Consider the following 57,443-nt stretch of genomic DNA (forward strand, 5'->3'; position numbering starts at 1 on the left):
GGGATGATACTGGTTTGGCCGATCTTGAACAGAAGGCATTGAATACCACAGCTGATGCCGATGGTGGGTTTGCTGTACCTGAAGAACTGGATCGTGAAATTTCTTCTCTATTGCGTGATGCTAGTCCTATGCGGCAAGTGTGTCGTGTGATCACGGTATCCAGTGCAGACTACAAAAAACTAATTAATAAGCACGGTGCTGCTACTGGTTGGGTAGGGGAAGAAGATTCCCGTCCAGGCACAGGAACACCACAATTGGCGCAAGTAACCCCGTTTATGGGTGAGATTTACGCCAATCCCGGTGCGACACAAACTATGTTAGACGACGCTTTCTTTGATGCGGAAGCCTGGTTATCAGAAGAAGTGCGATATGAGTTTGCCGCCGCAGAAAATACCGCATTCACTTCGGGTGATGGTCTTAAAAAACCTAAAGGTTTGTTGGCTTATGCGACATCATTGAATAACGATGCAACACGTACTTTTGGTGAAATTCAGCACAAAGTTTCTGGTTCATCCGGTGTTATTGCAGCCGACGATATCAAGAAATTCCCTTATCTAATGCGTGCGGCTTATCGGGCTGGCGCGTCTTACATGATGAACACCAATTCACTTGGTGAAATCATGGTTCTGAAAGATTCGCAAGGAAACTACCTCTGGCGCCCAGGTTTAGAAGCTGGTCAACCGTCTACATTGGGTGGTTATGGACTGGTTGAAAACGAAGACATGCCAGATATCGCGGCGAACGCTAATGCGATTGCTTTTGGTAACTTCCAGCGAGCGTATTACATTGTTGATCGTCTGGGAACGCGAGCTCTTCGTGATCCGTTCACTAATAAGCCATACGTGCATTTCTACACGACTAAGCGTGTGGGTGGTATGCTGGTGGATTCTAACGCCGTTAAGTTCCTGAAAGTCGCTGCTTAATTTTAGGATTTAATTCACTAAGAGAGCCTTTCGGGGCTCTTTTTGTTTGGAGATATTACTGTGGCTCATGAGATCACAAAAGACTTTCGTTTCAGCGAGAATGGCGCGATCGTTACGGACTACACACAAGGTCAGCAATTTGAATCGTTACCAGAAAACACTCTTAAATATGCGACCGAAAATAAGTTTGTTAAAACCATCAAGGCTGTCGATAAGCCGAAGGACGAAGACGCGTAATGCTCTCTCTAGACGAGTTAAAAACGCATCTTCGGATTGATGGCAATGATGAGGATGGATACCTGTCCTCATTGTGTACGATGGTCTCTGAGGTGGTTGAAGCTGATCTAAATCGTAAGCTTTATGCAGATCAAGCCGCACTTGATGCAGATTCAGAAGCAACTGAAAACGCCTTGATTGTAAATGAAACCATTAAAGCAGCAGGTAAGCTGTTAGCCGGGCACTTCTACGAGAACAGGGAGTCGACCACCGTTCGCAGTTTGAAAGAAGCGCCTATGAGTTACCGGTTTCTAATTGATAAATATCGGTGGCACCCGGTATGAGCGCGGGCCAACTTCGCCACCGAGTCACGTTTGTTAAGAAAAGCTCGGTTAAAAATGCCATTGGCGGCACGTCCACGGCCTTTGAAACCGTTGCAACGCTTTGGGCCAATATCAAGCCTGGCTCAGCGTCTGAAAACGTTGAGTCAGACAAGCACACGTCTGAAATCAGCCACACCGTAAGAATCCGCTACAACCCCAACATTAATGCGGCGTTTTTTATCCAGTACCAGGGCCGCACATTCCAGGTTGAAGCCGTCATCAATGAAAACGAGCGTGACCGATATATGCTGTGTGAATGCGTGGAGCTAACGTAATGGATATCGAATTTAACGTAGAAGGGCTGAAAGAGCTGGACGATGCTCTCAAAGAGTTAGACATAAAAACTCAGGGCCAGACTATGCGTAAAGCATTACGAGAAGCGGCCATGCCGGTTAAGTCTGAAATGTTGCAGCGCCTTAAAACGAATTGGGGCGAGAAAAGCGGGGCATTAGCAAACGCGATCACTATGACGTCCCGAGTAGTGAACATTAATAGTCGCCGGGCGGGTAGTAAATCCGACGTTACGGTTCAGATTGGTCCTACCAAACGAACGGCATCCATTAGCACCGAGGCGGGTGTTAAACAGTCTTCGCCAACCTACGCTTTGCACCTGGAATACGGAACCCGACACATCAAAGCGCGGCCTTTCATGCGGCCAGCCTTGCAAAACAATTACCGGCGGGTTGTCTCTAATTTCAAGAAGCGCGTTCGAGAATTGATCGAAAAAACCTAGTCATGATTGAAACAGCAATTTATACGCTACTCACTGAGTCGGCGGGCCTAACTGCGCTTGTTAATGATCGAATTCAACATCATGTGCTTGGTAACGATGCGACTTATCCAGCATTAACGTATTTCGTTCCAGCCGATACACCAGATCAACCAATCACGGGCGCCAGCTATACCAACCGTGCACTAATTCAAGTTGATGTCTGGTCTGAAGACAGTCTAGAAGCTGGTCTTGTTGCTGCTGAAGTTATTAGCGCACTTAGAAATTACAAAGGCACGAAGTCAGGTGTTCGTGTCTTGCTTATTCGGTTTGAAGAACAGTCTTCAGACTACGAACAAACCACACAACACTACCGAAGAACCATTGAACTTACAGCATATTACGAGGGTTAATCATGCCTAACACACCAATGACTGCCTCTAATGATCCAACACAGGCGTTTAATACACAGGGCACCATCATTGGTGTAGAAAGCGCCACCCCTGGTACATACACACCGATAGTTGAAATTTCAGATATTGGCGATCTATCTGAAAGCATTGAATTAAAAGATGCCAGCCATCTTGGCAGTACAACCAAAGAGTATATTGCAGGAAAACTCAAAGAAGGGGCTGAACTGCAGTTATCTGGTAACTGGATTACAGGTGCAGCTTCACAGACCCAGATTCGAACTGATTTAAACGCAGGTACGCGACGTAACTACCGAATTCAATGGCCGGATCAAAACAATACTGACTGTACGTTCCTGGCAATTATTACGAATTACTCGATCGCAACGGCTCAAGATGACAAAGCAGGCTTCAGCTTTAGTCTGAAAATTGTCGGTGATTTGAGTTTCGATACTTACAGCTAATCGTTCTTCCTCATCCAGCTCCTTTAGCCCTCTCTTGAGGGCTTTTTTATCCATTTAAAGAGATTCTCTAATGAGCGTACTAAATAAGATTCTTGCAGCGAATGACCTTAAAACAGAAGAAATGGCTGTTGAAGAGTGGGGTGTGACTCTCGTTCTTCATGAGTTCAATGCAGCTAAGCGCGGCATTATCGCAAGCATGTATCGGGACGAAGAGTTGGTGACGAAAACTCCTTACTTACTGATGGCTAAAACATTGGTGTTAGGGGTGTCTGATCAAAACGGAGATGACGTATTCAGTGATGAGGCGATTAACCAGGTGTTAGAGAAGAACCCACAAGTGATTGAGCGTATTTATGACCGTATCAACAAGTTAAATGGTATTGGTCCGGCCAATGAAGAGGAGCTTGAAAAAAACTAATTAAAGACCAGGCGCGGCGCTTTCTTTTCCGGTTAGCACTTCGTCTTGGTCGTACCGTCGGTGAGTTAGAACAAACCTTATCAAGCAAAGAGTTGGTCGAATGGCAAGCATTTTACTTGATGGAGCCCTGGGGCTTCCAAACTCACGATTATCACGTAGGGTTGGTTTGCTCAACCTTGGCAAACCTTCAAAGAACGAAAAACGTTAAGCCATTCACCCCGTCCGATTTCATGCAGAAGCCAGTCAAGCCAAAACCAAAGGCCCAAAGCGTGGAAAGCCAAATAGCCCTCTTTAAGAAGATTCAGAGTCAGCAGAATGGGTAAATCCGTCATTAGTTCACTGGTAGTGAACATTGAAGCCAATAGTGCTCGATTTCGGTCAGAACTGAAAGCATCTAAAAAAGAAGCCGGCCGTTTTGCGAAATTCTCTAAAGGGGCATTTGGTGCGGTTAAGGTTGCTGGTGCGGCTGTGGCAGCGGCTTCTGTAGCAACGGCTGGCGCTATGACAGCATTAGCTGCGTCTTCGTTTAAGTCGATTGATCCGTTAGCTAAAACCGCTGACAAGCTGGGTGTGACTACTCAGTCGTTGGTTGGGTTACGCCATGCTGCCGAGCAAACAGCAGGTATGGTGGGTGAGCAGTTTGATACTGCACTGCAGAGAATGACACGCAGAGTGTCTGAGGCAGCAATAGGAACCGGTGAAGCAAAAAATGCAATTGCTGAATTGGGGCTAGATGCTCAAAAACTGGCGGCGTTATCACCAGACGAGCAGTTCAAGCAAGTTGCGGATGCCATGCAAAACGTGGCAAACCAAAACGACAAAGTGCGATTAGCTTTTAAGCTGTTTGATTCTGAGGGTGTGGGTCTTGTTAACACTCTGCGTCAAGGCAGCGACGGGCTTGAGGCATTTCAGCAAGAGGCTGATGCTCTTGGTTTGGCTGTTGATCGTATCGATGCCGCCAAAATCGAATTAGCAAATGACGCGGTTGATAAAGCTCAAAAAACCTTTACAGGTTTAGGTAATGCCATTGCTGTAAAAGCGGCACCTTACGTTAAAGACCTGGCTGACAGATTTACGGTAATCGTCACAGAAACCAACTTTGCTAAACGGGCAACTGACATCTTATTCGACACCCTTGTGAGCGGTGCAGGGCTGGTGGCTGATGCGTTTCATGGGTGGGAAGTCATCTTTGAAGGGTTGAAAGTTGTTTGGGCTGAACTAAAAGTCGGTTTTATGGTGGTTTCAAACGCCATTGTCAGAATTGCGGTCAATGCAGGTGAATCGATCCTTAAGGCGCTTACATGGCCTATTCGCGAGACCTTATCTGCACTGTCTGATTATTCCGATACCGCTGCAAAAATGGCGGCAACATTGGAAGACATGACCAGCTTTGATCCGCCAGAGGTATTTAATGCAACTGCAATCCAAGAAGCTGAGAGTGCGGCCTCTACTGCAATTGACAAATTTAAAGCCAAACTTGCAGAACCAATGCCGTCCGATGCGGTTAAGCAATGGTTTTCTGATGTAGAAGAGGCTTCTAGAGTCCAGGCAGAGAGTGCAACTAAAGCTCTGATCGGATCGCCAGAGGATGTAGCTGCTCAGTCTAAGCGAACATTGGATCAGAAGGAAAAGAATCTCAAGAAAGCAAAATCTTGGGATGAAAAGAGCAATGAAGAGCGCTTAAGTGGGCTATCTCAAACTTTTGGCAAGATTTCCACACTTCAACAATCAGAGAACAAGAAATTAAAAGCGATTGGTAAGGCTGCTGCGATTACTCAAGCCACCATCGACGGCATTGTTGCCACCAACAAGGCGCTTACAGCCGCACCGCCCCCTTATAACTTTGTATTAGCTGGCATGGTGGGTGTTGCGTCTGCTGCAAACGTTGCGGCTATTGCGGGTATTGCGCACGGCGGTATGGATTACGTTCCAAGCGAATCAACCTACTTGTTGGACAAGGGCGAGCGGGTCTTATCTCCAAATCAAAACCGGGATTTAACCGAATTCCTAAGCTCTAACGGTGGCGAATCACAACAGGCAGTAGAAGTAAATATCACCGCGTTTGATTCACGTAGTGTCGAAGAGGCTTTGCTAGCCAATCGAGGCCTCATTCTTTCGATGGTTTCTCAAGCGCAGTACGACAGAGGGCGGGCGTTCTAATGGCTCAGTTTCCTAATGTTGAGTGGGGCGGGGTAACAGTCGCTCATGTGCAGCCAGCCGTTACCAATAAGTCTCTGTCAGGTAAGCGTCAGTCGTTAATTCGTGAAGTCTCGTATTGGACCATTGAATTTACGACTCGTAACTATGAATACGACGACTTACGAGCCGTCCAGGCGTTTATCAATTCTCTGGATGGCATGTATCAGCCGTTTGATGTAGTGGTGCCGCAGGTTTCTTACAAGCGTGGCGTTGCTAGCATTGCCAACGGCTATTCGAATGTCGAGGTTTCCAGTGTTACGGACAGTAAAACGGTTGTTCTAAGACGATTAAAAGCAAACGTAGAGGATTGCTTTAAAGCGGGTGATCTAATCCGATTTGCTAATCACTCAAAGGTTTATCAAATCACTGAAAGCGTCACCAGTTCCGCGTCAGGTACAGCCACAGTTAAGCTTCATACGGCTTTACACGTTTCAGATATAACCACAGGGACCATCGTTATTATTGATGCCGTGCCGTTTACAGTACAACTTCAACGAGACACGCAAGAGTTCAGCTTGAAGCCAGGGTTAATTACTCGAGTTCAAGTCAATTGTATTGAGGTAGTTTAATGCTGTCTTTATCTAGCCTGCTTCGTGCGCTTCTTAAGAAAAATCATCGCTTTTACCACACAATTGAAATCAATCTCTCTAACGGCGCCATTCGTGTTACTGATTCGGCACATGATGTTTCTTACGATGGTAATAACTATGTGTCTGGTCCTGACCTTATTCAATTTGGCGAGCCGAAAAGCACGACCGAAATTAGATCTAATGAAATTACCGTCACTCTGTCTGCTATCGATCCTGCCTTACGTGCTGTCGCGTTCGCGGCTGACTCTCACTACCTAAATCAACGATTGGTTTTAACCCGGCATTATTTAGACGATTCCGGTTTGCTGGTTGGCTCTATTGTTATTTTCAGCGGTGTTATCACTAAACGTGCGAGTTCGAGCGGTAATCAAGATGTTTCGATTTCATTTTCATCAGCTAGCTGGTGGGCTGCGTTTGAAAAGATGAACGGCGTTGAAACAACAAATGCAAGCCAACAACGTTGGCATCCGACAGATAAAGGGTTTGAGCATTGTCCTGCTACGGCATTAAATATTCGATGGGGCAGTAAATAGATGGGATTTTTTGATAATCCGTTTAAGTCATTAGAAAAAGCTGCCAAGTTTCTTATCGACCCTGTTGTGTCTGCTCATATTTGGGTCGCAGATGAATTAACAAAAGAGCTGGTGGACTGGCTAGTACCTGATATTGAAATGCCTACCACGCCTGATCCTACTCGTGAGGTTATGATTCAAGGTGGGATAAAGAAGCTGCCAGTTGTTTATGGAACGCAAACCATTGGAGCTCATGCGGTGTATGCCGGCACTTGGGATGCCGACCGAGACGATGATAAGAATGATGTATTAACTATTGTTGCTTCATTCTGTGAAGGTCCTATTGATGGAATTGAGGAGGTGTTTTTTGATGATGTCTCTGAGCATGATGCACGCTTTGTAACTGGTGATATAACATGGATTGGTATTGAGCGGCACTTAGGGTACGAATCTCAACCTGCAAGTTCGTTATTAAAAACACTTGCGGCTCAACACTCAAATACAATGCCTGAGTGGACAGATGATCACCAGCTTAATAACGTTGCTTATTGTGTCATTCAAATGGAGTATGCATCTAATCCAGCGAATGATGATGCTCAACCGTTTACAGGCTTGCCAAACATTAAAGCTCGGATTCGCGGGCGTGTTTTCCCTGCCCTTAATGAATTCGGTTTATTTGGTAACTGGGCATACTCAGATAACCCTGTTGAATGTTACGCGGAGTATCTAACCAATAAACGTTATGGCATGGGGTTGCCTGGTTCCGCATTTAATTGGGGTAATCTTAACGCAGCCAAGGCATTATGTGACAGCTCTGTGGAGCATTACACTGGCTCTGGGAATCATCCACTTTTCACATGTAATGGTGTAATTAAGACCGAACCTACCATTAAAAGTAATGTTCAATTGTTGCTTCAATCAATGCGAGCGCATCCTATAGATATTCAAGGGAAACTTGGTTTGCGTATCGAAGGATCTGGCACATCAAGTTTTTCGTTCGACAAAGACAATATCATTGGTGGGATTACCACCAGTGAGGCTGGTCCGAATGACAAACACAACCGAGTAGTTGTTAAGTTCGTTAACTCACTAAATGGTTATACAGATGACGAAGTTGTATACCCTGAAAGTGATGCGGAATATCAGTCGTTACTTTCGAACGATAATAACATCCCGAACACCAAAGAGATTGTCAGCCGGACAATTAACAATCCCTACGAAGCAATGCAGCTTGCAAGAGTAGTTCTTCTTAGGTCTCGGTTAGGTTTGGGGTGTGCATTCAAAGCAAAACCAGAATCTATCGAAGTTGAACCGGGTGATATCGTTACCATTACCGATGAGGTGTTAGCCTGGTCTAATCGGCTGTTTAGAATCTCTGAAAAAACGGTGCATAATGATGGTACGTGTTCTTTCTCAGCTAAAGAATACGACCCTTCTATTTATAATTGGCAGGTTGGCACCCAGCGCGTCTACCCGCCGGTAGTAATCCCTGATTCGTGGCGTAATCGCCCAAACGCCCCAGTCGGTGTGCTGTTAACGCAGTCAGTTAATACTCCGAAAACCGAAGATGGGAATCTAACAACGTTAACCGCCACTGTTACACCGCCCACGAGTGGTGCAATCTATTCGCATTCGGTGCTGGAATGGCGAAACCAGGGCGACAGCGCGTGGAATGACGTTACTGGTGCGGCCAATCCGTCGTTGGCGTGGTCGGTGGTCAATGCTCAGCAGGTCATTGAAGTGCGAGCGTATTCCGTGTCTGAGTCGGGCCAACGCAGTGTAGAAGGCGTGACGGCCAGTATTCAACTGGAAGCGTTCGAGGGGTATATCCAAGTGCCGAACGTGACGGGGTTGGAGCTGAAAGGCCAAGGCAACAACACCGAGTTCGCTGGTAAGGATGCGGTGTTTGCGTGGCGTAAAACGTCCCATAACGATTGGTCGGCGTTAAACCAAGGCGCGGCGAATGACGGCGCGCTGGATAAATACTTTGATGCGTATGTGGTGCGCGTCTTTAACAGTCAGGGCGTGCAGCTTCGCGAAATTGAAACCACTGACAATTTCTTTACCTATACCCATGAAATGAACCTTCAGGACGGGGCGGGCCGTGCGTTCACTCTTGAAGTGCTGATGCGCTCGGTGCACAACCGCTACAGCCAGCGTACCGCTAAAATTTCGGTCAGTAACCCGTCGCCTGGGGTGGTGGAAAACGTGCAGCTTTCCGCTGGATTTAACACCGTACAGCTTGCGTTCTCGATGCCTGATGATTTGGATTTATCTGGGGTGAAGGTGTACGTCAGTGACCAAGCCGGATTCACTGCCAGTAATGCGACGTTGGCTTACTCTGGGTTGGCGGCGTCCATGACGCTCAGTCTCAATCAAAACACCACGTACTATTTCCGGTTTGTCGCGTACGACGTGTTCGGCGATGGCGCTCTGTCAAATGAATACACCATTAAAACCCAACAGCTTAAAACCACGGATCTTGACGGCTTGGGCGATTGGGCGACGATTAAGGACGTGGATCGGGCGTTCATTGATACGCATCTAAACGACGATGCGATTCCGTCCACCAAAATTGAGTATCTGGTGGCGTCGAAGATTGCGGCGGGCACCATCAATGTCACGGTGGCGCTCGGTTCCGAGGGGATCATTCAGACCAATAATGGCGGGTATAAAGCCACATTAGGCGCGGTGGATTCCGGCCAAGAAAATCCCTATATCTTCCACTTTTCCGACGGTAACGACATTCCGTTTTACATCGATTCGGCGGGCAATGCGTTTTTACGTGGGCGTATCGAGGCGACGGAATTAGTGCTGTCCGATGGCTTTGTGTACAACAAAGATGATCTGAAAGGGGATAAGGGCGACGCTGGCGATAAGGGGGATCAAGGCGATCCAGGAGCACCGGGTTTGCCAGGGGATAAAGGGGATCAAGGCGATCCAGGGGCACCGGGTTTGCCAGGGGACAAGGGTGATAAAGGGGATCAGGGCGATCCCGGCGCGCCAGGGATGCCGGGTGCGGATGGCATGTTGCCCGCACCGGATGGGAATCCTGGGTTGTTCGCAAACAACAATTACATGGGTTACCACAACGGCTCGACTTGGCAAAGCTACATCGGGGCCGATGGTCGCTTGTATTTGACTGGCTCAGGGTCGGCGTCGTTCGACTGGAACCCAGTAAGTAACAGTCTGACCTTGCAGGGCGCGACAATTGTCTCATCGAGCATAAAAACTTCATCGACCGGGGAGCGGGTCGAGATCAACGATTCAGACAATCGACTGCGGTTTTACAATGCCTCTAATTATTTGGTGGCGCAGTTTGGTTTCGATACGTCCGACGGTCATAACACGGTGTTGTCGTTGACGCCGCCAGCGGGTCACCGAGCGATGCGCGTAAGCACTTCGGGTGAACAAGCTATGAACGTGTCGTCGGTTTACGACTACGCAACGGCGGCGTTTTTTAACTTCAGTGGTGAACAAGGTTCGTCAGCGGTTCAGGGGTCGCAAACCACGGGCGACGGTGTTGGGGTAAAGGCGCTGGGGCCGTCGGGAAAAATCGGTTTGGATGTCGCGCAAGGGGGGATTCACATTCAGCCGTCGGCCAAAAACTTGGCCAACCCGCAAAGCTCGATCAATGCGGAGTTGGTCGGGGCGGTGTCTCGCTTGATGTATAAGTTCGGCTCTGGAAGCACTGCGGCCGACTGGGGCACGGTGCCGGTGTTCTCATTGGAGGGGAGTTTCCCAACCCGGTTGCACGACAAAGCCAGTGGTTTTGTGTTGATCATGGGAACCTCGCTGAACATGGCCCACGGTGCAGCGGTGGACAACTTCTATGGGGTAACCCTGAATGCCGTTTATGGGGCCTATTCCGGGGTGCTGGGTACCGATGCGCTGGCCGGTACCAGTGAATTTCGGATGAGCGCCAACACGAATAAAGTCACGATTCACCATGTGGCCAACGGTCACGCTCGCGAGGGCAGTTGTTGGTGGATGGTGGCAGGCAAAATCAACCCGATGTGATCACTCTTTCTTTCAGTTTCTTTTCTTCTAAACGGATTCTTTATGGCGCAATACAATCAGGGCACGCTGGCGATCTCCAGCGGGGCCAGCACGGCCACAGGCAGCGGAACGAACTTCCTCGGAAACGTCGAATACGGCGATTATTTGTTGGTGTTCAATCAGTTTGGGCAATCGGTGCACGTGGCGACTGTGACGGCGGCCACGTCGAACACGCAACTGACGTTCAGTCCGGCTTATCAGGGCAGTGATTTGGCGGGGGTGAGCTACGCCATCACCACCGACTTTACGGCGTTGAAGAATCTGGCGTTGCTGAACGACACCGACCTGGGGGCGGCGGCCTTGTTCAATCGTAACATGCTGGCAATGGAACAGGCGCTGATCGATCAGGACGCCGTGTTAGCACAGGAGGCGGTGAAACACGCCGCTCCGTCGTCGGTGGAATTTGCCGTCCGTCGCCAAGCCAACCGAGAGCGGTACGGGGCGTCGCGGTTTGTGCATCTTGGTAAACATCGTGATGACTCTACTCATGTCCCCATTAAAGAAGGTTTATATTCTGTTCTTGATGACCCTAATGTACTCGGGATGGGTCGATCAGTAACAGCGACTGGTGATTCTGAAACTGATTATGCCGTTCTTCATGTCTCGGGTATTCTGTTTAATTTGTCTGCGAATGGTTTCGGTGATCCAGCAGCATTTAAACTAAAATTTTCTGATGCACCGGATGGAACAGTAACTTATGACAGTGCCACAGGTGCAGTCGTTCAACACGCGGATGCTGCTACGGCGTTTGCGGCTGAAACCACTACTAACAAAGTCGTGACTAAGCGTTACGACGTACCACTCTTTGAAGTGTTCAAGCGTGAAGTAACTATAGCGAGTGATGAAGTATATCCAAATGGCTTGATTCAATCTCAAGCGACAACGATGAATGGTATTGCTACTGCTAATGGGACTCGTCCAGCAAGCTATTATGCTGCGTTTGAAGGGGATACTGGTTCAGTTGGTAAATGCTTGAATTATTATTCTTTGTCTGAAGCGCAACAGGCAGTCGTTCTCGCTGATCCGTGGAACAATTTTGAATTAGGTTCAGACGGTAAACTATACCAGTGGTGTTTGCGTCAGTTTACGGTTGATGGCGTTGGAAATGGTGAGCTGAGATTCTTATCAAGTACGGCGAGTAATGCTCAAAACTCACTGTTACGTCAAGCAACAGGGTCGATCACTAAACCGATTGCTCCACAGGGGGATTTTGACGACAGATTAGATCATTCCTCTATAGGTTTATATAACACAAATAATCGTACAGATTTGACCGTTGTAGATGAGTTTGATAATGGCGTCTTTGCTACCCGTAATATTGTTCGTGATGGTCGTGATTATTCGAAAGCCGGTGTGGACGGTGAGTGTTATGCTCTGGTTTTAGGTCAGGTTAGTCGACTAAATCAAGGTGTGTACCACCCATCGTTTAATTCGCTTGGGTGTGGACGTGTTAGAAATTTGAGTGGTGATGTTGATAACGGCAGACTTTGGTATGACAGTGCAGGTTTCAACATGACAAATGCCGCGCAGTGCTTCACTGAGGTTACGGAAAATAATGGTAAGGGTAATATTTCCGGTAATTTATCCGGTCGCCCGGATGGTAAATTCTATGACGCTATCTATGCAAACGGACAGGGTGGTGTCATTGATATGCGGTTGGGCGGTAAATCGCTTAGTCGATTCGGAGATGATAAAGCCGCACTGTTGGCAGGTGATTTCCTGGGTCAAGAATACCTAGTCAAAACTGAAATTTTTGCAGGTAGCTTAACAGCCACTGGATCTAGTAAGAATATTTATATCACTGGTTCAGGTATGGGGCTGCTTCCGACAGTCGGCGATATGTTTCACGTATATCGTAGTGACGGAAGTGTTCAAACGAGTACCGTCAGTTCTACAGGCGTTGACGGATGGATTTCAACTGACACGATTACTAATACTGAATTAGTGACTCATGTGATTTTGACGTACACTACCGATCTCCCAGTATCAGGTGAATTTACGATGATAGATGTGATGGGTGATCCAGCAAACATCAAGAATACATCTGATTTAACAAACGGCTGGATAGGTGCTTGGATTCGTGACCTAACCGCTGGATCGTTACCCAGATCTTTGACACGTAAAGCGCTCTATTCTAACGCGATTAGTCAGTATACAAACGACAATGGTGCCAATTGGACAAACTCTTCATATTCGATTGATCCAATCAAAAATGAAACACCGAATGCTTCTCAATTAGATGTGTACACGACTGTAATCACTTACACTGCTCACGCGAAAGTCACAACCCCAGTTAACCGCCTGCCTGTTTTGGGCGGTTATGACAGTATCAAAGATGTCACTGCAATCAACTGGAAGGGTTATGGGAATAACATTCTATTTGAATCAATACTCGGGATGATTAATAAAAATTCTGATCCATCTGGTGAGATTTACCCGACTGTCAAAATGATCCAGTCTGCATTAATTGACCGCAATCTAACTGTTACTGAAGCGGACTGGGGTAAACTTGATACAAACGTGGATCATGGTATTCAAAAACACGAACCGCTTAACCTAATTCAGCCAAATAATGGAAATTCAGCACTTAAAGTGATGATGTATCCAGTGGTTGAGAATGGTCAACTGTTTATTGAAATTATCTATAAACAGATGGTTCATAACGGTACATCTTGGGGTGACAACAATCAGATGTTAATTGCTGATGGTGATAACCTTGGAACCGATTTGAACGCAATATCAATATCGTACGGCACACATAGAATCGGGCCAATTGGCTGGCCAGAGGGGGCGGCATAATGGAGCAATCGTATTTTTATCACGCAGACCCGGATACCGGGGAATTAACCCTCCGCGTCTTTACCGACCGAAAAACGTTCGATGATGTGATTCAGGTCTTTACTGAGTGCCGCCCGGTGGTGTCGCTGCGAAAGCATTTGGAACTGTGGCTGGAATCGGAACGATGGGCCTGGTTCGAGGATCATCAAGCCTGGTTGGCTGAGCAAGCCGAACTGGAGGCCCGCGCCGAGGCGGTCGAGCGAGCACGGGACGACGACGGCCAGTTTGTTTCTGACGATCCGGACACCTCTGAAAACGAAGCTTACCAGGGCGGGCAGTCGCCCGACCAGATACGGGCGCAGTTGCGGCCCGAGCCGGAGTATGTGGAGCCGTTGGTTACACAACTGAAACCCGTGTTGATGAGTTTGATTAATCGGCAATCTGAACACGCGCTGAAATTCATTCGCGATCAATACCCGGATTACGAACAGTTATCGTGGGACAAGCAAGAACAGCAGGCCCGCGCCTGGTTTCTCGATAAAACCACGGAAACGCCCCTGGTCGATGCCATTGCCAATGCGCGTGGGATAGACAAACAAGAATTGTGTCAACGTATTATCGCCAAAGCGAATGCGTATGAATCCGAAGTGGGGGCGGTGATTGGTGAGCGGCAAGCGTTGGAGGATCGGGTGGTGGAGGCCGAAGATTGGAGTAGAGTTCTAGAAATAATCAGTGATTGATAATGATTATTTCTACTATTGGGGCTCTCCTGTTGCACAGTAAGTTGAGTGCCTCTGTGTTCGCTGTATTTGAATAAGAAGAGCTAAATTTTCTGTATTTTCCGTTGTAAAACACATTTGTAACTATTTGATTTATAATGTTCTGTATTACTGATTTTACGCGCTTTGAAAGCGTCTCTTATTAATGGTAAGCTATTGAAAAATAAAGAAAAATTAAGTGTTTTGTTTATATGCCTTGGGAATATCTGTCGTTCGCCAACCGCAGATGGAGTGTTTAGAAAGTTAGTAGCTGATGCACGTATCGATCATAAAGTGGTGGTTGATTCTGCCGGAACCGCTGCGTGGCATATAGGCAAGTCCCCGGATTCGCGCTCACAAAGCTTTGCTCTTCGTCGAGGGTATGATCTTTCCGGGCTTAGAGCTCGTCAGGTTAATGAAGTGGACTTTGATACTTTTGATTTGCTCTTGGCGATGGATAGTGAAAACTATTCTAATTTGATGCAGTTATGTCCTAAAGGCTCGGAACATAAGGTTAAAAAATTATTGAGCTTTAGTTCGATTGCGCCTGATGAGGATGTCCCTGATCCTTATTATGGCGGTGATAAAGGGTTTGAGCAGGTATTGGACTTAGTTGAGGATGCCTGTGATCAACTGCTGAAATATGTGAAGAGTGGTCTTTAATTAGTGTCCCAGTTAGTTATTGAGAAAGATAAGAACCTAAAGGCGCTTAATACCTTTAGATTGCCTTCTGTTGCTCGGCAGTATGTGGAGCCTACAACGATTGATCAAGTTCAGGCTGTCTTTGACCTGATTCAGAAACAAAACTTGAATTATCTGGTTCTTGGAGGGGGGAGTAATGTTCTCTTCAAGAGCTCAGTTTTTGATGGCTTAATTGTTCATCCTGCGCTTATGGGTATCGACGTTGAAGAGTTTACTGAAGGTTTTCGGGTAAGTGCATCGGCTGGTGAAAACTGGCATAACTTTGTTCAGTTCTGTTTGTCACAAGGGATAGTAGGGCTGGAGAACTTATCTTTGATTCCTGGTTCTGTAGGGGCCTGTCCTGTTCAAAATATAGGTGCCTACGGAGTTGAGGTTGCTGAGTTTATTGAGTCTGTTACTTGCTTTGATCCTCAGTCGAACAGTGTTGTTCAGCTAACAGGGGAAGAGTGTCGGTTTGGTTATCGTGACAGTGTCTTCAAACGTAATAAAGCTCACTTAGTTATTCTTAAGGTCAACTTTGTCTTCAATAAGGATCGTCCATTCTCGTTGGATTACAGTGATCTTGAACATCGGGTTGAGCGTGAATTAACTCAGAATGAAGGGAAGGATAAGGCGCGTATTATTTCTGATGTGATTTGTCAGATTCGTTCTGAGAAACTTCCTGATCCAGCTGAATTAGGTAATGCTGGCAGTTTCTTTAAAAATCCAATTGTTACCTCTGATAAATTTCATTCTATTAAAGAGAAATGTCCCGAGTTGGTTGCCTTCCCTTATGGTGATGATTACAAGCTTGCGGCGGGTTGGATGATTGATTTTCTGGGGTTCAAGGGAGCATCTGTAGGTGGCGCGAGTGTTCATGAAAAGCAGGCATTAGTTTTGGTTAATAAAACTGGCGATGCGAGTTCAGGAGATTTGTTTGCCTTGGTGAGCTTAATTCAAGCAAAAGTAAGCTCTGTATTCGGGGTGGAGTTGGAAATTGAACCAAAAGTAATCTAAACGCGAGTGAAATAGAAAGAACAAATAATATGGGAGCTAATCGTTTGTTCTCATAAATAAAAAGCCCAGCATTTAGCTGGGCTTTTTAGTACCTGATTGTTCAAGAATTACTTGGTTATTCAGGTGTTTTGTCGGTTTGAGCTTCCTGAGCTTGTTCACTCTGAGGTGACTCACTAGCAGTTGTTGCTGGCTCATTGGTTGCTTCTGCTGCTTTAGGGGCAGCTGCAGGCTCCGACGATGTAGATTCTGAAGATGACTCGGTTTTTGGTTGAGTCGTTTCTTTAATTTCTACGTCTTCCGCTGTTTGTGGAGCGGCGGCCTTACGTTGTGATCGACGAGGACGTGAAACAACCGGTTTGCTTTCTGCTTCTGGTTGTTTGGTTTCCAAAGAGCCTGAAGGAGATTCCAACTTAGTTGGAACAATCTTAGGTTGAGTTTCTTTGGTTGTTTCCGTCTTTTCAACAGGTGCAGGTATTTCTTCACCGCGAGCTTTTGCTTCTGCTACTGCTTTGCGGCGTTGGCTTCGGCGCGCCTTTTGAGGTGCTTTAGGTGCCTCAGCTTTGCTGTCAGCATCTGCAGTATTTTGCTCCGCTTGGGTTGCCTTGTTATTCGCAGCAGGTTCCGCAGGCTTGCTATCAACAGGAGTTGAAGTCTTCTCTGATTTAGACTTTTCTTCCTCTGCTGCAAGCGTTAAAGAAAGCTGTTCTTCGTTAAGTTTTTCAACTTTCTTCTCACTCTCTTTCTTGTCAGCTACTTTTGCTGGAGCTTTTGGCTCGTCAGCTTTAGCCGTTTCAACTTGAGTTTCTGCTTGAAGATTGCTTACTTTTTCTTCGGCTTTCTTCCAGACGTTGTCAGCTTTTGCTTCAACTGATGACTCTGGTTTTTTGCTCTCAGTGTCAGCAGCTACAGGCTTGCTGTCAGTCTTTGGTTGAGGAGCCTTGTTTTGCTGAGGCTTCTCTGTTTTTACCGCTGATTCTGATGGCTGTTTAGATTGAATCTGGTCTTTTTGTTCAGGAGCGTTTGTTGATTCCTGAGATTGACGCTGTTCTCTCTTTGGTGATTGATTCTTGCGACGCTGGGCATTGCTGTTTCTGTTGCGACGGCGAGGCTGTTTGTCATCACTCTTAGGGTTATCAGACTTTTGAGTTTCAGTCGTTTGAGCTTGTTTCGCTTTAGGCTGCTCCTCATTACGCTTTTTAGCGTTGCGATCCTGAGGCTTGTCAGCTGTGCGAGCAGGCTTGCGCTCATTTTGATCTGAACTCTTATTGCCTCTGTTATCAGAACCACGTTTTTGTTGAGCGCCTTTGTTAGTGTTGCGCTTGTTGTCTTGTGGTTTTCGCTTGTTTGGTTGTTTGCGTACTTGAGGCTTTTCTTCTGGCTGTTCTTCTTCGTTCTTGAAGAGGCCGCTGAAGCTCGCGGAAAGGCGGGCAAAGAAGCCTTCTTTTTTGCCTTCAGTTTGTGCCGCCGTAGGTGCAGGAGAGGAGTGTACTACTGACTTCACTGCTGCTTCTGTTTTTACAATTGCTTTAGGTGTTGTTGCTTCAACCACTTCAGGGGTTGGGGCATCAGGAATCATAGCAATAGTTGATTCATTCCGAGTTTCTGCAATGTGATCATCACGCAGGCGAATAACCTCGTATTTCGGTGTTTCCATATATTGGTTCGGTACGATCAGAACCTTCACACCTTGTTCTTTCTCAATACGAAGAAGTTGCTTACGCTTTTCGTTGGTTAGATAGGTACCTACCGAAATAGGAACAATGGCTCTAACTTCAGACGTGCGTTCTTTAAATGCTTCTTCTTGAATCAGACGCATAATGGATAATGCTAGTGATTCTGTGTCGCGGATGGTTCCGTGGCCGTTACAGCGAGGGCATACAATGCCTGATGTTTCGCCTAGTGATGGGCGTAAACGCTGACGGGACATTTCCAGAAGACCGAATCGAGAGATGCGACCCACTTGTACACGAGCACGATCCATTTCAAGTGCTTCACGTAAACGGTTCTCAACTTCGCGTTGGTTGCGGCTCTGAAGCATGTCGATGAAATCGATAACAATCAAACCACCCATATCGCGAAGACGAAGTTGGCGTGCAATTTCATCTGCAGCTTCAAGGTTTGTCATTAATGCGGTTTCTTCGATGTCTCCGCCTTTGGTTGCACGGGCAGAGTTGATGTCGATAGAAACTAATGCTTCAGTCGGGTCAATTACAATTGAACCGCCAGATGGCAATTTAACTTCACGTTGGAACGCAGTTTCGATCTGGGTTTCAATCTGGTAGCGGTTAAACAGAGGTACCGCGTCATCGTATAGCTTAATTTTGTTCGAATAATGTGGCATTACCTGGTTAATGAAGGTAACGGCATCGTTATGTACAGAGCGATTATCGATCAAGACTTCACCAATGTCTTTTCTCAAGTAGTCGCGGATAGCACGGATGATAACGTTACTTTCCTGATAAATTAGGAAAGGTGCTTCACGGTCTTCTGATGCAGACTTGATGGTATCCCAGATCGTGGTTAGGTAATTTAAATCCCACTGAAGGTCTTCAGTGCTACGACCAACACCAGCAGTGCGAACGATAACGCCCATATCGCGTGGTACTTCAAGGCCAGACATAGCATCACGAAGTTGAGCCCGATCATCGCCTTCAATACGACGAGAAATACCGCCGGCACGTGGGTTGTTTGGCATTAATACTAGGTAGCGACCAGCAAGTGAAATAAAGGTTGTGAGGGCTGCACCTTTGTTGCCGCGCTCTTCTTTATCTACCTGAACAATAACTTCTTGGCCTTCTTGAAGAAGTTCTTTGATGTTTAAACGCTGTCCGCGCTCTGGTTTGCTAGTGAAATATTCTTTTGAAATTTCTTTCAGAGGAAGGAAACCGTGTCTTTCAGCGCCGAAGTCAACAAATGCAGCTTCAAGACTTGGTTCGATTCGGGTGATTTTCCCTTTGTAGATATTCGCTTTTTTTTGTTCGCGAGTTCCAGATTCAATATCTAGATCGTATAGGCGTTGGCCGTCAACAAGAGCAACACGCAACTCTTCTGGATGAGTCGCGTTAATTAGCATTCTCTTCATGTAAGTCCATAATTTGTAAGGGAAAACACGCTTGTTTTAAGAAGGTGGATGAGTCGCTGTAAGCAACCTAAGAACTACTCTGAGATACAAAGTTGAACGTAAGATCGTAACTTTTCTTCTGCTTCTTAATCTTAAAAAGGTGTTTTCCAAAATTTTCATTCGACAGTTCTAACTTGAAATTATGATGTTAGATTGTCGCCACTATTTTGGTAAACTAACCGCCTTTCTTCGGAAGGGTGGTGGTTCGCCTTCTCGAAGCCAAAACATCTTGAGCGGTACGATGCTTTGAACCGTAGATTATTTATATATCAAAGATATAGAAAAACTATCTTCGGTTTTTCCGTAATTCACCACCGAACGCCCAGTTAATGACAAACATTTAAATAGCATTTTGTGCTTGTCTGCATTAGATAGTCGTATCGGCGAGGCAGAATATAGCAATAAATCTGCAAGCCATCAATTGAATAGGTTTATAGTTTTTATGAATTCAGCTCCTGAGAGCAATATTAACGCTGTACAAATCATTGATGTGGAAGATGATTATCAAGGTCAGCGTCTCGATAACTTCTTAATCGCTCGTTTAAAGGGTGTGCCTAAGTCAAAAGTGTATCAAATCATTCGTAAGGGCGAGGTTCGTGTCAATAAGAAGCGAAAGAAGGCTGATTATCGACTTGAAACCGGTGATCAGGTGCGTGTGCCGCCTATTCGAACGGCAGACCCTAAGCCGGTGGTTAAAGTTTACGACAAGACTCTTAAGTTAATCGAAGACTCTATTATCTTTGAAGATGAGAGTTTTATGGCGATTAATAAGCCATCAGGTATTGCGGTGCATGGTGGTAGTGGTGTTAGCTGGGGGTTAATTGAAGCGGTAAGACAGATTCGACCGGATGTGCGACGTCTTGAGTTGGTTCATCGTTTGGATCGGGACACCTCTGGAATCATTCTTATTGCAAAAAAGGGTTCTGTATTGAAGGTGTTTCATCAGTATCTTCAAAGTAAACAAATGCAGAAAATCTATCATGCCTTGGTGGTTGGGCGTTGGCCGAAGCATAAAAAAGAAGTTGATGTCCCTCTGAGGAAGATTGAGCTGCCTTCAGGTGAACGAATTGTGAAGGTTGATGGTAAAGGAAAGTCTTCGCTGACGAATTACCGAGTATTGAATGCTTATAAAGGCTTTTCGTTGGTAGAGGCGAGTCCTATTACCGGGCGTACGCACCAGATTCGGGTTCATTGTCAGTTTGCTGGTTGTCCGATTGTTGGTGATGAAAAGTATTGTCCAGAAGAAGATTTGAAGCTTCAGAAGAGTCTGGGCTTATCTCGTTTGTGTTTGCATGCCAGAGAATTGAGATTTAAGCATCCAGAGTCTGGTAAGCCGATGACCTTAATTGCTGAGTATGGCTCGGATCTGAAATTTATTCTTAATGTTGTTCAGGCTGGTGACTGATATGGCGAAGGGATACGAACTGGTTATCTTTGATTGGGATGGAACTCTGGTTGATAGTGCAGATCTGATTGTGGAATGTATGCAGTCTGCCTTTTCTGATTTGAGTCTATCTATACCGACAAATGATGATGTTCGAAATATTATTGGATTAGGTTTAGGTGAGGCCATTGTTGAGTTGAATGGTCCGACAAATGATGATGTCGTTCGTCAATTGCGAGAAGCGTATTCGTTACATTTTCATAAGAACGATGTTGACGAGCTTAATGTGTTTTCTGGTGTGTATGAAATGCTTGAGGCATTGAGAGGTAGTGGCTGCCTGACGGCGGTAGCCACAGGAAAGAGTCGCAAGGGGCTAACACGAGGGTTGTCGCGTTTTAAGTGTGCAGATCATTTTGTTTCAACTCGCTGTGCAGATGAAACCCGTTCTAAACCTCATCCTTTAATGTTGGAACAAATAATAAATGAAGTAGGCGTTGATCTGCAGAAGGCTATTATGGTGGGTGATTCCGTTTATGATATGGAAATGGCTCAGCGGATGGGAATGGACTCAGTAGGGGTGACCTATGGTGTCCACTGTTCAAAACGGTTGGGCGAATATGCTCCAGTTTGTATGGCTGATAATGTGTCGGCTTTGGCTGATTTTTTATTAAATAACGCTAAATAATTGTATAGAGAACTGGTATAACGCTAGTTCGTATTGATCAATGCATTCGTTGAAGAATGAACAAAGGAGAACGTTGTTGTGTTCGATGATAAAACACGTGAAGCCGTGAATGAAGTATCGGCAGGGAATGCGGGCAGTAAAGAGTGGCGACTCATTGAGAAAATGGTAATGAATTTGGCGCTTGAGCAAAAGAAGGCTCGACGTTGGGCGATTTTCAAATTTTTGATTGTCATTGGCTTTATGTTCTTTGTGTTTTCAGCAACGCTCCAAACAGCAAAGTTGGACAAACAAATGTTGGCGGGTAATCAGCCACATACCGCTATGGTTGAAGTGAAAGGCCCTATTATGGCTGATAGTGATGCCAGTGCGGACATTCTAGTAACAGGCTTACGTGAGGCTTTTGAGAGTCCAAACGTTAAAGGTGTGGTGTTACGGATTAACAGCCCAGGTGGTAGTCCTGTTCAGGCGGGCTATGTTAATGATGAAATTAAACGACTGAAGGCGCTTCATCCTGAGATTCCTGTGTATGCAGTTATTTCTGATTTGAGTGCTTCTGGTGCTTATTATATAGCTGTGGCAGCAGATAAAATTTATGCGGATAAGGCCAGTTTGGTCGGTTCAATTGGTGTGACTGCCTCAAGCTTTGGTTTTGTAGAAACGATTGAAAAGATGGGGGTGGAGCGTCGCACCTTTACAGCAGGTGAGCACAAGGGCTTTTTGGATCCGTTCTTGCCTGTTAAGGAAGATGAAAAGCAGTTCTGGGAATCGGTGCTTAAAACAACCCATAATCAATTTATTGGCGTAGTGAAAGAAGGGCGTGGCGATCGTTTGGTTGATAACCCTGATTTGTTTTCTGGGTTGGTTTGGTCGGGAGAGCAAGCAATCGAACTTGGCTTGGTAGATGAGTTGGGTAGCAGTAGTTATGTGGCAAGAGAAGTTATTGGTGCTGATAAGATTGTAGACTACACGCCTAAGCCTGATCCTTTCCAGGAGTTTACTCGTCGACTGGGAACAAGTATGGCAATGTACTTTAGTAAAGCATTAGGGATTGAGGCGCCATCGTTAAGATAGTTTCATCAATTTTTAGTGGTTAAACTATAGATAATAAAAAAGGAGGCGGTGGCCTCCTTTTTTATTGTGTGCTTTTCCGATTGTCTAGCGCTTGATTAGGCGAGAATGTTTACGCCTTCGTTTTCCAGCATTCTATTCAATTTAATGAGTGGTAAACCGATTAGGGTGTTAGGGTCTTCGCCTTCCAGTTTTTCAAATAGTGCGATTCCCAATGCTTCGCTTTTGAAGCTTCCTGCGCACTTGAGTACATCTTCTTTATCTACATAATTGCTGGCTTGTTCTTCTGTGAGCTTCCTAAAGGTCACGTAAAAAGGTTCAACTAACGATTGGTATTCGCCAGTTGAAGCATTAAGTAAGCATAGGCCTGTATGGAAGGTAACTGTTTTGCCAGACATGCTCATCAGTTGTTTGATTGCGTTTTCTTTAGTGTGAGGTTTGCCTAGGGCTAGGCCGTCAACTTCTGCTACCTGGTCTGAGGCGATGATTAGGCCAGTGTCTAAATTTTTAGCAACTGCTTTGGCTTTTTCGATGGATAGTCTTAATGACAGCTCGTTCGGTGATTCACTGGCTTTAGGAGACTCGTCAATATCAGGACTGATGCACTGGTAATCAATTTGGAATTTATCAAGAAGTTGTCTTCTAAAAGGAGAGGAAGAAGCTAAAATAACAGGAGTAGTGGGCATAATATTTTCTTAATAGCTCTGCTGTACAAGATGAAGTGCATTTTAATGCTAAATTGTCGGTTTTTCATCAATTTACCTTTGACAGAGCTAAGATCTGTCCCTATTATGGCGCCCTTATGTCAAAGTCATCATTACCAGATTATGTAAATCCACGTCGATTGGCTGTTCAGGGCATGGCTCTGGAAGGTCAAATTTCGGCTGATTCCTTCAAAAGAATTGCTGAAGTGGCAACTATTACGAGTCAAGGTGTTGAGGTGTCTTTAAAGTTCTTCTGTGATGAAGAAAACTTTAAAGTGATCTCGGGTACTGTCGAAGTGGAACTTGATTTGGATTGTCAGCGGTGTTTGAGCCCGGTAAATGTTAAGGTGATTAGCGATTTTGAAGTGGCTATTGCAGCCAGTGATGAATCGGCCAAAAATATCCCGAAACATTATGAGCCGGTCATTGTTGAGGAAGATACCCTCGAACTTGTACCGCTGATTGAAGAAGAGCTTATACTGGCCTTGCCAATGCATGCTTATCACGATGATTGTGATGTACAAATGTCTTTTGGCGAGACTGAATTAGACGCTGCAGAAGTGGAAGAAACTACCCCTAATCCATTTCATGTGCTAGCAAATTTGAAAGTGGGTAAATCAAAGAATTAGGAGCAATCAGGCATGGCTGTTCAAAAAAGCAAAAAGACTCGTTCTAAGCGTGGTATGCGTCGTTCACATGACGCTCTAACTGGCGCTGCGTTGTCTATTGACGCAACAACTGGTGAAAAACATCTTCGTCACCACATTACTGCAGACGGTTTCTACCGTGGCAAGCAAGTTGTTGCTAAAGCAGAAGCTGCTGACGAAGAGTAAGATCTAGTATGATCACCATTGCGGTTGATGCAATGGGTGGGGATTACGGCCCACAGATCACGATATCGGGCGCCCTCAAGTGTCTTGAGATGGTGCCTGATCTTCGACTTATTCTGGTCGGGGATCAAGAGCAAATCCTTCCTTTAATACCTCATAATTTATCGTCGTTTGTTGAAGTGGTTCATACCGACCAGTGGGTTGCTATGGATGACAAGCCTTCGAAAGCCCTTCGTGGTTTGCCAAATTCGTCTATGAAGTTGGCGGCTCAGTGTGTGGCTGAAGGTAAAGCAGATGCATTGGTGAGCGCTGGTAATACTGGTGCCTTAATGGCAATTAGTCGACATGTGTTGCAAACACTTCCTGGTATTGATCGCCCGGCGATTATGGCTCGTTTGCCTGTTCGTGAAGGGGCAACTTATATGTTGGATCTCGGAGCGAATGTGGATTGTCAGGCTGAGCATTTATATCAGTTTGCTGTTATGGGAACTGCATTTGCGGCTGCTAATGGTCATGTTGTGCAACCTAAAGTGGCTTTGTTGAATGTGGGTGTTGAGTCAATCAAGGGAAATCAGCAAGTGCGTTTAGCTTCTCATCAAATTGCTCAATGCGATGCGTTGAACTTTATTGGGTTTGTAGAAGGTAATGAGCTGTTTTCAGGTAAGGCTGATGTCATTGTATGTGACGGATTTGTCGGTAATGTTGCTTTAAAAGCTTCAGAGAGTGTCATGAGGCTGGCAGTTGATAAGATTCAGAAACGTTTGTCCGTTTGGTGGCTTAAGTGGTTGGGGTTGTTTTTAAAACCTATCCTCAAGGGCTTAGCCAGAGAGTTGGATCCAACGTATTTAAATGGCGCTCTTTTAGTTGGTTTGAACGGCATTGTGGTGAAAAGTCATGGTGCCTCTGATGAACAGGGCTTCAGTAATGCAATCATGCAGGCTTATCGAGAGGTTAGTAATAAGTCTAATGATCATTTTGAAGCAATTATGGATCAGATAGAGTTTTAGGAGTAATTATGACCCGCGCGTTTGTATTTCCGGGGCAAGGCTCTCAATCAGTAGCTATGGGGCGTGAGTATTTCGAAGCATCTGCAGTATTTAAGGATACTCTAACAGAAGCTTCTGATGCCCTGGGCTATGATTTATGGGATCTTATTGTTAATAATCCCGATGATAAATTAAATCAGACAGAGTTTACCCAGCCTGCTTTGCTGGCTGTTTCAATTGGTATGTACCGTACTGCAGTGTCTAAGTTTGATTCTTCTCCTGTTGCGGTTGCTGGTCACAGTTTGGGTGAATATTCTGCTCTTGTTGCGGCTGAGGCTCTTTCTTTTTCGGATGCATTGAGAACTGTGCAGGCTCGTGGACAGTTTATGCAGCAGGCTGTCCCGGCAGGTGAGGGTGCTATGGCGGCGGTGCTTGGTTTAGAGCAGGCCAAAATAGAAGAGATTTGTGCTTCTGTAGAAGGCGTTGTTGAGGCTGCAAATATTAATGCGCCAGGGCAAATTGTTATTGCTGGGGCAAAAACATCTGTTCAAGCGGTTCTTCCTCTATTGAAAGAATCTGGCGCTAAGCGTGCGCTTGAATTGCCAGTAAGTGTTCCTTCTCATTGCAGTTTGATGAAGCCGGCAGCTGAAAAACTTAAGGAGTTGCTGGCAGATGTAGATTTAAAAATGCCGGTAATTCCTGTTATTCACAATGTTTCGGCAGAAACTGCTCAGTCAGAAGAAAATATTAGAGAGCTGTTGGTTAGTCAGCTTTATCGCTCAGTTCGTTGGGTTGAGTGTGTTGAAGCGCTAAAGGGCTATTCAATAGATGGGCTTGTTGAGTGTGGTGCTGGAAATGTCCTAACTGGTTTGACTAAGCGTATTGATAAAACGCTTCCTTGTGTCACATTAAATTCGATGTCTGCGTTAGAAGAATTGTAAGCGAGGATAATGGAATGTCGGATCAAAAAGTTGCTCTTGTAACAGGAGCGAGTCGCGGAATTGGTGCTGCAATCGCAGCTAAATTGGTTGCCCAAGGGTTTTATGTGATCGGAACAGCAACCTCTGACTCTGGCGCTGAAAATATCTCTCGGGCATTGGGTGAGCAAGGTTGTGGTAAGGCCCTTGATGTCAGCTCCGATGAAGCTGTTGCTGAGTTTTTCAAGCAGTTAAAAGCAGATGATCAGCTACCATTGGTGGTAGTGAATAATGCAGGGATTACTGATGATGGTCTTTCTTTACGAATGAAAGAAAGCCAGTGGCAGAGAGTGATTGATACCAATTTAACGGGTTCATTTCGTGTTGCTCAGGCGGCTCTGAAGGCTATGACTAAAGCTAGATGGGGGCGCGTTGTAAATATTTCTTCGGTGGTTGCCCAGGCTGGAAATCCAGGGCAAGCAAACTACTGTGCGGCCAAGGCTGGCCTTGAAGGAATGACTCGATCTTTAGCAAAAGAGTTGGCTAATCGAAATATCACCTTCAACTGTGTGGCCCCCGGTTTTATCGCCTCGGATATGACTGAAGCACTAAATGATCAGCAAAAAGATGCAATTCTTGGTCAAATTCCTATGGGGCGCATGGGGAATCCAGATGAAATTGCAGCGGTAGTATCATTTCTAAGTTCAGAAGAGGCATCGTACATAACTGGCCAGGTGATACAGGTCAATGGCGGTATGTATTTGAATTGATTTTGGGTTTTTACAGGCAATAGAGTAGATCTGTTCATTGACAACTCTTACTTTAAAACCTATAAAGATCCTTTAATTTGTACTTGCGGTTGTTTGATCGCTTTAGATACACTAGCAACCACTTAATTAATACTATTGGGAGAATGTTCGCTCATGAGCACAATTGAAGAGCGCGTCAAGAAGATTGTTTGTGAACAATTGGGTGTTAAGGAAGAAGATGTAAATCCTTCCTCCTCTTTTGTAGACGACCTTGGTGCAGACTCACTAGATACTGTTGAGTTGGTTATGGCTTTGGAAGAGGAATTTGAGACTGAAATTCCAGATGAAGAAGCTGAGAAGCTAACCACTGTTCAAGATGCGATTGATTACGTCGTAGCGAACCTTTGATTCTCTCTCAGGTTTGATGAAAAGCCGCCTTTCAGGCGGCTTTTCTGTGTCTGAAGAATAGATTGGTGGAGAAGATGCAAGGTAGGAGAGTTGTTGTCACAGGAATGGGGTGTATATCTCCATTAGGGCATACTGTCGAGAGTACATGGAGTAAGGTTAAATCTGGTACTTCAGGAATTACGCGAATTGATGCGTTTGATGTTAGTTCCTATCCGGTAACATTTAGCGGTTCTGTGAAAGGGTTTGACGGTGAATCCTTGTTTGGTAAAAAAGAGTGCCGCAAGATGGATCTCTTTATTCAGTATGGAATGGCCTCTTCAATCGAAGCGTTTAATGATGCCGGCTTGAAGGACTCTGAGTTCGATCCTGAACGATTTGGTGTCGCTTTTGGTTCAGGCATAGGTGGCATAAGCACGATTGAAGCAAATCACCATGAAATGATGGCTCGTGGGCTTCGTCGGGTTTCTCCGTTTTTTATACCGTCTGTTATTGTGAACATGCTAGCTGGTCACGTATCCATGCGGTTTGGTCTGAAAGGGCCAAATGTGGCGGTGTCTACGGCATGTGCATCCGGAACGCATAACATTGGTTATGCGGCGAGAGCGATTGCCTATGGCGATGCTGATTTAATGATGGCTGGTGCTGCCGAGATGTGCACAACTGAACTTGGTTTGGCAGGCTTCTGCGCTTCTAAAGCGTTGTCGACTCGTAATGATGCACCTGAACAAGCGTCTCGTCCGTGGGATGCTGATAGGGATGGATTTGTGTTAGGTGACGGTGGTGCGTCATTGGTGCTTGAGGAATACAATCATGCCAAGGCAAGAGGTGCTCGTATTTATGGCGAAGTGTTAGGCTTTGGGATGAGTGGAGACGCGTATCACATCACTGCACCAAGAGAGGATGGAGAGGGCGCTCAGCGAGCAATGAAGGCTGCTTTGGCTGATGCGTCGATATCTGCGGGCGATGTTGGTTATGTTAATGCTCATGCAACCTCAACCAAGTTAGGTGATTTGGCAGAGTGTCAGGCTGTTAAAGGTGTATTTGGATCGAAAGCTCATGATGTAAGGGTTAGCTCTACCAAGAGTATGACAGGGCATTTGTTGGGGGCAGCAGGCGCTCTTGAATCTGTGTTTTCCCTAAAAGCATTACAAGAACAGATTGCTCCGCCAACCATTAATCTGGAGAATCCGGATGAGTCGTGTGATCTGAACTTCGTCGCTAATTCAGCTCAGGAATTCAATTCGGATGCTGTTATGAACAATTCTTTTGGATTTGGCGGAACGAATGCTTCGTTGATTTTTGGTCGGTGTTCATAATGAAGTTAATGAGCTCAAGCACTTCGGTTCCACTATCGAATCGCGGCATAGCGTATGGGGATGGTTTTTTTGAAACCATTTTATTTAGGAAAGGAAAGAGTCCTTTGCTAAAGCATCATATGGCGAGATTGTGTAACACCGCGAATGCATTAGGAATGTCAATTAGTCAGTCTGATGTGACTGAGCTGGTTAAGCACTTAAAGGCGAACATAATTGACTCTGCCACTGATCAAGTGGTTAAGCTTCTTGTGACCAGAGAGGCTGGGGGGCGGGGTTATCGACCGCTTCCAACGGCAGATACAGAGGTTTATATTCAGGCTTTCGAATACTCGTCTGTAGTGTCTGATTCGATTCTTGAACAAGGCGTGGTGCTTAGGGTTTGTGATATTAAGTTAGCTAACCAACCAGCTTTGGCCGGATTGAAACACTTGAATCGTCTGGAAAATGTATTAGCTCGGAATGAGTGGCATGATGATGCATTTTATGAGGGATTACTGCTAGATCAAACCGGGCTGATCATTGAGGCCACCCAGAGTAATGTTTTCTTTAAAATAGGACAGCGGTGGTTAACTCCGGAATTAAATCGATGCGGTGTGGCAGGTGTAATGAGAGCATGGTTGTTAGCTCACGAGCCGGAACTGCAGACTGAATTTCACATCACCACCTTGAGCTTGGATGATCTTTCTAAAGCAACCTCCTGTTTTATATGTAATTCAGTCCAGGGCATAGTTCCTGTACAATCCATTCAATTAAAAGAAAGCAGAGTAGCTTTCGATGTTAAAGAATCTTTGTTGCTTTTAAAGCAAGTTGGAAGTGTGTTGGGTTAATGTCTCTTTCTGTCCTGAAACGATTATTTATTTTAGCGTTATTAATTGCTTCTCTCGCGACTGCCGGTTTTGGCTGGTACATGCATCAAATGTTTAATCGACCATTGGTAGAACTGGCTGAAAAGCCGGATGTGATTGATGTTATGCCGGGCGATGGTATGTACCGTGTATGTCATCGAATGAAGAGCCTTGGATTGATAAGTAATGTTAGAACTTTTTGTCGAGTTGCGATGTGGTCAGGGTATGATCATGTCATCAAGGGGCGTTATGAAATTACTGACGTGGATACGCCTAAGACCTTGCTTGATAAAATGAAGTCAGGGGAAGTAGTAACCTTTACCATTTCTTTGATTGAAGGTCATACCTTTAAGCAGATGTATCAACGGATTCAGGAAAATTCAAATATTGTCCCGATTCTGGAAGGGCTTACAGATCAAGAGATTATGGCGCGTGTTGCCGGTGATAAAACCATACATCCAGAAGGGCAATTCTACCCTGATACCTACAGTTTTAGTTACGGTGTTAGTGACCTTGATGTATTGACCCGAGCTTATAATAAGCTTCATACAGTGCTTGATGAAGAATGGAAGGCTAAGCAATCTGACTTACCTTACAAAAACGCCTATGAGGCTCTCATTATGGCTTCGATCGTGGAAAAAGAGACGGCGGTGGGTGAAGAGCGCCCTCAGATTGCAAAAGTTTTTATTAAACGGCTTAAACTTGGCATGAGGCTCCAAACGGACCCAACGGTGATCTATGGGATGGGGGATAAATACGATGGCAATATTACTCGCCGTGATTTAAGAGCCAAGACGCCCTACAATACCTATCGAATTGATGGCTTACCGCCTACACCTATTGCTATGGTTGGGCGTGATGCAATAAAAGCTGCTCTGCAGCCTGAAGGGAAAGATGCCTTGTTCTTTGTAGCAAAAGGCGATGGTACTCATTATTTTTCCAAAACGCTTGAAGAGCATAATAAAGCCGTTCGACAGTATCAGATGAGACGTTCTTCGAATTATCGTTCAACACCTAATCAGTAGGAAATTTAAGTGTCAGATGCGTTGTTTATCACCTTTGAAGGTGGTGAGGGTGTCGGTAAAACTACCAATATCGAATATTTCAAAGAGTTAATGGTTCAAAGCGGGTTGGATTTCGTTTCTACCCGAGAGCCTGGTGGTACGCCACTGGCAGAAGAAATCAGATCGCTTTTATTGTCGACGCGAGATGAGGCTGTTTGTTCGAACGCTGAGTTATTGCTGATGTTTGCAGCTCGTTCTCAACACTTGGCTACGGTTATCGAGCCAGCTTTGAAGCAGGGCGTGCATGTAATATGTGATCGCTTTACCGATGCTACTTATGCCTATCAAGGGTATGGGCGTAAACTTGGCACAGAGCGTATTGCTGTTCTGGAAGGGTTGGTGCATGGTGATCGACAGCCCGATCTAACTATTATTCTGGATGCGCCTGTTGAAGTGGGTATGGGGCGTGCGAGAAATCGTGGTGAGCTTGATCGTTTTGAAAGAGAAGACCTTGAGTTTTTTGAACGTGTTCGCAAGGGCTATCTAGCACGAGCTAAAGCGGCTCCTGATCGCTATGAAATTGTTGATGCAAGTCTTGAGTTGGATGAGGTTAAACAGCAAGTCGCTGAGATCTTTGAACGACGTGTCGTCGAACGCCTAGGGGCTCAACACGATGGATGAAGAACATTTATTATCACGACCTCTGGATTGGCAGTTGCCAGCATGGTCGGCCTTAACTGAGGCGCTATCCAAGGATCACTTGGCTCACGGGTTGTTAGTTTATGGTCAACAGGGTGTCGGTAAACTGCACTTTGCCAAGGCGTTAGGTCAGTTTTTGTTATGCGCTCAGCCTCAAAATGGTCAGGCCTGTGGTCAATGTAATGGTTGTCTTCTTAATAAGGCTGGCACGCATCCTGACTTGATACTCGTTCAGCCAGAAGAAACCGGCAAAGCCATTAAGGTTGATCAGGTTCGAGAGTTGAATCACTTTGTCTCTCAAACCTCTCAGATGTCAGGTAAGAAGGTTGTTATTATTGAGCCTGCTGATGCGATGAACATCAACAGCTCGAACGCGCTTTTAAAAACACTTGAAGAGCCATCGGGTGATACTCATTTGATCTTGGTCGTTGATTCTCTGAGTTCTTTGATGGCGACAATTCGGAGTCGTTGTCAGTACTATGAAATTGCGTCTCCCACCAGAGAACAAGCCTACCGATTCTTGAAAAATGAATATCCTGATCGGGAAGATATCGACGTACTGGTTAACATCTCTGAACAGGGGCCGTTTTACGCCAAAGAAATGATTGAGCAGGGTAAGCTGGAGTGGCGCTCGATTTTGTCCCAAGGTTTATTGGACGTTTGCTCTGGAAAATCTACTATTGAGGTGGCTGAAAGCTGGAAGACGATTGATACGCTTGAGGCGTTTCACTGGTTGGATAATTGGCTCAGGGATATGATTGTTCTGGTGATGACGAATGATTTATCCAGAGTTAAAAATGCTGATCTATCTGAGCTGATGCACGTTATTCAGGCGAGAAGAGTCGACCCTAGGTATCTTCATCGATACAGAGAAGTGATTGCGGAAATGGAAGAGGCGACCATTAAAAGCCATCCGAATAAACAGTTGGTGTATGATCGTTTATTGATTGATTGGAATAAAATGCTAGGGAACCTCTGAATAAGTCCCTCTCTGCTCAGGCCTATAAGAGAAATGTCTATTTGAGGCGCGGTTTTGAAGGCATAACGGGTTATGTCAAAAAGCCGCAACAAAAAAGAGGCATTTCTCTTAAGGCCCCGAAGGGCGGGGCTTTAAAAACGTTATAACTGTGTTGAACTTCTTGAAAAGGTCTAGACATTCTCTACGAAGCTCGCCTTGTTCTAACGTTTTCGGGCTGACAAGGCTTCTAGCGCCCGCTGAGCTAGAGCGGACTTGTTCAGAGGTTCCCTAGGTCTGTGATTTATAAGGTCTTTCCTAAATAAAATATTGACGTCAGGCATATCATCAATCATATTTTGTAAGTCCGTGTTATAAAAAGAAAACTTTAAGGAGTTAAAAGTCTTATGTTGCAGCTAACCATCAAAGACAAAAGTGTCCTTTATGCTGCTTATATGCCTTTTGTTGAGAAAGGTGGCTTGTTTATTCCAACTCCGAAAAAATATAAGTTAGGTGACGAAGTCTTTATCCTATTGAATCTGATGGACGAACCTGAGCGAATTCCTATTTCCGGAAAAGTGGTATGGATAACTCCTCAGGGGTCTCAGGGGAATCGTGCGGCGGGTATTGGCATTCAGTTCACAATGAAAGACGAAGTCGCTAAAAACATGATTGAAAAATTCCTGGCTGGTTCTTTGGATTCTGATCGTCCAAATCACACAATGTGATACAATCGCACATAGTTTTTTATAAAGCCTGATTAGACGTCTAATTAGGCTTTTTTGTATCTGAAATTTATCCCTGACATATAAACCGTAGGTAGTTCATGTATTTAGTCGACTCGCATTGCCATTTGGATCGTTTGAAACTGGATAATCATGAGGGGAAGCTTGATTCTGTATTATCAGCTGCTCGTGATCGAGGCATTGGTCGTTTTCTATGTGTAGGAATTGATATGACTAATGCGAACCAGGTTATTGAACTGGCAGAGTCTTACGATGATGTGTATGCGTCGGTTGGGGTTCATCCTCTGGCTTTGGAGCATTCAGCCCCGAAGCATGATGAGTTGCTGGCACTGGCTGATCATCCTAAGGTGGTTGCGATTGGGGAAATGGGGTTGGATTTTTTCTATGACAAGGAACAGCATGCAGAGCAAGAGAGACGGTTTGTGACCCAGCTTGAAGTTGCTAAAAAGTGTCAGAAGCCGGTTATTATCCATACTCGTGATGCCAGGCAGCGCACGTTGGAAATTTTAAAAGAGCATTGTGATCTTGAGGTTGGAGGGATACTTCATTGCTTTACCGAAAGTTTGGAAATGGCAGAAGCTGCCATTGACATGAACTTTCATATTTCAATATCAGGCATAGTGACATTTAGAAATGCATCTGAGTTGAGAGATGTTGTTCGAGCGTTACCACTAGAAAGATTACTTGTTGAGACGGACTCGCCTTATCTTGCTCCAGTCCCTCATCGGGGTAAGTCTAATGAGCCTGCATTTGTCCGGGATGTTGCAGAATTCGTAGCTGATTTGAAAGGTGTTAGTTATGAGGAGCTTAGAGATGTAACCACCAAGAATTTCAATGCATTGATGAAGCTGGATTCCTAACTGGTTGTGATAGGGGAGCGCCAGGCTCCCCAGATTCAAAAAATATATTCTATAGAAGCGTTTTATTTCTTGTTTGCCAGAACTCGGTGGCTCTACTGAGAGCGGCTTTTTGATCCAACTCCTCATGATGCATTAAACGCAATGCAAATGCCGTGGTTCCGATGACTGCCATTTCGGCGTATTCGTCTTGAATTTGTCCTTTCCAAAGCTTGGGTAGTAAATCGATGTCCAGCTCATCGGGACGAACATGGCGCTGCTCAAACAATGGTGGCCAAACTTCCTCTACAAGCTGATCATTGATAGAAGATCTTACTTCAACTTTAGCGTCAGGGTTTCTTTCAATTTCACCGCCTTCACCCTTAATGACTGCCAGTTTCTCATAGCCTAATAGCTGACCGGCTTTTTGATGCACCGGGTTGTATCCTGGGTGGAAAATACCTTGAACTACATTTGGTGCATTTAACGGATTAATTAAACGAGATAGGCTGTGAACCGGTGATCTGAGGCCAAGGGTGTTTCTGAGCTCGATGATTTTGTGAAGCGTAGGACAGAATGAAGACAGTGGCAGGTAGCAGAAATTGTGTTGGTTTAGTGCTTGTTCTGCTGATTGGAAGTCTGTGGTTACAGGTAGGTCAAGATAATTCAGTACAGACTCTGTGTAAATGCGTCCGATGGTGTGACCAGAGGCCCCGTGCATAAAGACTTTGTAGTCATTGTCTGCAAGTAAAAGAACGCTTAGAACAAACCATGGAAGGTGGCGACGCTTGCCTGCGTATGAAGACCAGTCCAGATCTGGGGTTACAGTCGTTTGAACATTAAGGTGTTCTTTAACTGCCTGTACAAAGCCGGCAAGCTCTTCTGCGCTTTCTTCTTTAACCCTCAGTAGCATTAGAAATGCGCCAAGTTGTACGTCTTCTACTTCATCAGAGAGAATCATACGCATTGCGTGGTAGGCTTCTTCCTGAGTAAATGAGCGACTGCCCCTGCGGCCTTTTCCTAAGATTCGGACGTATTGGGCAAAAGGGTGTTCATCGCGTTCAATGGGAAATGGTTTCTTACTCATTTTTCGTCCGTTTTATCTAACTGTGATAATTAATTTGATCAGAAACAGTTTGCAGGTCTTGGTAGGCCAGCAATTTTAGCGCCTTGTTTTGCAGGGCTTTCAGGGAAGAGGGTCATTAAATAAATACTGTTCGCTTTTTCTTCTCCGAGAGAGGCTTTAACTGCTTTGGCTAACGGTCTGGCTGAAGGCGACGTTTCATAAGTTTTATAAAACTCTCTCAGAACATGAATGATTTCCCAGTGTTTATCTGTGAGCTCTATCTGCTCTGATGTTGCTAAGGCTTCTGCAACATCTTCATTCCAATCTTCGATGTTTTCCAGATAACCTTCTTTGTCTGTTTGAATGGTTTGTTGGTTTACGACGAGCATAAGTTACCGCCAAGAGATTGTTTTATCGAATTGAAGTGTCAGCTCTACAAAGTCGTCATAGTTGATCACTGCTACAGAGTTTGGGGTGTTAATTCCTCTGCTTTCAAGGTCGCTCTCAAGTGCGTAACACGGATGGCAATTAAGCTTGTCTGAATATTCGGGGTGAGAAACAGCAAAAACTCCGTCTTCAATTAGGAGAATAGCATCTGATTTTTGGACTACTTTCAGGCAATCCTGTAATGCAGAGTGCTTATAGGGTGAAGAAAATACAAGGTGTAGATTCATATGGTTAAAAACTTAAAACGGTATCGGCAAGGTTGATAAGTTCAGCAATGTCTTTCTGGTCAGCAGGTTTTGCACAATCCAACAGCTGTTGTTCTTCAAGGTTTCTCTCATTTGCACTAACTCGGTCAAAATATACATGCTCAATGTCGTACATTTCGAATGCAGAGATAAGTGACGCAATTCGTTTTTGCTTGTCTTGAGTAGGTTTTTGTTGTGAGAGAAGCTGGAATATACCATCTTCAATAAAAAGTACGCGTATCTCTTGATCGTATGCTGATGCGGTTAAAATAAAATCAATAGCATCTCTTGCTGATGAGGTGCCGTAGGGTGCTGAACGCATTATGACTAAAATATTTTTTTTCATCTTGCTAGAAGGATATCACACGATCAGATTGAATGATGGCGTCGACCATTTGACCCAAACCAGACAGCTCAAAACCTGGGTTAATGGTGGACGCAATGGCGCTATAGCGGGTTTGTTCGGTTGAATCCAAAATGCCTCGCTTAATTCCTGCAGAGATGCATATCACTAAATCAACCGCATTCTGTTCAGCTAACACTTGCCATTCTTTAGGTAAATCAAGTTCATCTTGCGGAGCAACACCTGCTCCTGTACCTACATGGGTGGCATCACCATAAAAGAACACCCGGTATAGTTTGTGATTCTGTTTGATAATGCTTTTGGCAAAGTTAAGTGCGGTAATGTGGGCTTGTGAAGACCAGGGCGATGAAGTGATAAATAAACTGAATGTTTTGCTTTGATCGCTCATGAGTGGCTCAAGTGTCATAAAAATAAAAAAGCCTCGATATTGTATAGTATCGAGGCTTTTAGTTCAGCTTTAGAAACAGCAAATATTAGTCGTCGCTAGCGGCACCTAGTAGCTGTAGTAAGCTCAAGAAAAGGTTGTAGATTGAAACATAGAGTGTAACTGTGGCTGAGATGTAGTTGGTTTCGCCGCCATTAACAATTTCACCTGTTTGCCAAAGAATGACTGCACTGGAAAATAATACGAAGCCAACACATAGTGCGAGTTGAAGCATTTGTAATTCAAATAACCATGCTGTAAGAACGCCAACCATCAATACTACGGCACCGACAAGAATGAAGTTAGACAAGAAGCTAAAGTCTTTCTTGGTGGTTACGGCATAGGCTGACAAGCCAAGGAAAGCAACGGCTGTCATCATAAAAGCAGAGCTAACAACTTGGCCGCCGTTAGGGATAGAAAGGTAATAATTTAGGATTGGACCTAATGTGTAGCCCATATAACCCGTGAAAACGAAGGTTAGAGCAATGCCTGCACCGGAGTTCTTGGTTTTTTCAATCGCGAACAATAAGCCGATAAAAACAATTAGATGTAGAAAGAAAGGAACTTGTGGCATCGCAAACTGCATTGAAGCAAATGCAGTCAGTGCACTGAAGGCCAAAGTCATGGCTAATAAAGTATAGGTGTTCTGTAGAACCTTATTCTTCACTTCCGTTGAGGGATAAGATTGACCGTAAGTCTGAAATTCGTTGCTCATTAACATTTCTCCAGAGTTAATCGTTTGACGGATAGAATAACCGTCATTATTCAGATTTTGACACTATACTATGACAAGTGTTTCCTAAATCAAGTAAAAATCTTTGGTCAATATCGTAAATGAGGTTAATATCGAACAAGATTTTGAGATATTGTCAGTGCTATTGTTGTAAGCTGTCTGGCACGATATTAATCAATGGAAGATTTGCAAGCCAAAACAAATACAACGGCTTATATCGAATTGGGAGTGAGGAAAATGATTGATGTTTTAGTAGTAGATGACCATGATCTGGTCCGCGCTGGTATTACCCGCATGCTGGAAGATGTATCTGGCATTAAAGTGGTGGGTGAGGCAGCTTCAGGAGAAGACGCGATACAAAAGTGTCGGGAACTTCATCCGAACGTTGTTTTGATGGATATTAAAATGCCAGGTATTGGCGGTCTTGAGGCTACTAGAAAGCTGTATCGAATCGATCCTGATATTCGTGTTATTGCAGTGACAGTGTGCGGAGATGATCCATTTCCATCAAGATTGTTACAAGCGGGTGCTGCTGGTTATGTGACTAAAGGTGCTGATCTTGATGAAATGATTCAGGCTATTCGGGTAGTCAAAGCGGGTCAGCGTTATATCAGTCCTGAGATTGCTCAAAAGCTTGCATTGAAACCGTTCAGTGCTGAACCGGATGAGTCTCCGTTTGATATGTTGTCAGAGCGAGAAATCCAAATTGCGATGATGATTGTTAATTGTTACAAGGTTCAGGAAATCTCTGACAAGTTATGTCTGAGTCCAAAAACCGTGAATAGCTACCGTTATCGTATTTTTGATAAATTACAGATCAGTAGTGATGTTGAACTAACGCTTCTGGCTGTTCGACATGGAATGATCGATGCTGAACAATCGAGTAAGCAAGGTGTTTCAGCTTAATGAGTAGTGCATAGCCCTCAGAGGGTTGTAGATGCATCAAAAAATGCCAGCATTGAGCTGGCATTTTTTGTTGGAGAAAACAAAAAGAAAACTATTCGACTGTTTCTGTCTGCTTGGTTGCAGTATTTGAAGTGGATTGTTCTGGTGCTGTTACTTCGCTATCGAAACCTCGGATATTGATAGCGTGTAGGCCTTTGTCGCCAGGTGTTGTATCGAACTCAACATCTTGGCCAGCTTTCAAGGTTTTATAGCCTTCCATCTGAATGGAAGAGTAGTGTGCAAATAAATCTTCGTCATGTGAGTCAGATACAATAAAGCCGTAACCTTTAGCATTATTGAACCACTTGACCTTTCCTGTCGCCATAGGACTACTCCTAATTCCCTGTGATCATACTTCCAAGTCACGGTATAGTGCACTGATGAACTTTTCATGAAGTTTATTAACCAACCGTTACATAGCTTTTATTTTTGCTGGTTAGCTAAGTTCAAGAGTGCTGCCATGTCCTTGTTACTTGTTTACAATTCTTAACATATATCACCATCTGTCAAGAATATGTTGGTTAAAAAATAGCAAAATGTGCGAAATCCCCGTTTTTTCAGGGTTTTAAGGGGAAGTGGGGTAAATTAAGACTTGTATTCTTGGCTAAAGGCCCAATTATTGAATTGCGCAAGTAATAAAACGCATGAAATGTGCGATCAATTTTTGAATTTTCATCTAAGCTAAACAGTAGGAGGGGTAAGACATGTCGAGTGGATTTGGAGATGATCAAGAGTTCGGGTTTGGTACCGGGCTGGCGACCGCTCCATCGGAGACTGAACTTAAACCTCCCTCAATGTATAGAGTTGTTTTAATGAACGACGACTATACCCCGATGGATTTCGTGATCGAAGTTCTGATGGTGTTTTTTAGTATGGATGAGCAAAAAGCAACGGATGTAATGCTGACTGTTCATACCAAAGGTAAAGGCGTCTGCGGGGTGTTTAGTAAGGATGTGGCTGAAACAAAAGCTCATATGGTAAACGACTATTCAAGGCAAAATCAGCACCCACTTCTTTGTGAAGTTGAAGTTGCAGAATAAGGAAAAATAAGCTTGTACTACCAGATGTTATTTGAGGTGACTATATATGCTCAGTAAAGATCTAGAGCTAACTCTGAATGTTGCTTTCAAGGAGGCAAGGACTAAACGTCATGAGTTTATGACGGTTGAGCATTTGCTCTTGGCGCTTCTTGATAATGATGCAGCTTCTAGTGTGCTAAAAGCATGTGGTACGGATATATCAAAACTAAGGGCTGATTTGTTGGAATTTGTCGATTCTACGACACCGTTGATTCCTGAGGCTGATGAGGATAGGGAAACTCAGCCAACATTAGGGTTTCAACGCGTTCTTCAAAGAGCGGTATTTCATGTTCAATCTTCAGGAAAGTCTGAAGTTACTGGTGCCAATGTACTGGTTGCTATATTTAGTGAGCAGGAGAGTCAGGCTGTTTATTACCTAAAACAGCAGAACGTTGCTCGTATAGATGTCGTTAATTACATCTCTCATGGAATTTCAAAAGTTTCTGATGGTGATCATCAAGAAGAAGGACTAGGTTCTACTGAATCTCAAGAGGAAGGCGCAAGCGCTGATTCTTCGGAAAGTCCTTTGGAAGCTTACGCTACGAATCTTAATGTGCTTGCTCAGGAAGGAAAAATTGATCCTCTGATTGGGCGAGACAAAGAAGTTGAGCGTGTTATTCAGGTTCTGTCCCGCAGACGGAAGAACAATCCTTTGTTGGTGGGTGAAAGTGGCGTTGGTAAGACAGCCATTGCAGAAGGACTGGCGCGTCTTATTGTTGAAGGTAATGTGCCTGATGTCATCAAAGACGGAGTGGTCTTTTCATTGGATCTGGGTGCTTTACTTGCTGGCACGAAGTACCGTGGCGACTTTGAGAAGCGTTTCAAGGCTTTGCTTGCTGAGCTTAAAAAGAAAGCGCATGCGATTTTATTCATAGATGAAATTCATACCATTATCGGTGCAGGTGCTGCATCTGGTGGTGTGATGGATGCGTCTAATCTTTTAAAACCTTTGCTGAGTGGCGGTGAAATTCGTTGTATTGGTTCTACGACCTTTACCGAGTTTAGAGGTATCTTTGAGAAAGACAGTGCGTTGGCGCGTCGATTCCAGAAAATTGATGTCGTTCAGCCATCAGTTGAGGATACTTTTGAGATCTTAAAAGGCTTGAAGGATCGTTTCGAAGACTATCATCACGTGAAGTACGATGAAGAGGCGCTTCATGCGGCAGCCGAGCTTTCTGAGCGTTACATCAATGATCGACATCTTCCTGATAAGGCCATTGATGTTATTGATGAGGTCGGTGCTTATCAGAAGCTGCTACCGGAAGAGTTGCGCAAAAATCGAATTGAAGTTTCTGACGTAGAATCGATTGTTGCGAATATCGCCCGTATTCCACCTAAGAGTGTTTCTTCGGACGATAAAGATCTTCTCAAAAACCTTGATGGTGAATTGAAGAAAGAAGTTTATGGTCAGGATGAAGCTATTGATACTCTTTCTTCGGCAATTAAGCTCTCGCGTGCTGGTCTTAAATCACCAGAGAAGCCAATGGGGTCGTTTATCTTTGCTGGTCCTACTGGGGTGGGTAAGACAGAGGTTACTCGCAAGTTGGCGGAAGTCTTGGGTATTGAGCTGGTCCGGTTTGATATGTCTGAGTACATGGAAAGTCATACCGTATCTCGCTTGATTGGTGCTCCTCCTGGATACGTTGGTTACGATCAGGGTGGTTTACTAACCGAGGCGGTAAATAAAACGCCTCACTGTGTGTTATTGCTTGATGAGATTGAGAAGGCGCACCCGGAAGTATTCAACCTGCTTTTGCAAGTGATGGACCATGGTACGTTAACCGATAATAACGGGCGTAAAGCTGATTTCCGTAATGTCGTGTTGGTTATGACGACCAATGCGGGGGCTGAGGTCATGAGTCGTAGATCTATTGGTTTTGCCTCTCAGGATCACAGTACCGATGGTATGGAAGAGCTTAAGAAGACGTTCACACCTGAGTTCAGAAACCGTTTGGATGCGGTAATTCAGTTTGCACCTCTAAGTGTCGATATCATTCAAAATGTGGTTGATAAGTTCGTTGGTGAGCTACAGGCACAGTTGGATGATAGAGATGTTGTTCTTCATCTGGATCAAACTGCTAAGGTTTGGTTGGCTGAGCATGGCTATGATGAAAAAATGGGTGCTCGACCAATGTCTCGATTGATACAGGATGAGCTTAAAAAGCCACTGGCTGAGAGTATTTTGTTCGGAGAGTTGGCTGAATCAGGAGGGGATGTCTTTATTACGGCTGACGAAGAGGGAATTAAATTGTCAGTTGAGGCACACGAAGCGGTTTAGGCCGCTTCGTCTTATCAGTTAAATAACTGATGAGATAGTGCTTAGCGAGCGCGATACACGATGCGGCCTTTGCTAAGGTCGTATGGTGTAAGTTCCACTTTAACTTTGTCGCCAGTAAGAATACGGATGTAGTTTTTACGCATTTTACCTGAGATATGCGCAGTTACTACGTGGCCGTTTTCTAATTCAACGCGGAACATAGTATTTGGAAGGGTATCAACAACCGTTCCTTCCATCTCAAAATGGTCTTCTTTTGCCATTCAAGCTCTACCTTAATAGATTGGTTACCAAATAATGGTGGCGAATTGTGCACTAATTTTATTCAATGTGCAAAACCTGATCGATATATTTTGGATATTTTTTACTGATGAGGTTGTTGTTAGTTCTTTAATTTAGTTCAAAATCTTTCCAGTTGCCGTTAATAAATAATTCCAGAGGTTGGTACTTGGATTTATAGTTCATTTTTGAGCAGTTTTGGATGTAATAGCCCAAATACAGATAAGGGTGTCCAACTTGTTTAGAGATGCTTATAAGCTGAAGGACACTGATAACCCCCAAGCTTAGGTAATCGTAATCGGGGTCGAAAAAGGTATAAACCGCCGACAATCCGTCACTTAATGAGTCAAATTGGTTGATGGCGATGGTTTGATCTTCAAGTTTTATTTCTAAAAAGAAATTAAAGCCAAAGTTTTTGCATAAAAAACTTTCGTATTGTTGTCTATCAGGCGGGTACATGTCACCGTCTGAGTGTCTTAATTCAATGTACTTTTTATAGAGAGAAAAATCAGATTCATTAAAATCTGCTTCTCTGATAGAGAAGGTCAGATGCTTTGCTTTATTCAAGATTCTTTTTTGGCTTTTACTTAGCTTAAAATCTTTGAGTCTTATTCTGGACGATTGGCAGGCGTTACAGCCGTCACATTGCGGCTTGTAGAGCATGTTTCCGCTTCTTCTGTAACCCATTTGGCTCATGGCGGTAGTAAGTTCTTGGGTTATGGGTAAGTCAGGGTCAACAATTAATGAGCTGCTTTCTAAACCTTCTAGATAATTGCAGGGGCTATCAATGGATTGGTATAGCTTAATTTCCATAATGAGATTTCTATGATACGTGTTCGTGCGTCTAAAGAAGGGTTAGGTCTACTTTCATTGTAGACATTCCAAAGCGGTCTAGATTGTTAGAAAGGTGTTTCTCGAATTCCGCTCTTTGGATTTCTATGGCACCTAAACTAACCAGGTGACTGCTTGTTACTTGGCAGTCAATGAGAAGGAGATTCTGGTTTTTCATAAATTCGCTAAGTGCGTATAGAGCCAGTTTGGATGTATTGGATTTCTTTGAGAACATGGACTCTCCAAAAAAAATCCCACCAATGGCAACACCATAAAGGCCGCCAACAAGTACTTGATTATTAAAAACCTCGATTGAGTGAGCATATCCCAAGTGATGGAGCACGTTGTATGCTTCTTTCATGTCGTCGGTAATCCAGGTGCCATTCTGGTCTTTTCGTTCTTTGCTGCATTCCTCTATAACGGCATCAAAACATGTGTTGCTGCGAATTGAATACTTTGATTGTCGGAATAACTTTTTTAAGCTCTTGGATGCATAAAACTGCTCAGGGAGTAACACGCATCTTGGGCTTGGTGACCACCACATAATTGGTTCATCTTCAGAAAACCAGGGGAATATGCCTTGAGAATAGGCATTGAGTAGTCGCTTGGGAGCGAGATCTCCACCTGCAGCTAATAATCCATTTGGATCATCAAGTGCTTCTTCGGTGCTAGGGAAGTCATAGCTATTGTCGTCTAACCAGGTAATGTACATAGTGTTTTATGAAATTGCCGTTTTTTGAACTCAGAAAGTGATAAAGTTTTGATTATTGTCTGGCTTTCTTCATAGAATGAACCAGAATGTTAAGGCTAATGACTTGTTTTTATTGTAGAAAAGATAAATGAACACTTATTTGAAGATTATTATACTCACATTTTCCGTGTTTGTGCTCTCAGCGTGTTCCTCACAGGATACGGTTCCGACTCTGCTTGGTTTTAATGAAGAGGTCTTGGACTCATCCGAAAGTAGGCTAGTGATCTACAGAGAGCCTGTGCAAGAGGTTGAGAAGAAGTCTCCATATCTTTACATTAATAACCAGAGTTATGGCCAGTTTAAAGATAATTATTATTCTGTCGTATCTGTTGAGTCTGGTTTTTATCACCTGACGGTGAAGGAAATTGATTCGATAACGAATCTTTATGGTGAGGACGATTGGCCTGTAAGGCCCAAGACATTGGCGGTTTCTATTGCGCCCGGTCAGGAAAAATTTATCCGTTACACGGTGCGAATAAATGATTCCGTATTTGATTGGTATGATGCTGTTTTTGAAGAAGTCCCCAGAGAAAAAGCCATGCAAGATCTGGACTTTATGGCGAGACAAAGGTAGAAAAGGCACTTTTTTACTAGCACTTACAAATCTGACGAGAAAGTTTTATGAGTTCCGGCAACCCGTTTAAGCTCGTGTCAAAGCGAGAAATTGAAAGCCTGCATGTTACGTTAGAGGCTTATGAACACATTAAAACTGGCGCCAAGCATTATCATCTGGCGACGGATAACAAAGAAAATGTGTTCTTAGTTGCTTTGAAAACGGTGCCGACGGATTCCACCGGCGTGGCTCATATTCTGGAACATACGGTATTGTGCGGCAGTGAGAGATTTCCTGTTCGTGATCCATTTTTCATGATGATCCGTCGTTCATTGAATTCTTTCATGAATGCGTTTACCAGCAGCGACTGGACTGCGTATCCATTTGCTTCTCAGAACCGTAAAGACTTTGATAACTTGCTGGAAGTTTATTTGGATGCTGTTTTCTTTGCGAATCTTCATCCGCTGGATTTTGCTCAAGAAGGTTATCGAATAGAAGTCAAAGATCCTAAGGATGCTGCTAACAGTAATCTGACTTACAAAGGTGTCGTCTTCAATGAGATGAAGGGGGCGATGAGCTCACCGGTCAGTAAACTTTGGCATACCATGAGTTCTCATTTGTATAAATCCACGACCTATCACTTTAACAGTGGTGGTGAGCCAAAGAATATCCCGGATCTGTCCTATGACGAGCTTCAAGCGTTTTATAAAAAGCATTATCACCCAAGTAATGCAGTATTTATGACGTTTGGTGATATCCCGGCTGAGGAGCATCAGAAAAAATTTGAAGCCCTAGTTCTGGATCGCTTTGAAAGAAGTGAGCATGACATTCATGTTGGTTCTGAAACTCGTTTTACCGCTCCAGTAACCGTTGAAGATTATTATCCGTCAACCGATCCAAATGATCAGACTTCAGTGATTCTTGGATGGTTACTTGGGGAATCTACCGATCTTCAAGAGTTGTTGGCAGCGCAGTTTGTGTCTAATTTACTTCTGGATAACAGTTCCTCCCCGTTGCGTAAGTACCTTGAGACCTCCAAGTTGGCAGAAACGCCTTCTCCTTTATGTGGTTTGGAAGATTCCAATCAGGAAATGGCGTTCTTATGTGGACTTGAGGGAATTAATCCTGAAGATGCAGATGTTTTTGAGAAAGAAATCATTGCGTTGTTTGAACGTTTGTCTGAAGAGGGCGTTCCATTAGAGCAGCAGGAAGCAGTTCTTCATCAACTGGAAGTGTCTCAGCGTGAAATTGGTGGTGACAGTTATCCTTACGGTTTGCAGTTGATTTTATCCAGTTTGGCGGCTGCGACGCATGGTGTGAATCCTGCTGACATCCTTGATATTGATCCTGTGCTTCTGGAGCTTCGCGAGAAAATTCAAGATCCTGAATATATCAAAGACTTGATTCGTCATTTCTTTATTGAGAATCAGCATCGCGTTTGTCTTACCATGAAGCCAAGTGCGGATTTGGTTGAGCAAGAGAAGGCTGAGGAAAAAGCTCGGTTGGCTGAAATTAAGGCAGGAATGTCAGAGCAAGATCTTCAGAATCTGATTGATGTTGCTAATGAGTTGAAAGAACGCCAAGAGCAGGAAGATGATATTTCTATTCTTCCGAAAGTTGAGTTGTCGGATATTCATTCTGATATTCCAAGGCATGACCCGGAGATTTCTTCAGATAAAGCGCTTTTCAGCTATGTATGCGGAACCAATGGGATTTCGTATCAGCAGGCTGTGTTTGATTTGCCGGTACTAACTGAGCAGGAATTGGGGTGGTTACCACTCTATACCTCCATGGTCACGGAAGTAGGGTATGGCGAGCTCAGCTATGATCAAGCTCAATTAAAACAATCACAAATTGTTGGGAGCTTGAGTGCCTATTCTTCTTTAATGGTGGATGAAACAAATCCGGATGCAGTTAAGGGATATATTCATTTCTCAGGCAAAGCTCTCAACACCAAAGTTAGTGAATTTGTTCCTTTACTCAAAGATGTAATTTCTACGGTTAGGTTTGATGAAACTGACCGCGTGTGGGAACTGCTTCTTCAGATGAAACATCGCAAGCACCAATCCGTGACCGGATCAGGGCATTCATACGCAATGCTTGCTTCTTCTGCTGCATGGAGTTCTTTGTCAGCCATAAATCATAATCTAGGCGGCTTAACGGGTATTCACCGTTTGATGGAGCAGGTTAAGGATATTTCATGTCTTGATCAAATTATGCCGATCCTCAAATCCATTCATAGCAAAGTAATTAGTAGTCCTGTCCGTTTGTTGGCGTTAGGGGATGGTCAGGGGCTTGGGTCTCTACAAGATCAGGTTTCTAAGGTATGGACTGAAGGTGAGTTTAGCCAAAACATGACATCGTCTCAGATGATCGTGACCCCTGCTGAAAAGAAACAAATCTGGACGACAAGTACCCAGGTTAACTTTGTTTCGAGAGCCTTCAAAACCTGTATGCACACAGATCCGGATGCGGCTCCATTGACTATCTTGTCCAGTGTGCTTCGTAACGGCTTTTTGCACAGAGCAGTACGCGAGCAAGGTGGGGCGTATGGTGGCGGTGCTAATCAGGATAATGCAGCAGGGGTATTCCGTTTCTATTCTTATCGTGATCCTCGTTCGTTGGAAACTCTTGATGATTTTACCAAGTCTGTCGAATGGTTCCTGTCTAAAGAGCATGGCTTTGAGCCAATTGAAGAAGCCATTTTGGGTGTGGTGGGAAGCATTGATAAACCAGCATCACCGGCAGGAGAGGCTCGACAAGACTTTCACAATCGTTTGATGGGGCGTTCTTATGAAGATCGTCATGACTTCAGGGATCGAATTCTTGGGGTAACTGAGGATCAGCTCAAAGCTGTTGCTGAGAAATATCTACTGAATGCTGAGTCCAGTGAAGTCATTATCACGAGTGATGAACTTGCAAACTCTTTAAATCTAACCGATTGGTCGCACTATCAGTTGTAGCTTCTGGTGAAGGATAGGCTTAATCGAAAATGAGTCTATTAGGCCCTGTAACTCTGCTTGTTCATAAACAGAGTTACAGGGCCTTTGTGTTTCTAAGGTTACTTGAAATCAAATGATGCCCAAACCGGGGCGTGATCTGATGGCTTTTCCATGGCTCTGATGTCGTAGTCAACTTCAGCGGCAGTTAAGCGCTCGACTAGAGGCGTCGTGGCTAGAAGGGTGTCAATTCTCAGGCCGCGTTTTGGCGTGTCATCAAATCCTTTGCTTCTGTAGTCGAACCAGCTGAATCGATCAGTCGTGTCCGGTTGTAGAATTCGGAATGTGTCTTTGAATCCCCAATCTTTTAGGCGATCAAACCATTCTCTTTCTTCTGGCTGGAATGAGCACTTTCCTGTTTTTAGCCAGCGCTTTCTGTTGGGTTCGCCAATGCCAATATCTTTATCTTCCGGAGATATGTTGAAATCGCCCATAACAATAATGTTCTGATCTGGTGAGAACTCGTTATTGAGCTGATTCATTAAATCTTTGTAAAACTTTCTCTTGGCAGGAAACTTTGTTTCGTGGTGAATGCTTTCACCTTGAGGGAAGTAGCCGTTGCATACAAACACGCTTTCGCCGTTTGCCGCTTTAAACTCACCAATGATCCAGCGCTTTTGGTCTTCTTCCGTGTCGCCAGGAAACCCTTTTTGGATAGAAATCGGGGCTTCTTTATAAAGCAGAGCTACACCGTAATGGCTTTTCTGACCAAAATAGCTTACTTGATAACCAAGATCTTCGATCATCTTGACCGGAAACTGAGGATCGTCAACTTTGGTTTCCTGTAATCCGATAACATCCGGGTTGTGTAGTTCAATTAGCTTTTCGATCTGATGAGGTCTGGCTCTTACACCGTTAATGTTGAAACTAATGACTTTCATAATGATTCTGTATTTTGAGTGAAAAATAAGTGGGATAATGCAGTAATTGATGCCATTTTTCTATGTTGAGTTTGTCAACATTCGAAGCTAATGAGAGGATTGCGCTGGCAAGCCTCTCTGAGATTTCTTATTATTCTCACTTTTACACTAAAACCACAGGAAGACGGTTTGAAAGAACAAAGCGCTCAAGCTTCCCGAACGGCCATTCCCAAAGAATTATCCCAGAGACTGTTGAAAGAAGGCATATTAATCCTTCTGATTGCAGTTTGTGCCTTCTTATTTATCTCGTTAATCAGTTACGACGTAAATGACCCTGGATGGAGTACCTCCGCGACTCATCAAGTGGTGCACAACTCTGGAGGTAAGGTTGGTGCGTTTTTTGCAGACATTCTGCTGTCCTTCTTCGGGTATATGGCATATCTACTGCCGATCCTGATTATCTGGCGCGCTGTTAAAATTATCCGTGAGAAGCAACATGCGCTTGTTAATCCCTTTATGTTGATGTTGCGCTTTACCGGACTGATAGTGTTCTTGTTGTCTGGCGCGAGTCTGACGGCAATGCATTTTCATGTGTCTCAGGAATTATTGCTTCATGGCGCTGGCGGAATCATTGGTCGAGCCTTATCAGAAGCTCTCTATCTCCGTTTTAATCTGCTGGGTAGCACGCTCATTTTATTAGCCTTATTTTGTATTAGCTGTTCTATGTTTACCGGCGTCTCCTGGATTAAGTTCTTCGAGAATGTGGGACGAATTACATTTGCAGTGCTACGACTTTTTGCCAAACAATCTCGACAAGTTGCCAGCTACAGTAATAACAAACTTCAAGCACGGGCCGTAAAAACTGCTGAACTTAAGAAAGCGAAAGCTGAGCGGAAACGCGAACCGGTAATGATCAGCAGTATCGTGGAAGAAGTGTCTACCGAACCAGAGATTGGGGATATCGACCGAATTGCACAGGTAGTTGAGAAATCTACGGCAAACACTGAGAAGCCAAAACGAGGGCGCACTGAAATCGACCTCGAACTGCCATTGGAGATTACTGAAGACGCAGTCTCAGAAGTTAAAGAGAAGAAATCGTTAAAAGACCGGCTTCTAAGAAAAGATAAACCGTCCAAAGAGTCTACTGAAAGCAATCCGAAAGAAAAGAAAGGTGATATCAAAGGGGCAATTAAAACCGCTCCAGGCATTGGTGAGGACGACGCCAACGCACCGAAGATTACACCGCTCAAGACCGAACAGAAGTTAAGTGATCGAACTGAGAAAGAGAAACAAGGGGATCTATTTCCAGGTGAAGTGGTTGGCGTACCGCCTTTATCGATCCTGACGCCACCGGATAAAAATCAGGAGACAGGCTATTCACCAGAATCATTAGAAGCCATGTCTCGATTAATTGAGCTAAAACTCAAGGATTTTGGCGTGATTGCCAAAGTTAAGGAAGTTTGCCCTGGCCCGGTGATTACCCGTTTTGAGATTGAGCCTGCAGCGGGTGTCAAGGCCGCTAAGATTAGTAACCTTGCTCGAGATCTGGCTCGGTCGTTAGCTGTGGTCAGTGTTCGTGTTGTAGAGGTTATTTCGGGTAAAACCTATGTCGGGATAGAAATACCTAACGAAAATCGGCAAATGGTCCGCTTGAGTGAGGTGCTTGGTTCCAATCGTTACGATGATGCCGTATCACCTTTAACACTAGGGCTGGGTAACGATATTGCAGGCGAACCTGTGATTGCTGACTTAGCTAAAATGCCTCACTTGTTGGTTGCTGGTACTACGGGTTCAGGTAAGTCGGTTGGGGTAAACGCCATGTTGGCGAGTATTCTGTTCAAGTCTACACCTGAGCAGGTTCGACTGATTCTAATTGACCCTAAAATGCTCGAACTTTCCATTTATGATGGTATTCCTCATCTCTTAACGCCAGTTGTAACGGATATGAAAGATGCGGCTAACGGTCTGCGTTGGTGTGTGGCGGAGATGGAGAGACGCTATAAACTCATGTCGAAGTTAGGGGTTCGAAATATTGCTGGGTACAATAAAAAAGTACTCGATGCTATCAATGCAGACGAACCTATTTTAGATCCTATCTGGAAGCCTGATGAGCTTTCGATGACGCCAGTGGATGAACAAGTGCAGCCGTATCTGGACAAACTGCCTTTCATTGTGGTGGTGATCGATGAATTTGCTGACATGATGATGATTGTCGGTAAGAAAGTTGAAGAACTTATTGCCCGTATTGCCCAGAAAGCACGTGCTGCTGGTATTCACTTGATTCTGGCAACTCAGCGCCCGTCTGTGGATGTAATCACTGGCTTGATTAAAGCCAACGTCCCGACCCGAATGGCCTTCCAGGTGTCTTCAAAGATTGATTCCAGAACGATTTTAGATCAGGGCGGCGCAGAGCAGTTGCTTGGTCATGGTGATATGTTGTACATGCCACCCGGCGTAAGTAGTCTGATTCGTGTGCATGGTGCGTTTGTGGATGATGATGAAGTTCATGCCTTGGTGGATGAATGGAAAACCAGAGGTGAACCTGAATACATCGATGATGTCGTATCTGGGGTTGGTGAAGAGGGCATGTTACCGGGCGAGAAACCGGAAGGGGGTTCTGGGGACAGCGAATCTGATCCGTTATTTGATGAAGCGGTGGCGTTTGTCACTGAAACCAGAAAAGCCTCTATTTCTTCTGTACAAAGAAAATTGAAAGTAGGTTATAACCGTGCTGCGAATTTGGTCGAAGCCATGGAAGCGGCCGGGATTGTTACTGAAATGGGTACGAATGGTAGTCGTGAAGTGTTGGCACCGCCTCCGCCACCTCGATAATTATTGATTAGCACTAGGATTGTTTTTGTGACCGTGATTTTACGAAGTTTTTCTTTAGTTTTGTTAATGCTGATGACCGCAGTATCTCAAGCAGCAGACTCAGGTGATCGACTCTCTGCCTTACTTGAAGGTATGAATGCATACTCTGCCAACTTTGAACAAACCACTCATGACGCTCAGGGCACTGTTAAACAACGTGGTAAAGGGCAGTTTATCTTAGAGCAACCAGGACGTTTTCGCTGGGTAGTGAAGGAACCGTTTCCTCAGACTATCGTTTCTGATGGTGAGTCTGTGTGGGTGTATGATCCTGATCTCGAGCAGGTGAGCATTGATTATCTGGACGAACGTGCGGCTAAAACGCCTGCTGTATTGCTTTCTGGGTCATCTGAAGAAATCCGTAAACACTATCGTATTTCTGACAGTCGTGACACGCTTAAAGAAATGTTTATCCTGAATCCAAAGGATGAGGGCAGCCTGTTCACTATGCTTGTTCTTAATTTCGTGGATGATCAGTTAGTGGAAATGCAAATAGAAGACAGCCTTGGGCAGTTCACTAAAATTGTATTCACTGGTGTAAGTTTGAATCCGTCTTTAGCTAAAGATACCTTCAGTGTTTCATTTCCAGACTATGTGGATGTCCTGGATAATCGTAAAGCTGTTGGTCAGTAGTCTTGGTGTTCTTCTCAGCGCATGAGTAATGATCTATTTAGCAATGAAGAGCAGCAGGCTAAAGCTCGTTTCCAGCCTTTAGCGGCACGTTGTCGTCCAACCACTTTGAGTGGCTATATTGGCCAGCAACATTTGTTAGGTGAAGGCAAACCGTTGCGTAAGGCCATTGAAGCGAATCAACTTCACTCCATGTTGTTGTGGGGGCCACCTGGGGTCGGGAAAACAACTTTAGCCAGAATCATTGCCCATAGCTGCAATGCGGAAGTGATTGAAATATCTGCAGTGATGTCTGGTGTGAAAGACATTCGGGCGGCGGTAGATCAAGCTAAGATGCATTTGTCCCAGGGACGTCGAACCTTGGTGTTTGTTGATGAAGTTCATCGATTCAATAAAACGCAGCAGGATGCGTTTTTGCCATACGTTGAAGATGGTACTTTGGTATTCGTCGGGGCAACCACCGAAAATCCGTCCTTCGAAGTGAATAACGCCTTATTGTCCCGTGCGCGGGTTTATAAACTTCAATCTCTGAATGATGATGAAATTGAGCAATTGCTACGAGTTGCGCTGTCGTCAGATGACGAGCTGTTGTCTCAGGGCGTTTCCGTTGATCCGGATGCATTAAGTTTGCTTGCAGCTACAGCGATGGGCGATGCCCGTCGTGCTTACAATCTTTTGGAAGTCTCAATTCAGATCGCCCAGGCTGATTCTCAAACGGAAGGCTCTCTCTTAATCGATCTGATAATCGCAGGGCAAGCTCTTGCCAATGAAACCAAACGGTTCGATAAGCAAGGGGATGCGTTCTACGATCAAATTTCTGCGTTACATAAGTCCGTAAGGGGCTCGTCGGTTGATGGTGCTTTATATTGGTTTTGTCGAATGCTGGACGGTGGCTGTGATCCTCTGTACATCGCGCGTCGCGTCGTTCGAATGGCCAGTGAAGAGGTGGGTAATGCCGATCCGCGTGCGTTAGAAGTGTCATTGAATGCCTGGCAAGTGCAAGAGCGGCTTGGCAGTCCGGAAGGTGAGTTGGCCGTCGCGCAAGCGATCTGTTACATCGCTGCCGCGCCGAAAAGTAATGCAGTGTACACAGCGTACAACAGAATGCGGGCCATCGTTGCTGAAACGAAAGACTATGAAGTACCAATGCATATCCGGAATGCACCTACTGAACTGATGAAAGAACATGGGTTTGGTGATGGCTATCGATACGCTCACGATGAACCCAACGCATATGCGGCTGGAGAAAACTATTTCCCGGAAGCCTTGAAAGATATCAAGGTCTATCAGCCTGTAGATCGTGGCTTAGAGAAGAAAATTTCAGAAAAGCTGGAATGGTTAAAACAGTTGGATGATCAGAGTGATCATAAACGTTACGATTAGTCAGTGGCGTATTCGTTCCAGCAAATAAAGGACATATAGAGAGAAAACCATGCTATCAAACATGTTATGGGTATCATTAGGGGCAGTGCTTGGTGCGAATGCGCGCTATCTGGTATCGGTTCTAATGGTTCAATACCTGGGGAAACCCGGTTATTGGGCAACCTTGTCCGTTAACCTTGTTGGTTCCTTTCTTTTGGGGTTGGTTGCTGGTTTTATCTTAGGGAAACTGGATAATACCCACCATTATTGGTTTTTAATTGCGGTTGGTGGGCTAGGGTCATTCACAACATTTTCAACTTTTTCGTTGGATATGCTGTTTTTAATCCAACAACAGCAAGTTATCTATTCAATTCTCTATGCTGCCGTGAGTATAATTACCGGTTTAATTTTCGTGTATTTGGGCTGGATGTTGTCGCGGTTGATATAAATCCGTTTGATGTACCCAGTCTGATTTAAGTAAGGATGTCTAAGTAGGCCGATCATGTTAGATCCAAAAGAACTTCGTAAGGACCCAGCAGCCTTTGCTGCAAAACTGGCAAAAAAACACTTTGAACTCGACCTTTCTAAATATGAAGAGTTGGAGTCCAAGCGTAAGTCTCTTCAAATTGAAACAGAAACATTGCAAGCAGAGCGTAATGCACGTTCGAAAGAGATTGGTATCGCGGCAAAGGCCGGTGAAGATATTACTCCTTTAAAAGCGGCTGTTTCTGAGATCGGTGAGAAGCTGGACCAGAACAAAGAAGAACTTCGAGTTATTCAGGAAGAATTTAACCTGTTCCTGATGAGTATTCCTAACCTGCCAAACGATTTGGTTCCAGAAGGTAAGGACGAAGACGAGAACGAAGAAATCCTAACTTGGGGAACGCCTCGTGAGTTCGATTTCGAACCGAAAGACCATGTGGATCTAGGTGCTGGTGTTGGTGGTCTGGACTTTGAGTCTGGTACAAAAATTACCGGTTCTCGTTTTGCTGTGATGCGTGGACAGATTGCTGGTTTACACCGTGCGTTGACTCAGTTCATGTTGACTACGCATTTGACTGCTCATGGCTACGAAGAGATTTATATCCCGTATATCGTGAACAGTGACAGTTTGAAGGGAACGGGTCAGCTCCCTAAGTTCGAAGAGGACTTGTTCAAGCTACGCTCTGAAAACGAATTTTATCTGACTCCGACTGCGGAAGTACCTGTGACTAACATGGTGCGCGACGAAATTCTGGATGCGAAACAACTTCCACAGAAGTTTGTGTGTCATTCTCCATGTTTCCGCTCAGAGGCCGGCAGCTATGGTCGTGACACTCGCGGTATGATTCGTCAGCACCAGTTTGAGAAAGTTGAATTGGTTCATATGGTGAAACCTGAAGACTCATATCAAGCTCTTGAAGAGTTGACGGGTCATGCTGAGAAAATTCTTCAGTTGTTGGATCTACCTTATCGTAAAGTGCGTTTGTGCGGTGGCGATCTAGGTTTCTCTGCAGCAATGACGTACGACTTGGAAGTATGGTTGCCTGGGCAGCAGAAATACCGTGAGATTTCTTCTTGCAGTAACTGTGAAGATTTCCAGGCGCGTCGTATGCAAGCTCGTTATCGTAACCCTGAGACAAACAAACCAGAATTGCTTCATACTTTGAATGGCTCTGGTTTGGCAGTAGGTCGTACTTTGGTGGCGGTACTTGAAAACTATCAGAACGAAGATGGATCAATTACTGTGCCGGACGTATTGAAGCCGTTCATGGGTGGTCTAGAAAAAATTGAAGCTGCTTAAGTCCTTAACTGTGGTTAAACACTAGCCAAAATGATTAAGCGTCTCGCAAGATGAACAGAAAAGCACTGACTATACTTGATAACTTAACAAGTGGTCGGTGCTTTTTACTTTTTGAACTACTGACTTCTGTGCTTAGGTCTTTCTGTAGTTCATCCATTCTGAGGAGTTCGAATGGAATTTCTTCCTTTATTTCATAAGCTTGAAAATAAAATCTGTCTTGTCGTCGGTGGCGGTGTGATTGCATCCCGTCGGGCTCATATCCTGCTCCAAGCGGGAGCTGATGTGACGGTTATTTCACCAGAGATCGATGATAACCTCGCTAGCAGTGTTGAAGACAGTAAGCTTAAGTGGATTCGCTCAACATTCGATGTCGATGCGCTGGATCATTTGTTGGATCGTATCTTTCTCGTGGTGGCAGCCACAGATAACGATTCAGTAAACCATGCGGTGGCGCAATTTGCCGAAGATCATAATATTCCTGTCAACGTAGCCTCTGATGCCTCTCGCGGGGATGTGATTTTTCCATCGATCATTGATCGTTCCCCTGTGATTGCAGCCGTTGCCAGTGGTTCTAAATCGCCGGTGATCAGTCGTTTGCTTCGTGGCACGCTGGAAGCAGCCTTGCCAGCCCACATCGGGAAACTTACCGATATTGCAGGAGAGTTTCGAGCTAAGGTTAAGGAAAAAATTTCAGACAGCAATCGTCGTCGCGCGTTTTGGGAGCGTTTCTTTCAGGGCCCGGCAGGTGCCGCAGCGTTGGCTAATGATGCCCAAACGTCTCGTGAAATGCTGGTAGATGCGTTGGAAGGATTTGATCCTGACGTTCATCCTGGTGAGGTGTATCTGATAGGTGCGGGCCCTGGTGACCCGGATTTGCTGACGCTGAAAGCGCTGCGCCTTATTCAACAGGCTGATGTGGTGTTTTATGACCGCTTGGTATCTCAACCGATTCTCGATATGTGTCGCCGTGACGCCAAGTTAGTAAACGTAGGTAAAGCTCGCAGTGACCATACGGTGCCTCAAGATCAAATCAATCAGTTACTCGTCGAGTACGCTCAGAAAGGACATCGTGTGCTTCGCCTGAAAGGTGGCGATCCATTCATCTTTGGTCGGGGTGGAGAAGAGCTGGAAGAGTTAGCGGCCAGTGGCGTGCCTTTCCAAATCGTTCCAGGCATTACCGCTGCATCCGGTTGTGCGGCCTATTCTGGCATTCCGTTAACGCATAGAGATTACTCTCAGTCAGTACGCTTTATCACTGGTCATTTGAAAAATGATACCTGTGACTTGCCGTGGCACGAATATGCTCATGAGAATCAGACTCTGGTGTTCTACATGGGCTTGGTTGGATTACCTATTATCTGTAAACAGTTGATTGCTCATGGTATGCGTTCGGACATGCCGATGGCATTGGTTCAAAAAGGGACGACGCCAGATCAGAAGGTGTTGTTAGGCACTTTGGAAACTATGCCTGAGCTTGTGCAGTCTAACGAAATTAAACCGCCAACTTTGATCATTATCGGTGAAGTGGTTCGCTTGCATGACCAATTGGCGTGGTATCGGGCTGACTAAGCGTCAGCCGTTATCAAATATTATTTAGAAATTTGAGCATTATGAACGCATTTCCTATTGATTATATTGAACCTGTCTTCCGTCCGCCGAGTGAGGCTAAGTCGTTAATTTTACAAGTGACAAATGGTTGTTCGTGGAATAACTGTACCTTTTGTGAAATGTATACAGCGCCACAGAAGAAGTTTCGAGTTAAACCGGTTGAAGAATTAGATGCTGAGCTTGAACGGATGGCTAAGGCTATGCCGTATTTAAGCCGTATCTTTCTTGCCGACGGCGATGCAATGACACTATCGTATCGTCGTCTTAAAGAGGTGTTGGAATGTATTCGTAAACATTATCCGAACATCGAACGGGTTACTGCGTACTGCTTGCCTAGGAACCTAAAGAATAAAACCGTTGAGCAGCTGCAGGAGCTTAAAGAACTTGGGCTGACCATGGTTTACGTGGGCTGTGAATCCGGTGACGATACAGTTCTTGAAAAAGTTCAAAAAGGCGAGTCTTTTGAGTCCTCGAAAGAAGCTTTGTTGAAGCTGAAAGGGGCGGGTATCAAGTCCTCGGTGATGATCCTTAATGGCTTGGGCGGTAGGAAGTATTCTGAGCAGCACGCAATCAACAGTGCCAAACTTATGAATGAGACCCAGCCTGAATTTGTGTCCACTCTGGTTGTTTCTTTCCCGATGGGCGAGCAACGTTTCAATGAAGGCTTTGGTGGCGAATACGAGCCTTTGACTCAGGAAGATTTGTTTAAGGAAATTCGTACCTTATTGGCAAACCTTGAGCTGGAAAATACCGTATTCCGCTCGGATCATGCGTCAAACTATCTGGTGCTTAAAGGAACCTTGGGTGCAGATAAACAACGACTGCTCGAAAAAGTAGATACGGCGATTAATCAGCCGGGCATCATTCCACTTCGACAAGAATGGCAGCGCGGGCTATAAGCCAGCTGTTATTGATTTCTTTATTGGACAAGTAACTTATGAAAGATCTTGAAGCTCACGTTTCAGAACTCATCAAAGACAGTTCTCCTAAAGGCAGTAAGCCTGCGCCGGTTGAGTTGTGGAACCCTGAGTTATCAGGAAATATCGACATCGTTGTTAAACGAGATGGACGTTGGTTTCATGAAGGATCAGAGATCAAGCGCAAAGAAATTGTGAAGATCTTTTGCAACATTCTAAAGCTTGAGAACGATGAGTACTTCCTGGTTACTCCGGTTGAGAAGTGGCGTATCCAGGTGGAAGATGCTCCGTTTTTGGTGGTGTCACTTGAGAGCATAGAAACAGAAGAGGGCGCAGCTCTGCAGTTGACTACGAAAACGGGTGAAAGCTTCGTGTTAGGGAGTGACCATCACCTAGAAGTTGAGTACAAAGCGGGCATTGATGGCGAACCAAGCCCGTATGCACTGGTCAGAACCAATCTAAAAGCGTTGATTGCACGCAACGTATTTTATCAGTTGGTTGAACTGGCTGATGTTGAAGAAGAGTCTGGTAAAAGCTACATGGTGGTCTATAGCCAAGGTCAACGGTTTGTTTTAGGTCAGTGCTAGTTCGCAGTGAATGACTAAGACCTGATAGAGAGTGATATGTCTTCCGATTTAATTGCTACGGACGCCCCAGAAGAACACGCTTCTGAATCTCAATTCGATGCAAAAAGCTTCCTTAATAGTGTGACTGAGTTGCCTGGTGTTTATCGAATGTTCGATGAAAACCAGGGGTTACTGTACGTCGGGAAGGCCAAAAATCTGAAAAAACGCTTGTCGAGCTACTTTCGAAGCACGGGTTTGCCAGTCAAAACCCGAGTATTGGTCGGCCGAATAGCCAGCATTGAGGTGACCATTACCAACAGCGAGACCGAAGCGCTGTTGTTAGAGCAGAATCTGATTAAAAAGCACCGGCCGCCGTTCAATGTTTTGCTTCGCGATGATAAATCTTACCCCTATGTTTATTTGTCTGACCACAGTGATTATCCGTACTTTGCATTTCGCCGAGGTCTAAAGCGAGGTAAGGGGCAGTA

The 57,443-nt window shown here is 44.7% G+C and carries 60 protein-coding genes (2 of these 60 cut by a window edge); 47 read left to right on the forward strand and 13 right to left on the reverse strand.

Going from position 1 to position 57,443, the window contains the following annotated elements; genetic code table 11:
* The 17 genes from QQL66_RS10800 to murB all read left to right on the forward strand — a co-directional run.
* Positions 1–923, forward strand: partial view of a phage major capsid protein gene (locus QQL66_RS10800; RefSeq protein WP_284381344.1) — the 3' portion only. It extends 283 nt beyond the left edge of the window; the window shows 923 of its 1,206 coding nt (coding positions 284–1,206); the start codon falls outside the window, past its left edge; it ends in the stop codon at positions 921–923.
* Between the two features lie 60 nt (positions 924–983).
* Positions 984–1,160, forward strand: a complete 177-nt coding sequence (locus QQL66_RS10805) for a hypothetical protein (protein ID WP_284381345.1) — start codon at positions 984–986, stop codon at positions 1,158–1,160.
* Positions 1,160–1,483 carry a head-tail connector protein gene (locus QQL66_RS10810; protein ID WP_284381346.1) on the forward strand — a complete coding sequence of 108 codons (324 nt, stop codon included), beginning with the start codon at positions 1,160–1,162 and terminating at the stop codon, positions 1,481–1,483. Before QQL66_RS10805 ends, QQL66_RS10810 begins: the two co-directional genes overlap by 1 nt.
* Positions 1,480–1,797, forward strand: a complete 318-nt coding sequence (locus QQL66_RS10815; protein ID WP_284381347.1) for a phage head closure protein — start codon at positions 1,480–1,482, stop codon at positions 1,795–1,797. Before QQL66_RS10810 ends, QQL66_RS10815 begins: the two co-directional genes overlap by 4 nt.
* Complete coding sequence (locus tag QQL66_RS10820; protein ID WP_284381348.1) at positions 1,797–2,255, forward strand: HK97-gp10 family putative phage morphogenesis protein; 459 nt, start codon at positions 1,797–1,799, stop codon at positions 2,253–2,255. Before QQL66_RS10815 ends, QQL66_RS10820 begins: the two co-directional genes overlap by 1 nt.
* A gap of 2 nt (positions 2,256–2,257) precedes the next feature.
* Positions 2,258–2,644 (forward strand): DUF3168 domain-containing protein, encoded by a 387-nt coding sequence (locus QQL66_RS10825; RefSeq protein ID WP_284381349.1) that lies wholly within the window; start codon positions 2,258–2,260, stop codon positions 2,642–2,644.
* A gap of 2 nt (positions 2,645–2,646) precedes the next feature.
* Entirely contained in the window at positions 2,647–3,105 is a 459-nt protein-coding gene (locus QQL66_RS10830; RefSeq protein WP_284381350.1) for a phage tail tube protein, read from the forward strand.
* A 70-nt stretch (positions 3,106–3,175) separates the two neighbouring features.
* Complete coding sequence (locus tag QQL66_RS10835) at positions 3,176–3,523, forward strand: hypothetical protein (RefSeq protein ID WP_284381351.1); 348 nt, start codon at positions 3,176–3,178, stop codon at positions 3,521–3,523.
* A gap of 92 nt (positions 3,524–3,615) precedes the next feature.
* Positions 3,616–3,846: a phage tail assembly protein T gene (locus QQL66_RS21260; protein WP_431356911.1), complete on the forward strand. Its 231-nt coding sequence runs from the start codon at positions 3,616–3,618 to the stop codon at positions 3,844–3,846.
* Positions 3,839–5,683 (forward strand): hypothetical protein, encoded by a 1,845-nt coding sequence (locus tag QQL66_RS10840; RefSeq protein ID WP_284381352.1) that lies wholly within the window; start codon positions 3,839–3,841, stop codon positions 5,681–5,683. The genes QQL66_RS21260 and QQL66_RS10840 overlap by 8 nt, the downstream gene beginning before the upstream one ends.
* The gene (locus QQL66_RS10845; protein WP_284381353.1) at positions 5,683–6,291 is read left to right on the forward strand and encodes a hypothetical protein; all 609 of its coding nucleotides are present in this window, start codon (positions 5,683–5,685) and stop codon (positions 6,289–6,291) included. Before QQL66_RS10840 ends, QQL66_RS10845 begins: the two co-directional genes overlap by 1 nt.
* Positions 6,291–6,845, forward strand: coding sequence for a hypothetical protein (locus QQL66_RS10850; RefSeq protein WP_284381354.1), 555 nt, complete (start codon positions 6,291–6,293; stop codon positions 6,843–6,845). Before QQL66_RS10845 ends, QQL66_RS10850 begins: the two co-directional genes overlap by 1 nt.
* Entirely contained in the window at positions 6,846–10,844 is a 3,999-nt protein-coding gene (locus tag QQL66_RS10855; protein ID WP_284381355.1) for a phage tail protein, read from the forward strand.
* Between the two features lie 42 nt (positions 10,845–10,886).
* Positions 10,887–13,682 (forward strand): hypothetical protein, encoded by a 2,796-nt coding sequence (locus QQL66_RS10860; RefSeq protein WP_284381356.1) that lies wholly within the window; start codon positions 10,887–10,889, stop codon positions 13,680–13,682.
* Positions 13,682–14,401, forward strand: a complete 720-nt coding sequence (locus tag QQL66_RS10865; RefSeq protein WP_284381357.1) for a hypothetical protein — start codon at positions 13,682–13,684, stop codon at positions 14,399–14,401. Before QQL66_RS10860 ends, QQL66_RS10865 begins: the two co-directional genes overlap by 1 nt.
* 195 nt (positions 14,402–14,596) lie before the next feature.
* On the forward strand, positions 14,597–15,082 hold the full coding sequence (locus tag QQL66_RS10870) for a low molecular weight protein-tyrosine-phosphatase (protein ID WP_284381358.1): 486 nt from the start codon (positions 14,597–14,599) through the stop codon (positions 15,080–15,082).
* 3 nt (positions 15,083–15,085) lie between these two features.
* Positions 15,086–16,117 carry a UDP-N-acetylmuramate dehydrogenase gene (gene murB / locus QQL66_RS10875; protein ID WP_284381359.1) on the forward strand — a complete coding sequence of 344 codons (1,032 nt, stop codon included), beginning with the start codon at positions 15,086–15,088 and terminating at the stop codon, positions 16,115–16,117.
* A gap of 115 nt (positions 16,118–16,232) precedes the next feature.
* On the opposite strand, the gene rne is transcribed toward murB, so the two are convergent.
* The gene (gene rne / locus QQL66_RS10880; protein ID WP_284381360.1) at positions 16,233–19,199 is read right to left on the reverse strand and encodes a ribonuclease E; all 2,967 of its coding nucleotides are present in this window, start codon (positions 19,197–19,199) and stop codon (positions 16,233–16,235) included.
* Positions 19,200–19,680: 481 nt separating this feature from the next.
* Here rne and rluC point away from each other — a divergent pair, with 481 nt between their 5' ends.
* The 3 genes from rluC (at position 19,681) to sppA (ending at position 22,378) form a co-directional block, all read left to right on the forward strand.
* On the forward strand, positions 19,681–20,643 hold the full coding sequence (gene rluC / locus QQL66_RS10885; protein WP_284381361.1) for a 23S rRNA pseudouridine(955/2504/2580) synthase RluC: 963 nt from the start codon (positions 19,681–19,683) through the stop codon (positions 20,641–20,643).
* Between the two features lies 1 nt (position 20,644).
* Positions 20,645–21,307, forward strand: coding sequence for an HAD family hydrolase (locus QQL66_RS10890; protein ID WP_284381362.1), 663 nt, complete (start codon positions 20,645–20,647; stop codon positions 21,305–21,307).
* Positions 21,308–21,385: 78 nt separating this feature from the next.
* On the forward strand, positions 21,386–22,378 hold the full coding sequence (gene sppA, locus QQL66_RS10895; protein WP_284381363.1) for a signal peptide peptidase SppA: 993 nt from the start codon (positions 21,386–21,388) through the stop codon (positions 22,376–22,378).
* 95 nt (positions 22,379–22,473) lie between these two features.
* Here the strand turns inward: sppA and QQL66_RS10900 are convergent, their stop codons facing one another.
* The gene (locus QQL66_RS10900; protein WP_284381364.1) at positions 22,474–23,061 is read right to left on the reverse strand and encodes a Maf family protein; all 588 of its coding nucleotides are present in this window, start codon (positions 23,059–23,061) and stop codon (positions 22,474–22,476) included.
* A 116-nt stretch (positions 23,062–23,177) separates the two neighbouring features.
* On the opposite strand from QQL66_RS10900, the gene QQL66_RS10905 reads away from it, so the two are divergent.
* The 13 genes from QQL66_RS10905 to QQL66_RS10965 all read left to right on the forward strand — a co-directional run bounded on the left by QQL66_RS10905 (position 23,178) and on the right by QQL66_RS10965 (position 33,394).
* Entirely contained in the window at positions 23,178–23,708 is a 531-nt protein-coding gene (locus QQL66_RS10905; RefSeq protein ID WP_284381365.1) for a YceD family protein, read from the forward strand.
* A gap of 12 nt (positions 23,709–23,720) precedes the next feature.
* Positions 23,721–23,912 carry a 50S ribosomal protein L32 gene (rpmF, locus tag QQL66_RS10910; protein ID WP_284381366.1) on the forward strand — a complete coding sequence of 64 codons (192 nt, stop codon included), beginning with the start codon at positions 23,721–23,723 and terminating at the stop codon, positions 23,910–23,912.
* Positions 23,913–23,920: 8 nt separating this feature from the next.
* Positions 23,921–24,916: a phosphate acyltransferase PlsX gene (plsX, locus tag QQL66_RS10915; RefSeq protein ID WP_284381367.1), complete on the forward strand. Its 996-nt coding sequence runs from the start codon at positions 23,921–23,923 to the stop codon at positions 24,914–24,916.
* An 8-nt stretch (positions 24,917–24,924) separates the two neighbouring features.
* Positions 24,925–25,836, forward strand: coding sequence for an ACP S-malonyltransferase (fabD, locus tag QQL66_RS10920; RefSeq protein WP_284381368.1), 912 nt, complete (start codon positions 24,925–24,927; stop codon positions 25,834–25,836).
* A gap of 14 nt (positions 25,837–25,850) precedes the next feature.
* A complete protein-coding gene (gene fabG / locus QQL66_RS10925; protein WP_284381369.1) occupies positions 25,851–26,582 on the forward strand; it encodes a 3-oxoacyl-ACP reductase FabG in 732 nt (243 codons plus the stop codon).
* A 153-nt stretch (positions 26,583–26,735) separates the two neighbouring features.
* Entirely contained in the window at positions 26,736–26,969 is a 234-nt protein-coding gene (gene acpP, locus QQL66_RS10930; protein ID WP_284381371.1) for an acyl carrier protein, read from the forward strand.
* 74 nt (positions 26,970–27,043) lie between these two features.
* A complete protein-coding gene (gene fabF / locus QQL66_RS10935; RefSeq protein WP_284381372.1) occupies positions 27,044–28,285 on the forward strand; it encodes a beta-ketoacyl-ACP synthase II in 1,242 nt (413 codons plus the stop codon).
* An 8-nt stretch (positions 28,286–28,293) separates the two neighbouring features.
* Positions 28,294–29,112: an aminodeoxychorismate lyase gene (pabC, locus tag QQL66_RS10940; protein ID WP_284381825.1), complete on the forward strand. Its 819-nt coding sequence runs from the start codon at positions 28,294–28,296 to the stop codon at positions 29,110–29,112.
* Positions 29,112–30,155, forward strand: coding sequence for an endolytic transglycosylase MltG (gene mltG, locus QQL66_RS10945; protein ID WP_284381374.1), 1,044 nt, complete (start codon positions 29,112–29,114; stop codon positions 30,153–30,155). The genes pabC and mltG overlap by 1 nt, the downstream gene beginning before the upstream one ends.
* A gap of 9 nt (positions 30,156–30,164) precedes the next feature.
* On the forward strand, positions 30,165–30,815 hold the full coding sequence (tmk, locus tag QQL66_RS10950; protein WP_284381375.1) for a dTMP kinase: 651 nt from the start codon (positions 30,165–30,167) through the stop codon (positions 30,813–30,815).
* Entirely contained in the window at positions 30,808–31,812 is a 1,005-nt protein-coding gene (locus QQL66_RS10955) for a DNA polymerase III subunit delta' (RefSeq protein WP_284381376.1), read from the forward strand. Before tmk ends, QQL66_RS10955 begins: the two co-directional genes overlap by 8 nt.
* A gap of 383 nt (positions 31,813–32,195) precedes the next feature.
* On the forward strand, positions 32,196–32,516 hold the full coding sequence (locus tag QQL66_RS10960; protein ID WP_284381377.1) for a PilZ domain-containing protein: 321 nt from the start codon (positions 32,196–32,198) through the stop codon (positions 32,514–32,516).
* Between the two features lie 98 nt (positions 32,517–32,614).
* Positions 32,615–33,394 (forward strand): TatD family hydrolase, encoded by a 780-nt coding sequence (locus tag QQL66_RS10965; RefSeq protein WP_284381378.1) that lies wholly within the window; start codon positions 32,615–32,617, stop codon positions 33,392–33,394.
* A gap of 49 nt (positions 33,395–33,443) precedes the next feature.
* Here the strand turns inward: QQL66_RS10965 and QQL66_RS10970 are convergent, their stop codons facing one another.
* The 6 genes from QQL66_RS10970 to QQL66_RS10990 all read right to left on the reverse strand — a co-directional run bounded on the left by QQL66_RS10970 (position 33,444) and on the right by QQL66_RS10990 (position 36,631).
* Entirely contained in the window at positions 33,444–34,457 is a 1,014-nt protein-coding gene (locus QQL66_RS10970; protein WP_284381379.1) for a glycosyl transferase family protein, read from the reverse strand.
* Positions 34,458–34,495: 38 nt separating this feature from the next.
* Positions 34,496–34,825: a TusE/DsrC/DsvC family sulfur relay protein gene (locus QQL66_RS10975; protein WP_284381380.1), complete on the reverse strand. Its 330-nt coding sequence runs from the start codon at positions 34,823–34,825 to the stop codon at positions 34,496–34,498.
* Between the two features lie 3 nt (positions 34,826–34,828).
* Complete coding sequence (tusB, locus tag QQL66_RS21265) at positions 34,829–35,110, reverse strand: sulfurtransferase complex subunit TusB (RefSeq protein ID WP_431356912.1); 282 nt, start codon at positions 35,108–35,110, stop codon at positions 34,829–34,831.
* Between the two features lie 4 nt (positions 35,111–35,114).
* Entirely contained in the window at positions 35,115–35,474 is a 360-nt protein-coding gene (gene tusC, locus QQL66_RS10980) for a sulfurtransferase complex subunit TusC (RefSeq protein ID WP_284381381.1), read from the reverse strand.
* A 4-nt stretch (positions 35,475–35,478) separates the two neighbouring features.
* Entirely contained in the window at positions 35,479–35,880 is a 402-nt protein-coding gene (gene tusD, locus QQL66_RS10985) for a sulfurtransferase complex subunit TusD (protein ID WP_284381383.1), read from the reverse strand.
* 85 nt (positions 35,881–35,965) lie between these two features.
* Positions 35,966–36,631, reverse strand: a complete 666-nt coding sequence (locus tag QQL66_RS10990; RefSeq protein WP_284381384.1) for a Bax inhibitor-1/YccA family protein — start codon at positions 36,629–36,631, stop codon at positions 35,966–35,968.
* A gap of 255 nt (positions 36,632–36,886) precedes the next feature.
* Between QQL66_RS10990 and uvrY the strand changes: the two genes are divergently transcribed.
* Entirely contained in the window at positions 36,887–37,555 is a 669-nt protein-coding gene (uvrY, locus tag QQL66_RS10995; RefSeq protein ID WP_284381385.1) for a UvrY/SirA/GacA family response regulator transcription factor, read from the forward strand.
* A gap of 91 nt (positions 37,556–37,646) precedes the next feature.
* Here the strand turns inward: uvrY and cspD are convergent, their stop codons facing one another.
* Positions 37,647–37,919 carry a cold shock domain-containing protein CspD gene (gene cspD / locus QQL66_RS11000; RefSeq protein WP_284381386.1) on the reverse strand — a complete coding sequence of 91 codons (273 nt, stop codon included), beginning with the start codon at positions 37,917–37,919 and terminating at the stop codon, positions 37,647–37,649.
* Positions 37,920–38,298: 379 nt separating this feature from the next.
* On the opposite strand from cspD, the gene clpS reads away from it, so the two are divergent.
* Both clpS and clpA read left to right on the forward strand, forming a co-directional pair.
* Positions 38,299–38,634 (forward strand): ATP-dependent Clp protease adapter ClpS, encoded by a 336-nt coding sequence (gene clpS, locus QQL66_RS11005; RefSeq protein WP_284381388.1) that lies wholly within the window; start codon positions 38,299–38,301, stop codon positions 38,632–38,634.
* A gap of 46 nt (positions 38,635–38,680) precedes the next feature.
* Positions 38,681–40,951, forward strand: coding sequence for an ATP-dependent Clp protease ATP-binding subunit ClpA (gene clpA / locus QQL66_RS11010; RefSeq protein ID WP_284381389.1), 2,271 nt, complete (start codon positions 38,681–38,683; stop codon positions 40,949–40,951).
* A gap of 41 nt (positions 40,952–40,992) precedes the next feature.
* Here the strand turns inward: clpA and infA are convergent, their stop codons facing one another.
* From infA to aat, 3 genes are all read right to left on the reverse strand, one after another.
* On the reverse strand, positions 40,993–41,211 hold the full coding sequence (gene infA / locus QQL66_RS11015; RefSeq protein WP_284381391.1) for a translation initiation factor IF-1: 219 nt from the start codon (positions 41,209–41,211) through the stop codon (positions 40,993–40,995).
* A 127-nt stretch (positions 41,212–41,338) separates the two neighbouring features.
* Positions 41,339–42,040, reverse strand: coding sequence for an arginyltransferase (locus QQL66_RS11020; protein ID WP_284381392.1), 702 nt, complete (start codon positions 42,038–42,040; stop codon positions 41,339–41,341).
* Between the two features lie 31 nt (positions 42,041–42,071).
* Positions 42,072–42,770, reverse strand: coding sequence for a leucyl/phenylalanyl-tRNA--protein transferase (gene aat, locus QQL66_RS11025; RefSeq protein ID WP_284381393.1), 699 nt, complete (start codon positions 42,768–42,770; stop codon positions 42,072–42,074).
* Positions 42,771–42,897: 127 nt separating this feature from the next.
* On the opposite strand from aat, the gene QQL66_RS11030 reads away from it, so the two are divergent.
* On the forward strand, positions 42,898–43,383 hold the full coding sequence (locus tag QQL66_RS11030; RefSeq protein WP_284381395.1) for a DUF2846 domain-containing protein: 486 nt from the start codon (positions 42,898–42,900) through the stop codon (positions 43,381–43,383).
* A 47-nt stretch (positions 43,384–43,430) separates the two neighbouring features.
* Entirely contained in the window at positions 43,431–46,325 is a 2,895-nt protein-coding gene (locus QQL66_RS11035; RefSeq protein WP_284381397.1) for an insulinase family protein, read from the forward strand.
* A 98-nt stretch (positions 46,326–46,423) separates the two neighbouring features.
* Here QQL66_RS11035 and xthA read toward each other — a convergent pair whose 3' ends face one another.
* Positions 46,424–47,242 (reverse strand): exodeoxyribonuclease III, encoded by an 819-nt coding sequence (gene xthA, locus QQL66_RS11040; RefSeq protein ID WP_284381399.1) that lies wholly within the window; start codon positions 47,240–47,242, stop codon positions 46,424–46,426.
* 168 nt (positions 47,243–47,410) lie between these two features.
* On the opposite strand from xthA, the gene QQL66_RS11045 reads away from it, so the two are divergent.
* The 9 genes from QQL66_RS11045 to uvrC form a co-directional block, all read left to right on the forward strand.
* Entirely contained in the window at positions 47,411–50,053 is a 2,643-nt protein-coding gene (locus tag QQL66_RS11045) for a DNA translocase FtsK (protein ID WP_284381401.1), read from the forward strand.
* Positions 50,054–50,080: 27 nt separating this feature from the next.
* Positions 50,081–50,722, forward strand: a complete 642-nt coding sequence (lolA, locus tag QQL66_RS11050) for an outer membrane lipoprotein periplasmic chaperone LolA (protein ID WP_284381404.1) — start codon at positions 50,081–50,083, stop codon at positions 50,720–50,722.
* Positions 50,723–50,743: 21 nt separating this feature from the next.
* A complete protein-coding gene (locus QQL66_RS11055) occupies positions 50,744–52,102 on the forward strand; it encodes a replication-associated recombination protein A (RefSeq protein WP_284381405.1) in 1,359 nt (452 codons plus the stop codon).
* Positions 52,103–52,151: 49 nt separating this feature from the next.
* Positions 52,152–52,529 carry a fluoride efflux transporter CrcB gene (gene crcB / locus QQL66_RS11060; protein ID WP_284381406.1) on the forward strand — a complete coding sequence of 126 codons (378 nt, stop codon included), beginning with the start codon at positions 52,152–52,154 and terminating at the stop codon, positions 52,527–52,529.
* Between the two features lie 54 nt (positions 52,530–52,583).
* A complete protein-coding gene (gene serS / locus QQL66_RS11065) occupies positions 52,584–53,864 on the forward strand; it encodes a serine--tRNA ligase (RefSeq protein ID WP_284381407.1) in 1,281 nt (426 codons plus the stop codon).
* A gap of 171 nt (positions 53,865–54,035) precedes the next feature.
* Positions 54,036–55,433: a siroheme synthase CysG gene (gene cysG, locus QQL66_RS11070; protein WP_284381408.1), complete on the forward strand. Its 1,398-nt coding sequence runs from the start codon at positions 54,036–54,038 to the stop codon at positions 55,431–55,433.
* A 41-nt stretch (positions 55,434–55,474) separates the two neighbouring features.
* Positions 55,475–56,371, forward strand: a complete 897-nt coding sequence (locus QQL66_RS11075) for a radical SAM protein (RefSeq protein ID WP_284381409.1) — start codon at positions 55,475–55,477, stop codon at positions 56,369–56,371.
* 38 nt (positions 56,372–56,409) lie between these two features.
* Positions 56,410–56,976, forward strand: a complete 567-nt coding sequence (locus QQL66_RS11080; RefSeq protein WP_284381410.1) for a DUF1285 domain-containing protein — start codon at positions 56,410–56,412, stop codon at positions 56,974–56,976.
* A 36-nt stretch (positions 56,977–57,012) separates the two neighbouring features.
* Positions 57,013–57,443 carry the beginning of an excinuclease ABC subunit UvrC gene (gene uvrC, locus QQL66_RS11085; protein ID WP_284381411.1) on the forward strand. It continues 1,450 nt past the right edge of the window, so the window shows 431 of its 1,881 coding nt (coding positions 1–431); its start codon is at positions 57,013–57,015; its stop codon lies off the right edge, out of view.

Origin of the sequence: Litoribrevibacter albus (assembly GCF_030159995.1) — a bacterium.
In the GTDB taxonomy this organism is placed as follows: Bacteria; Pseudomonadota; Gammaproteobacteria; order Pseudomonadales; family Litoribrevibacteraceae; genus Litoribrevibacter; species Litoribrevibacter albus.

Excerpts from the sequence above, each read along its gene's own strand:
- QQL66_RS10810 (WP_284381346.1), top strand. The coding sequence starts at position 1,160 with ATGCTCTCTCTAGACGAGTTAAAAACGCATCTTCGGATTGATGGCAAT.
- QQL66_RS10815 (WP_284381347.1), top strand. The coding sequence starts at position 1,480 with ATGAGCGCGGGCCAACTTCGCCACCGAGTCACGTTTGTTAAGAAAAGC.
- QQL66_RS10820 (WP_284381348.1), top strand. The coding sequence starts at position 1,797 with ATGGATATCGAATTTAACGTAGAAGGGCTGAAAGAGCTGGACGATGCT.
- QQL66_RS10825 (WP_284381349.1), top strand. The coding sequence starts at position 2,258 with ATGATTGAAACAGCAATTTATACGCTACTCACTGAGTCGGCGGGCCTA.
- QQL66_RS10830 (WP_284381350.1), top strand. The coding sequence starts at position 2,647 with ATGCCTAACACACCAATGACTGCCTCTAATGATCCAACACAGGCGTTT.
- QQL66_RS10835 (WP_284381351.1), top strand. The coding sequence starts at position 3,176 with ATGAGCGTACTAAATAAGATTCTTGCAGCGAATGACCTTAAAACAGAA.
- QQL66_RS10840 (WP_284381352.1), top strand. The coding sequence starts at position 3,839 with ATGGGTAAATCCGTCATTAGTTCACTGGTAGTGAACATTGAAGCCAAT.
- QQL66_RS10845 (WP_284381353.1), top strand. The coding sequence starts at position 5,683 with ATGGCTCAGTTTCCTAATGTTGAGTGGGGCGGGGTAACAGTCGCTCAT.
- QQL66_RS10850 (WP_284381354.1), top strand. The coding sequence starts at position 6,291 with ATGCTGTCTTTATCTAGCCTGCTTCGTGCGCTTCTTAAGAAAAATCAT.
- QQL66_RS10855 (WP_284381355.1), top strand. The coding sequence starts at position 6,846 with ATGGGATTTTTTGATAATCCGTTTAAGTCATTAGAAAAAGCTGCCAAG.
- QQL66_RS10860 (WP_284381356.1), top strand. The coding sequence starts at position 10,887 with ATGGCGCAATACAATCAGGGCACGCTGGCGATCTCCAGCGGGGCCAGC.
- QQL66_RS10865 (WP_284381357.1), top strand. The coding sequence starts at position 13,682 with ATGGAGCAATCGTATTTTTATCACGCAGACCCGGATACCGGGGAATTA.
- rne (WP_284381360.1), bottom strand. The coding sequence starts at position 19,199 with ATGAAGAGAATGCTAATTAACGCGACTCATCCAGAAGAGTTGCGTGTT.
- rluC (WP_284381361.1), top strand. The coding sequence starts at position 19,681 with ATGAATTCAGCTCCTGAGAGCAATATTAACGCTGTACAAATCATTGAT.
- QQL66_RS10890 (WP_284381362.1), top strand. The coding sequence starts at position 20,645 with ATGGCGAAGGGATACGAACTGGTTATCTTTGATTGGGATGGAACTCTG.
- QQL66_RS10900 (WP_284381364.1), bottom strand. The coding sequence starts at position 23,061 with ATGCCCACTACTCCTGTTATTTTAGCTTCTTCCTCTCCTTTTAGAAGA.
- QQL66_RS10905 (WP_284381365.1), top strand. The coding sequence starts at position 23,178 with ATGTCAAAGTCATCATTACCAGATTATGTAAATCCACGTCGATTGGCT.
- rpmF (WP_284381366.1), top strand. The coding sequence starts at position 23,721 with ATGGCTGTTCAAAAAAGCAAAAAGACTCGTTCTAAGCGTGGTATGCGT.
- plsX (WP_284381367.1), top strand. The coding sequence starts at position 23,921 with ATGATCACCATTGCGGTTGATGCAATGGGTGGGGATTACGGCCCACAG.
- fabD (WP_284381368.1), top strand. The coding sequence starts at position 24,925 with ATGACCCGCGCGTTTGTATTTCCGGGGCAAGGCTCTCAATCAGTAGCT.
- fabG (WP_284381369.1), top strand. The coding sequence starts at position 25,851 with ATGTCGGATCAAAAAGTTGCTCTTGTAACAGGAGCGAGTCGCGGAATT.
- acpP (WP_284381371.1), top strand. The coding sequence starts at position 26,736 with ATGAGCACAATTGAAGAGCGCGTCAAGAAGATTGTTTGTGAACAATTG.
- fabF (WP_284381372.1), top strand. The coding sequence starts at position 27,044 with ATGCAAGGTAGGAGAGTTGTTGTCACAGGAATGGGGTGTATATCTCCA.
- pabC (WP_284381825.1), top strand. The coding sequence starts at position 28,294 with ATGAGCTCAAGCACTTCGGTTCCACTATCGAATCGCGGCATAGCGTAT.
- mltG (WP_284381374.1), top strand. The coding sequence starts at position 29,112 with ATGTCTCTTTCTGTCCTGAAACGATTATTTATTTTAGCGTTATTAATT.
- QQL66_RS10955 (WP_284381376.1), top strand. The coding sequence starts at position 30,808 with ATGGATGAAGAACATTTATTATCACGACCTCTGGATTGGCAGTTGCCA.
- QQL66_RS10960 (WP_284381377.1), top strand. The coding sequence starts at position 32,196 with ATGTTGCAGCTAACCATCAAAGACAAAAGTGTCCTTTATGCTGCTTAT.
- QQL66_RS10965 (WP_284381378.1), top strand. The coding sequence starts at position 32,615 with ATGTATTTAGTCGACTCGCATTGCCATTTGGATCGTTTGAAACTGGAT.
- QQL66_RS10970 (WP_284381379.1), bottom strand. The coding sequence starts at position 34,457 with ATGAGTAAGAAACCATTTCCCATTGAACGCGATGAACACCCTTTTGCC.
- QQL66_RS10975 (WP_284381380.1), bottom strand. The coding sequence starts at position 34,825 with ATGCTCGTCGTAAACCAACAAACCATTCAAACAGACAAAGAAGGTTAT.
- tusB (WP_431356912.1), bottom strand. The coding sequence starts at position 35,110 with ATGAATCTACACCTTGTATTTTCTTCACCCTATAAGCACTCTGCATTA.
- tusC (WP_284381381.1), bottom strand. The coding sequence starts at position 35,474 with ATGAAAAAAAATATTTTAGTCATAATGCGTTCAGCACCCTACGGCACC.
- tusD (WP_284381383.1), bottom strand. The coding sequence starts at position 35,880 with ATGAGCGATCAAAGCAAAACATTCAGTTTATTTATCACTTCATCGCCC.
- QQL66_RS10990 (WP_284381384.1), bottom strand. The coding sequence starts at position 36,631 with ATGAGCAACGAATTTCAGACTTACGGTCAATCTTATCCCTCAACGGAA.
- uvrY (WP_284381385.1), top strand. The coding sequence starts at position 36,887 with ATGATTGATGTTTTAGTAGTAGATGACCATGATCTGGTCCGCGCTGGT.
- cspD (WP_284381386.1), bottom strand. The coding sequence starts at position 37,919 with ATGGCGACAGGAAAGGTCAAGTGGTTCAATAATGCTAAAGGTTACGGC.
- clpS (WP_284381388.1), top strand. The coding sequence starts at position 38,299 with ATGTCGAGTGGATTTGGAGATGATCAAGAGTTCGGGTTTGGTACCGGG.
- clpA (WP_284381389.1), top strand. The coding sequence starts at position 38,681 with ATGCTCAGTAAAGATCTAGAGCTAACTCTGAATGTTGCTTTCAAGGAG.
- infA (WP_284381391.1), bottom strand. The coding sequence starts at position 41,211 with ATGGCAAAAGAAGACCATTTTGAGATGGAAGGAACGGTTGTTGATACC.
- QQL66_RS11020 (WP_284381392.1), bottom strand. The coding sequence starts at position 42,040 with ATGGAAATTAAGCTATACCAATCCATTGATAGCCCCTGCAATTATCTA.
- aat (WP_284381393.1), bottom strand. The coding sequence starts at position 42,770 with ATGTACATTACCTGGTTAGACGACAATAGCTATGACTTCCCTAGCACC.
- QQL66_RS11030 (WP_284381395.1), top strand. The coding sequence starts at position 42,898 with ATGAACACTTATTTGAAGATTATTATACTCACATTTTCCGTGTTTGTG.
- QQL66_RS11035 (WP_284381397.1), top strand. The coding sequence starts at position 43,431 with ATGAGTTCCGGCAACCCGTTTAAGCTCGTGTCAAAGCGAGAAATTGAA.
- xthA (WP_284381399.1), bottom strand. The coding sequence starts at position 47,242 with ATGAAAGTCATTAGTTTCAACATTAACGGTGTAAGAGCCAGACCTCAT.
- QQL66_RS11055 (WP_284381405.1), top strand. The coding sequence starts at position 50,744 with ATGAGTAATGATCTATTTAGCAATGAAGAGCAGCAGGCTAAAGCTCGT.
- crcB (WP_284381406.1), top strand. The coding sequence starts at position 52,152 with ATGCTATCAAACATGTTATGGGTATCATTAGGGGCAGTGCTTGGTGCG.
- serS (WP_284381407.1), top strand. The coding sequence starts at position 52,584 with ATGTTAGATCCAAAAGAACTTCGTAAGGACCCAGCAGCCTTTGCTGCA.
- cysG (WP_284381408.1), top strand. The coding sequence starts at position 54,036 with ATGGAATTTCTTCCTTTATTTCATAAGCTTGAAAATAAAATCTGTCTT.
- QQL66_RS11075 (WP_284381409.1), top strand. The coding sequence starts at position 55,475 with ATGAACGCATTTCCTATTGATTATATTGAACCTGTCTTCCGTCCGCCG.
- QQL66_RS11080 (WP_284381410.1), top strand. The coding sequence starts at position 56,410 with ATGAAAGATCTTGAAGCTCACGTTTCAGAACTCATCAAAGACAGTTCT.